The following is a 56,404-nucleotide window of genomic DNA, read 5'->3' on the forward strand; positions in this document are numbered from 1 at the left end:
GTATAAGAGACAGGGGTTAACAACCAGCGGAGGCCGGACACACGCTCTACTTCGCGGTCCGGTGGGAACAGCGGGCCCCGACCGGGAGTTGCACTGCGCGGAGGTGCAGAGATGACGTACAAGATTTCGAAGTCCGACCAGGAGTGGCGCGAGCAGCTCTCGGCCCAGGAGTACGCGGTGCTGCGCGGGGCGGGCACCGAGCGCGCGTGGACGGGTGAGCTGCTCGACGAGAAGCGCACCGGCGTCTACCGCTGTCGCGCGTGTTCGGCCGAGCTGTTCCGGTCGGACACCAAGTTCGACTCGCACTGCGGCTGGCCGTCGTTCTACAGCCCGCTCGCCGGAGACTCCGTCGAGCTGATCGAGGACCGTTCGCTCGGCATGGTGCGTACCGAGGTGCGCTGCGCGACCTGCGGGTCGCACCTGGGGCACGTCTTCGACGACGCGCCGCAGACCCCGACCGGCGACCGGTTCTGCATGAACTCGGTGAGCCTCACGTTCGAGGAGAGCTGACCACCGGCAGAGCGGTCAGCGACCGCTCTGCTTCCACGCCACGATGTCCGTCGAGTAGCGGTTGAGGAGTCTGGCCAGCTGGGCGACGTCCGCCGTCTCCCAGGTGGCGAGCGCCCCCTCCAGCATGGCGACGCGGCTGGCGCGCGCCCGGTCGAAGCGGGCGGCGCCGTCGGGCGTCAGGGTGATGCGCTGACCGCGGCTGTCCTCCGGGTCGACCGTGCGTTCGACGAGCCCGAGCTCCACGAGGCGGCTGAGCTGCCGCGACACCGTGGCGCGGCCGACGCCGAAGAACGTGGCGAGGTCCGAGCCGCGGGCGCCGGGCCGCTCGGCGATGTGCGCCAGGAGCGGGTACGCGCTGGCGTCGAGCTCGGGATGGACCCGCCGGGCGATCGACGTCCCGGAGGACTGCGCGCGGCGGATCAGCAACCGGATCTCACGTTCCAGTCCTTCGAACGGCCCCAGGACGGTCCCGCCGGCGCCGACGACCTCGTCACCGGCACCCTTGCCGGCGACCGGGTCCTCGGTCGTCTCCGTGCTGGAACTGCCTGTACTCGAGAGCATTTGCCCATGATGACGCGTCGAGCGCCGGGAGCACAGCCCAGGGCCCCGAAATCCCCCACAACCAAGGGGGTCAGCTCGCGGCGGGCTCCAGGTCCTTGAGCTGGTCGATGCCCGAGCGGTGGCCCAGCGGGACCTCCTTGATGAGGGAGACGCAGAGCAGCGCGATCAGGGCGAGGGGGACGGCGGCCAGGAAGATGTCGGCGATGCCGTTCGCGTACGCCTTCTCGACGACCTCGACCAGGATCGGCGGGAGCGTCGCCAGGTCGGGCAGCGTGCCGCCCCCGGACCCGAGCGCGGACGGGTCGATCCCCTGCTTCGCCAGCTCCGGGGCGATCTCGGCGATGCCGTCCTGCAGGCTCGCCTTCACGCTGTGCCCGAGGATCGCGCCGAGCGCGGAGACGCCGATCGCGCCGCCGAGCGACCGGAAGAACGTCACGGTGGACGTACCCGAGCCCGAGTCCTTGATGTGCAGGGTGTTCTGCGTGGCGAGCACCATGTTCTGCATGAGCAGGCCGACGCCGGAGCCCAGGACGAACAGGTAGATCGACACCAGCACGAACGACGTGTGGTAGTCGAGCGTCGACAGGAGCAGCAGGCCGCCGGTCAGCAGCACGCCACCCGTGACCATGAACGGCTTGTACCTGCCGGTCTTGGAGATGAGCTGCCCGCCGACGCTGGACGACAGGAACAGGCCGACGACCATCGGGATCGTGTACAGGCCGGACTCCGTCGGCGTCTTGCCGCGCGAGAGCTGCATGTACTGGCTGAGGAACACCGACGAGCCGAACATCGCGACGCCCACGGCGACCGAGCCGATGACGGCGAGCACCAGGGTGCGGTTCTTGAACAAGTACATCGGGATGAGCGGGTTCTTCACACGCAGCTCGACGAGCACGGCGATCGCGAGGACCACGAGGGAGCCGCCGACCATCGCCGCCGTCTGCCAGGAGACCCAGTCGAACTCGGTGCCGGCGAAGGTGATCCACAGCAGGAGGGACGCGATGCCCGCGGCGATCAGTGTGGCGCCGGCGATGTCGATCTTCGCGCCGCCACGCGGGCGCTTCGGGAGCCGGAGCGTCATCTGCAGCACGATGATCGAGGCCACCGCGAACGGCAGGCCCACGAAGAAGTTCCAGCGCCAGCTGATGGCGTCCGTGAGGAAGCCGCCGAGGATCGGGCCGCCGACCATGCCGATACCCATGATCGAGCCCATGAGGCCCATGTACCGGCCGCGCTGCCGCGGGCTGATGATGTCCGCGATGAGCACGGCGGCCAGGGACTGCAGGCCACCCGCGCCGATCCCCTGGAAGGCGCGGAACGTGATGAGCTGGCCGACGTCCTGCGAGAAGCCGGCCGCCGCCGCCGACAGCACGGAGATGATCAGCGCGATCTGGATCAGCGTCTTGCGGTTGGTCAGGTCGGCGAGCTTGCCCCAGATCGGGGTGGAGATCGTCGAGGTCAGCAGGGTGGCCGTGACCACCCACGTGAAGGAGGACTGCCCGCCCTCGAGGTCGGTGATGATCTTCGGCAGGGACGACGACACGACGGACATGGCGAGGACCGAGACGAACATGCCGAGCAGGATCCCGGACAGTGCCCGGAGCACCTCGCTGTGGGTCATGGCGGGCGGTTCGCCCTGGAGGTGGTCGGGTTCGGCCACGAGGGAATGGGTGTTGGCGCTGCTCATGCAAACTCCTGCTGGTTCTGGGGCGATCTCCGGTGCGCGGTGTCCGCACTGATGGTGTCGACGAGGCGGTCCAGCGTGCGGGTCGCCTCGTCGAGGTCTTCGGGCGACCAGGCGGCGAACGCCCGGTCGATCATGTTCGTGTACTGCACTGCCGCCTCGGCCGCGAAGGCGCGCCCGGCTTCGGTCAGGTCCACCGTGCGGACGCGGCGGTCGTCGGCGTCGACCGTGCGGACGACGTATCCGGCGTCGGCCAGCGTGCTCACCTGGCGGCTCGCTACGGAGAGGTCGACGCGCAGGTGCGCCGCGATGTCGGTCAGGGAGACCGGGCCGCACTTGGCGAGCAGGTGCAGCACGGCCACGCCCGACCGGGGCCAGTCGAGCTCGTGGGCGATACGCGCCGCCGCTTCCCGCTGGGCGCGCGAAAGACTCTGGAGCGCGGAGATCAGGGTGACGGCCGGAGCTTCGGTGCCGGACGGCGTCCGGCTGGGTGAGGAAGTCATCGTGCCTCGCAATTGATTGCTTAGAGCAACTATATCGAGTTGGTTGCCGAATGCAAGCGTTCTGCGGGAATCGATTCGAGGACGGCGGCGTGATCTGCGCGACACGGAACCGCCCGGCCGGCACGCGGGCGTCACGAGAACGGCGCCGCCCCCACCGTGGTGGGGGCGGCGCCGTCCTGGCTGAGCTCGGGGGTTCCGGTCAGACCTTGGCGCGGCTCTCCTCGCCCATGTCCTCGAGCTCCATGCCCTTGGTCTCGCGCACCCTGGTGAATACGAAGAAGAAGCTCAGCGCCGCGAAGATCGCGTACATCAGGTAGGGCACGCTGGCCCCGAAGGCGGACAGCAGGGGCGGGAACGTCATGGTGATGACGAAGTTCGCCACCCACTGCATGGCCGCGGCGACACCGAGGGCAGCGGCCCGGATGCGGTTCGGGAACATCTCGCCGAGCAGCACCCAGACGAGCGGGCCCCACGAGGCGCCGAAGAACACGACGAACGCGTTGGCGCAGACCAGCGCGATCACGCCCCACGGCCCGCTGAGCGAGATGTCGCTGCCGGAGCCTGTGGCCTGCGTGAAGGCGACGGCCATCAGGCCCAGGGACACGGCCATTCCGGCGGAGCCGATGAGGAGCAGCGGGCGGCGGCCCACCTTGTCGATGAGTGCGATGGCGATGAAGGTGACGGCGACGTTCGTGACCGACGTGATGGTGGAGACCAGGAACGCCTGGCTCTCGTCGAACCCGACGGCCTGCCACAGCGTCGTCGAGTAGTAGAAGATCACGTTGATGCCGACGAACTGCTGGAAGACCGACAGCAGGATGCCTACCCAGACGATCGGCTTGAGGCCCAGCGCGCTGCCCCGGAGCGAGCCCTGGGCGGCGTTCGCCTCGTCGATGGCGATGCTGCGGTGGATCTGGACGAGGCGGTCGTCGACGTCCTCCTCGGGGCCCAGCACGCTGGCCAGGACGGCGCGCGCGTCGGCGTCGCGCCCCTTGCCGGCGAGGTAGCGCGGCGACTCCGGGATGCGCAGCGCGAGGAGGCCGTAGACGGCGGCCGGGATCACGGCCACCAGGAACATCCAGCGCCACGCCTCCCACCCGAGCCAGAGGACGTTCGCGGCGCCGTCGGCCGACTCGGCGAGGATCTGGTCGGAGAGCAGCGCGGCGAAGATACCGACGGTGATCGCGAGCTGCTGGAGCGAGCCCAGCCGGCCGCGCATCGCGGCGGGCGCGATCTCCGCGATGTACGCGGGCGCGATGACGGACGCGATGCCGATGCCCACGCCGGCCATGAAGCGCCAGACGGCCAGGTCCCACGCGGAGAACGCGACGGCGGACAGGATCGACGACACGAAGAACAGGACGGCGCCGAGCACCATGACGTGGGTGCGGCCCCAGCGGTCGGCCAGGCGCCCGCCGGCCCAGGCGCCGAGCGCGCAGCCGAGCAGGGCGATGGCGACGACGAAGCCGGTGGCCGAGGGATCGAGCTCGAACTGACCCTCGATGGCGTTGACCGCGCCGTTGATCACTGAGCTGTCGAAGCCGAACAAGAAACCGCCCACCGCTGCGGCGAAGGCGAGGGCCGTTGCCTTGCGGTGGGCTGATCGTGCGGCGGCTGTTGGTGCAGAAGGGCCGGTACTCATACGACCGATGCTAGATCGCCCGCTGGGCAGGTCGCGCGAGGAGCCGCCCAGGTGATCAGGTCAGGAAAGGCCAGAGTGCCCAGGTCGCAAGGGCCGCCACCAGGGCCGCGGCCGGGATGGTGAGCACCCAGGCGATGGCTATGTTCTTCGCCACACCCCAGCGGACGGCGGAGAGCCGGCGGGTAGCGCCGACGCCCATGATCGCCGAGGTGATCGTGTGCGTGGTGGAGACCGGGGCGTGCAGCGCGAACGCGTTGACGTACAGCACGAGCGCCGAGACGGACTCGGCCACGAATCCGCGCGCCGGGTCGAGCTCGATGATCTTGCGGCCGAGCGTGCGCATGATGCGCCAGCCGCCCGAGTAGGTGCCGGCGGAGATCGCGGCGGCGGCGGACAGCTTGACCCAGAGCGGGATGCCCGCCTCCGCGTCGGCCCAGCCGACCGTCAGCAGCGCCAGGTAGATGACGCCCATCGTCTTCTGCGCGTCCTGCAGACCGTGGCCCAGCGCCATCGCGGCGGCCGACGCCGTCTGGGCGATCCGGAAGCGACGGTGCGTCTTGGCGGGGGCCGCGCTGCGGAAGATCCACATGACGGCGACCATCCCCGCGAAAGCGAGCCCGAAGCCCACCAGCGGCGAGATGATCATGGGCAGGACGACCTTGTCCACGATCGCGGACCAGTAGATGCTCATCCCGCCCGCGATGCCCGCGCCGACCAGCCCGCCGATCAGCGCGTGCGTGGACGACGACGGGAGACCGAACCACCACGTGATGAGGTTCCACACGATCGCGCCGAGCAGGGCGCACAGCACGACGGCGAGCTCGGCGTGCGTGCCGGCGCCCGTAAGGTTGACTATCGACGACGCGATGGTCTCCGCGACCTCGGTACCCAGCAGGGCGCCCGCGAAGTTCATGACCGCGGCCATCAGCAGCGCGACCCGGGGTGTCAGGGCCCGGGTCGACACCGAAGTCGCGATGGCGTTGGCGGCGTCGTGAAAGCCGTTGGTGAAGTCGAAGCTCAGGGCGAGCGCCACCACGAGGACGACGAGGGCGACCTCCAACTCAGGACTCCTTGAGGGCGATGGTCTCGACCATGTTCGCCACCTTCTCGAAGCTGTCCGCGGCGTTCTCGAGAACCTCCACGATCTCCTTCAGCTTCATGAGCTGGACCGGGTCGCCGGCCAGGTCGTCGAAGAGCTGGGCGATGAGCTTGCGGTGCAGCTTGTCCGCCTGGTTCTCGAGGCGGTTCACCTCGACCCAGTAGTCCGCGAGCTTGTCCATCGAGCGCAGGCGGGGCATGGCGTCCGCCGTCAGCTCCGCGCACCGCTGCAGCACCTGGACCAGCTCGGACACGCGGTCCGGCAGGGCGTCGACCTTGTACAGGACTATCAGGTCCGCTGCCTCGTCCATCTCGTCCATGCAGTCGTCCAGCGCGGAGGCCAGACCGGAGATGTCCTCGCGGTCGAACGGCGTGATGAAGGTCTGGTTGAGGCGGCGCATGATCGAGTGCGTGGCGTCGTCGGCGAGATGCTCGACGTCGTGCATCTCGTCCGCGAGCTTCTCGCGGCCCGCCTTGTCCGCGCCGAGCAGCTCTGCCAGCAGGGACGCGCCCCGGACCAGGTGCTGGGCCGAGGCGGCGAGTAGATCGAAGTACGTGGTGTCGCGCGGAGTAAGGCGCACGAGGGCTCCCGTTCTAAGGGCTCTGGAACAGGCTCAGCGTAGGGCTGTTGCCGACTATCGCCAATTTGCAAGGTCGGACTTTGACAACTCGTGACACACGGCGTGGGTGCGCGGGCAGCACTCCGCCGTGGCCGTCGCCGGCCAGGAGGGGGAAAGAATGAGCGACGCCGAACCGGGAGCGCCTCTCGGCGCGGGGCCGCTCGTAGCGGCTTGAGGTGGAGCCCGGGGCATCCGCAGCCCGGCGTCGCCTGCACCATCCTAATGGCGTGTGCGGATCTGCCAAGGGGGTCGGATGTCACAGCGCCCGGGCGCGAGGCCAGCTTGACAGTGCGCGGGCCTACTCGAGGGAGCCGGTCCGCCACAGGTCACCGGCCCGTTCCAGCTCCTCGGCGGTGCGCAGCAGCGAGCTCGCGCTTCGGGTCATCCGGGTCGCGCCGGTGGGGTCCGCGACCTCGCGGGAGTCGGCGTCGAACGCCGCTCCGGTCGACAGGATGCGGCAGAACGCGCCGGCCCGTTCGAGGGCGACGGCGAGGTCCCCGGTGAAGACGCCGGACAGGACGGCGTCGGCCAGGATCTGCAGGTCACGAGGTTCCGGAGGGCTCGGCACGCCCGCGACGGCCTCCTGGACGGGTGCGGCCTCCACACCGAGCCGATACCTGAGCATGACGGTGGGCAGGTCGCGGCGCACCCACTCGCGCAGCACGTACAGGCGCCAGAGCGACCCGGGCAGCGAGACCGGTGCGGCGTCCGCCCACAGGCCGGCTACCGTGTCGAGGCCCTCGTTCTCGACCAGGTGGATGAGCCGCTCCACCACCTTCGGGTCCTCGGTGGTGCGTGCCCGGTCCACGAGAGCGCGCGCCGTCGCGTGCGCGACCTCGTCGCGCAGGGCAGGGTCCACCTCGCCGGGGAGCGCCTCGGCGTCCCGGGGGTCCAGCATGGCCGGCCGTCTCGGCGGTCGTTGGTCGCTGCTCATGATGACCGATAGTGCGCCGAAATGAAACGTGTGTCCACCACTGTCCGGTCGAACCGGGTCACCATACGGGCGGGCTCACCTTCTCGGTGGCCACCACCCGCGGCCCGGACGGCGTGTCGGCGACGTGCGCCACCAGCACCTCGCCGGGTTCGAGGAACGGGTCGACCGACGGCAGGCCGTCCGCCACGGTGGACGACGAGTGCTGGCGCAGCACGTCCAGCACCGTGGGCAGGACCGGGCGGTGGGTACAGATCACCGACGCCTCGGTGGTCTCCCCCAGCAGGTCGCGCATGGTGGCGGCGACACGGGACGGCGACCGCTCGTGCTGCGCCTCGCTGAGGTACTCGCTGTAGCTCGGGCGCAGCCCCGCGGCCCGCACGTACGGTTCGATGGTGGTGGCACAGCGCTCCCACCGGGAGCTGATCACGTGCTCGATGCCGTAGGCCGCCAGGACCGGGACCAGGGCGGCGGCCTGCCCGTGCCCGAACGGCGTGAGCGGGCGGTCGCGCTCGGAGCCGTGCCACGCCGTGCGCGGCACCGCCCGGCCGTGCCGCGCGATGACGAGCGCGCGGGTGTCGAGCAGGCCCTCGGCCTCGGCGTTTGCGAGGGCGTCCAGCGGACCGTGGTCCGACGTCCGGGTGAGGCGCTCCGCCGCTTCGGCCATGTCCAGCCACTCCGCCCGGTCGACCTCGTCCCGGTTGACCGGGGCGATCGGCACCCGCGCCGTGAGCGCCGCGCTGTCGTGTCCCTTGCGTGCCCTGCGCGACGCCCAGTAGTGCACGCGCTTCACGTGCCCGTCGGGCGTCAGGTACTGCAGGCCGGGCAGCGGGCGGCCGAGCACGATCTCCTTGCCCGTCTCCTCGCCGACCTCGCGGATCGCGGCGCCCTGGAAGGACTCCCCGACCTCGAGCTTGCCCTTGGGCCACGACCAGTCGTCGTACCGCGGGCGGTGCACCAGCTGTACCTGGAGCCGCCCGGCGCGACGGCGCCAGACGAGCCCGCCCGCCGTCATCACGACCGGCGTGTGCGATCCCGCGGCGGGGGAGGCCGACGTCGTCGGACCTGTGCCCACTACCGACCGCCGGCCCGTCACCGGACAGGCTCGAGCCGGCGCCGTTGCCGCTGGATCAGGACCGCCTGCAGGTCGCGGAGCCCGTTGTTGCCCACCGAGCCCGGGCGCTCCCAGCGACCGTCCGGCAGCAGGTGCCACGACGCCGTCGTGGCCGCCATGGACTCGTCGAGGAGCCCGAGGAGCTCTCCGATGTGGTTCGGGTCGGAGATCCGGATGAGCGTCTCGACCCGCCGGTCGAGGTTGCGGTGCATCAGGTCGGCCGAGCCGAGGAACACCTCGGGGCCGGACTCCGGCCCCTCCGCGAGGGCCGGGCCCACCGAGTTGGCGAACGCGAAGATGCGGGAGTGCTCCAGGAACCGGCCCAGGATGGACCGCACCCGGATGTTCTCGCTGAGGCCGGGGACGCCGACCTTCACCGCGCAGATGCCGCGCACCACCAGGTCGACCTGCACGCCGGCCTGCGAGGCGCGGTACAGGGCGTCGATCACCGTCTCGTCGACCACCGAGTTGATCTTCATCTTGACCCACGCCTCGTGGCCGGCGCGGGCCGCCGTCGCCTCGCGCTCGATGCGCTCGACCAGGCCCGCGCGGACGGCGCGGGGCGCCACGAGCAGCCGGTGGAACGTCGACTTCGGGGCGTACCCGGAGAGCTGGTTGAACAGGCGCGTCAGGTCCTGGCCCACGTCCGAGTCGCAGGTCAGCAGGCCGTGGTCCGTGTACAGGCGCGCCGTCTTCGGGTGGTAGTTGCCGGTGCCGACGTGGCAGTACCGCAGCAGGGAGCCGTCGGGCTCCTGGCGCACGACGAGCGACAGCTTGCAGTGCGTCTTGAGGCCCACGATCCCGTACACCACGTGGACGCCCGCCTCCTCGAGCTTGCGCGCCCAGGAGATGTTGGCCTCCTCGTCGAACCGGGCCTTGATCTCGACCAGGGCCAGGACCTGCTTGCCCGCCTCCGCGGCGTCGATCAGGGCGTCCACGATGGGCGAGTCGCCCGACGTCCGGTACAGCGTCTGCTTGATCGCCAGCACGTTCGGGTCGGCCGCAGCCTGCTCCAGGAACGTCTGCACGCTCGTGGAGAAGCTGTCGTACGGGTGGTGCAGCAGGATGTCCCTGCGCCGGATCGCGGCGAACACGTCCGTCGGCTTGGAGCTCTCCACCTCGGCGAGGTGCCGGTGCGTGGACGGCACGAAGGGCGGGTAGTGCAAGGAGGTCAGGTCGAGGTCCGCGATGAGGTTGAGGCCCGTGAGGTCCAGCAGCGCGGGCAGCTCGTAGACCTCCTCGTCCTTCACGCCCAGCTCGCGGACGATCAGGTCCCGGATGCGCGGGCTGATGTCCTTCGCGATCTCCAGCCGCACCGGCGGGCCGAACCGGCGGCGCAGGAGCTCCTTCTCCATGGCCTGGAGCAGGTTCTCGGCGTCGTCCTCCTCGACGTCCACGTCCTCGTTGCGGGTGACGCGGAACGTGTGGTTCTCGCGCACCTCCATGCCCGGGAACAGGTAGTCGAGGTGCTGCGCGATGACCTCCTCGAGCGGCACGAACGAGAGCGGCCCGCGCTGCGGGTCGGCCTTCTTGGTGCCCGGGCGGCGGGGCTTGCCCGACGCGTCCACCGCGATGAAGCGCGGCAGCAGCGGCGGCACCTTGACGCGCGCGAAGTGCTCCTTGCCCGTGGCCGGGTTCGCCACCACGACCGCGAGGTTGAGCGAGAGGCCCGAGATGTACGGGAAGGGGTGGGCCGGGTCCACCGCCAGCGGGGTGAGCACAGGGAAGATCTGCTTGCGGAAGAACTTGTGCAGGCGCTCCTGCTCCTTGGTGTCCAGCTCCTCCCAGTGCACCAGCGTGATGCCCTCGCCGGCCAGCGCCGGCTGCACCTCGTCCTCGAACACGCGCGCGTGCCGCTCCATGAGCTTGTGCGCCTCGTCCGAGATCCGCGCCAGCGCCTGGCGCGGGCTGAGCCCCGAGGCGCTCGTGACCGCGATGCCGGTCGCGATGCGGCGCTGCAGGCCGGCCACGCGCACCATGAAGAACTCGTCCAGGTTGGACGCGAAGATCGCCAGGAAGCGCACGCGCTCCAGGAGCGGGATGCGCGGGTCCTCGGCAAGCTCCAGCACGCGCTGGTTGAAGGCGAGCCAGCTCACCTCGCGGTCCGCGAACCGGTCGACGGGCAGCGGCTCGCCCAGCAGCGGTTCCAGCAGGCTGGTCCCGCCGGAGCTCTCCGCGATGTGCTCGGCGATGTGCGCGGCCAGGCTCGGGTCCAGGGAGTGCGGGTCCAGGAGCTCCTCCGCCGAGGCGCCTTCGGGCGCTGTCGCGGTGGGCTGCTGGACCTTCGTCGCGGTCGCGAGGCCGTTCTTGCCGGAGGCCTGCTCGGCGGGCTTGTCCGCCGACTTCGGGGCGGACTTCTCGACGGGCTTCTCGACAGGCTCGCGGCGGCCGTCCGGCTCGCCGTTCGTGGACTCTGCTGTGGACATCGCGCTTGCCGTACGAGGGCTCTGCTTCATGAATCGGCCGTTCTTGTCCCGGGTTCTGGCGGAGGTGTTCGCAGCGCTGTCCTTCATGTGGTTCATGGTGTCACCGTTCAGTACACAGTGGGTAACGCTCTCGGAGAGAGTTCGTCACGGGCGGGCGTACTGAACGTGTACTGCGGCCCGCGTGAAACCGGCCCGCTCGTACGTGGCCAGGGCGGGTGCGTTGTCGCCCTCGACGTAGAGCACGGCACGCGTCGCCCCGGTGCGCGCCAGGTGCGCCAGACCGACGTCGGTCAGCAGCCGGCCCAGGCCCTTGCCCTGGTGGTCCGGGTCGACACCCAGCACGTAGATCTCGCCATCGCGGGCGTCGTCCGGCTGGCCCGGCTCCGTCTTGGTCCAGAGGAACGCCACGGGGTCGACGTCGTCCGCGCCGCCCTCGGGGCCGCCGTCCGGAACGAGGAGGAAGAAGCCCTCCGGGTCGAACCACTGCTCGCTCTGGCGGGCGCGCAGGTCGTCGAGGGTCATCCGGCCCTGCTCCGGGTGGGTGGCGAACGCGCGGGCATTGACGCGGAGCCAGGCGGCGTCGTCGGCGCCGGGGCGGAAGGTGCGCAGGCGATAGCCGGCGGGTGCCTCAGGGAGCTCTGGCGCTCCGGCCGGTGCCCCTGCCGACGTCTCGGACGGCGATCCGCCCAACGCGAGCGGTCGCGCCGGGGCGGTTGGGCGCGCCGGGGTGGTTGGGCGGGTCGGGGTGGTTGGGCGGGTGAGGAAGAGCAGCTCGCGCACCGCGCGCAGGCCCGACGCCCGGGCGAAGCCGCGGGCCGACTCGAGATCGCCGTGCGCCCAGACCCGCAGTGGCTTGCCGTGCTGGCCGGGCTCGCCCGATCGGGACGGGAGCGTGGCGTCCCGTTCCGCGGTCTTGAGCAGCATGCGGCCGTGGCCGTTTCGGCGGTGCTCCGGGTGGATCACCAGCTCGGCGCTCGCGGTGTCGCCGGAGCGGTCGATCTGCACGTAGCCGATGGTGCTGCCCGCCTTGGTGTGCGCGACGACGTGCGTGATCCACTCGGCATCCGTGCCCAGGTTGAGCAGGGGCTGTTCGGACAGCGGCGCGACGCCGTCGTGCGCCTCAGCGGCGGCGGCCAGGTTCCGGACGGCCTGCTGGGCGTCGGCGTCGAGCGGACCGATCTCAATGGGGGCGGCAATACGCATAGTCCCCATCCTCCAGCACGAGGGGCGTGACGTTTCACATGTCCGCGCCGTAGCGGACACGCGGTGGAAACAGGTCGCACCTAGCGTTCGGAATGTTCCTCTGATCAACATTCGCACACGGTCCATGCCCCGGGAGAGGAGGCGCCGTGCAGCACGACGCCATGACGCAGGCGCCACTTTCCGTCGGTGCGCCCGACGGCGGGGCGCTGCTCGCGGGCGCCGACGTCGCCGTCCTGCAGGGTGTGCGGACCGTCGACGGCACGGTCGTCGACGTCGAGATCGCCGGGGGCCGGGTCGTTGGTGTGGCGGACGGCGGGCAGCGCGCCCTCGCCCCGGGGAGCACGCTCGCCGGAGGGCCCGCCCTGCGGCTGGACGCGAGCGGCTGGCTCGCGCTGCCGGCGGCGTGCGAGCCGCACGCCCACCTCGACAAGGCGCTCACCGCCGCCCGCATGCCCGCGGGGGCGGGCGCGGACCTCGTGGAGGCCATCGCGCACTGGCGCGAGCTCGCTCCCCGCATCGACGGCGCCGACGTCCTGCACCGCGCGCGGGCCGCCGTCGAGCGATATGCGGCTCGGGGCATCACGACCATCCGCACCCACGTCGACGCGCCCGCCGAGGGCGACCCGCTGCGCATGCTCGACGCGCTCCTCACGCTCCGCGAGGAGCTCGCGGGATCCGTGACGCTCCAGGTGTGTCTCCTGGGCGGGTGGCACACGCCGACGGAGGTCTTCGCCGAGGCGGCGGCCCGCGGTGTGGACGTGCTGGGCGGCTGCCCGCACCTCGCGCCCGACCCCAGGGCCGAGATCACCCGGGTGCTCGACGTCGCGGAGCGCACCGGCCTCCCCGTGGACCTGCACGCCGACGAGCAGACGGCGCTGCCGGACGACGGCCTGCTCGACGTCGAGGAGCTCGCCCGGCAGGTGATCGCGCGCGGCCTGACCCAGCGGGTGACCGCGAGCCACGCCGTCCGGCTCGGGTCGCTGCCGCCGGAGCGCCTCGCCGCCGTCGTCGACCTCGTCGCGCGCGCCGGTCTCGGCGTCGTGACGCTGCCGATCACGAACCTCTATCTCCAGGGCCGCGACGCCACGCACCTGGTGCCCCGGGGACTGACCGCCGTCCGCGCCCTCCTGGACGCTGGGGTCCCCGTGGCAGCGGGGGCCGACAACATGCGCGACCCCTTCAACCCCGCGGGCAGCGGCGACCCGTTCGAGACGACGTCGCTGCTCATGACCGCCGCACACCTGTCGGAGGGGGAGGCGCTCGACGCCGTGACGGCGGGCGCGCGGACGGTGCTCGGCCTGCCGCGGGCGGGTCTCGCCGTCGGCGACCGCGCCGACCTCGTCCTCGTGCCGGACGTACCGCTCGGCGACGTGCTGTCCGGCGCGGAGCACGCGCGCGTCGTCCTCGCGGGCGGCCGCGTCGTGGCGGACACCCGCGTGCAGCGCAGCCTCGCCCTCGGGTCTGCCTCCCGGCAGGACTCCCGCCCGACCTCCCGGCAGGCCGCCCGCCCCGGCCCCCCAGAACTCCCCGCACCCGAACAGCTCGTGAGGTGACACCAGTGAGCACAGTGAGCACGACGACCCCACGACCGAAGTCCATGACGCGCACTCTCGTGCTCGACGACGTGACCAAGGCGTTCCCCACCGGCACCGTGGCGCTCGAGGGGGTGAGCCTCTCGGTGGCGGCCGGCGAGTTCGTCTCCGTCGTCGGCCCGTCCGGGTGCGGAAAGTCGACACTTCTCCGGCTCGCCTCCGGGCTCGAGCAGGTGACCGGCGGAGACATCGAGGTGAACGCCACCTCCACGTCCTACGTGTTCCAGGAGCCGACGCTCCTGGAGTGGCGCAGCGCGCTGCGGAACGTCGAGCTCGTCGGCGAGCTGCGCGGCGCCGGCAAGGCGGACCGACGTCGGCGCGCGCAAGCGGCGCTCGACCTCGTGGGGCTGACCGGCTTCGAGAGGCAGCACCCCCGCCAGCTCTCGGGCGGCATGCGGATGCGGGTGTCGATAGCCCGCGCGCTCGTCGCCGAGCCGGACCTCGCGCTGTTCGACGAGCCGTTCGGGGCGCTCGACGAGATCACCCGGCTGCGGATGCAGACGGAGCTGCAGAGCCTGTTCGAGCTGAAGAGCTTCGCCGGCCTGTTCATCACGCACTCCGTCTCCGAGGCGGTCTACCTGTCGACGCGGGTCGTGGTCATGAGCGGCCGCCCCGGCCGGGTGGTGGCCGATATCCCGGTCCCCTGGTCCTACCCCCGCCCGCCCGAGCTCCGCTTCGAGCCCGAGTTCGCGGCGCTCACCGGCGAGGTCTCCGCCGCCCTCGGGGAGCACTCATGAGCGCCGCCACGATGACCGGCCGCCCCCGGAACGACACCGGCGTCCGACGCCGGATGGCCGCGGCCGGCGCGAAGGTCGGCCCGCTCCTCGCCGCCATCGCCGGCATAGTCGCCGTCTGGTACGCCGTCACGTACCTCGTCCTCACCCCCGAGCGGCGCTTCCTGCTGCCGCCGCTGCACCAGGTGCTCGGCGCCACGCTCGGCAACCCGATGGTCATGGGGCCCATGCTCGACGCGCTGTGGCAGACCGTCGGCGTGGCCCTGTCCGGCCTGGCGGTCGCCGTCGTCCTGGGCATCGGGTACGCCGTGGTCATGGCGCAGGCGGGCTGGGCCGAGAAGATCCTCTACCCGTACGCGGTGATCCTGCAGACCATCCCGATCCTGGCCCTCACGCCGCTCATCGGGATCTGGATGGGCTACGGCTTCAACGCACGCATCGTCGTGTGCGTGATCATCGCGCTCTTCCCGATGATCGCGAACACGCTGTTCGGGCTCCAGTCCGCCGGGCCGGACGCCCACGACCTGTTCACGCTGAACCGGGCCACGCGGGTGCAGCGGCTCTTCAAGCTCCAGTTCCCGGCGGCGCTCCCGTCGATCTTCACGGGCCTGCGCAACGCCGCGGGCCTGAGCGTCATCGGGGCGATCGTCGGCGACTTCTTCTTCCAGCAGGGCTCGCCCGGGATCGGCGGTCTGCTGCGCACCTACACGCTCCGGCTGAACATGGAAGCCCTGTTCATGGCCATCATCCTCACCGCGCTGTTCGGGGTAGCCGTGTTCTCCGTCTTCGCGGCGCTGGACCGGGCGGTCATCGGCCGCTGGTACGGCCGCGGCGCGCCCTGACCACCTCCGAGCTTGTCCCTTACCCACCCGCCTCGCCCTGACACCCTCCCCTCGCCCTGACACCCCCCTCGCTCCTGACCCACCCCCCTTGGAGTCCTCATGTCCTTTTCCAGACGCCGCATGTCCCTCACCCGACCCCGACGCCTCGCCCTCGCCGCGCTGACCGTCGTCCCGCTCCTCGCCCTGACCGCGTGCGGCGGCGGCGACGCGCAGGCGGGCGGGACCGCTGAGCTCGACGTCCCGGCGGCGGAGGCGGACGGCCCGCTCGACCTCTCCGGCGTGTGCCCGGAGACCGTCGTCATGCAGCAGGACTGGCAGCCGGAGGCGGAGCACGGGGCGATGTACTCGCTCGTGGGGTCCGACCACACGGTGGACACCGAGGCCAAGTCGGTCACCGGCTCGCTGGTGGCGCAGGGCGTCGACACCGGCGTCGACATCGAGGTGCGCCCGGGCGGGCCGAGCGTCGGATTCCAGCCCGTGCCCGCGCTCATGTACCTGGACGACTCGATCCTCCTCGGGGCGGTGACGACCGACGCGCAGATTGCCGGGCTGGCCGACAACCCCGTGGTCACCGTGGCGTCCCAGCTCACCAACAGCCCGCAGATGGTCATGTGGGACCCCGAGAGCCACGAGGGTGCGACCACCATCGAGGAGGCCGCGGCCGACGGGGACCCCCTCGTCGCCTCGGGCGACGTGTTCCCGCAGCTGCTCGCCTCCCAGGGCATCATCGACAAGTCGCAGATCGACCTCAGCTTCGAGGGGACGCCGCAGCGGTTCGTCTCCGACCCGAGCATCCTGCAGCAGGGGTTCGCGACCGCCGAGCCGTACAGCTACGAGCACGAGATCCCGCAGTGGGGCAAGCCGGTCGACTACCAGCTGATCTCCGACGTCGGCTACTCCGTGTACCCGGAGGCGCTCGCCGTCCGCGCGGACAAGGTCGAGGAGAACGCCGACTGCCTCGCCAAGCTCGTGCCGATCATGCAGCAGGCGCAGATCGACTACCTCGAGGACCCGCAGGCCACGAACGAGCTGATCGTCGACCTCGTGGACCAGTACCAGACCGGATGGACGTACTCGCTCGGCGTGGCCGACTTCTCGGTCAAGGCCCAGCAGGACCTCGGCATCGTCACCGACGACCCGGCCTCCGGGGTGTTCGGCCAGATCGACCCCGAACGCATGGCGGAGATCGTCGACACCTTCGGCCCGATCCTCGTGGACGCCGGGCAGATCGACTCCGCGGACATCGACCCCGAGTCGCTCTACACCAACGAGTTCATCGACGACTCGATCTCGATGAGCAAGTAAGGAGCACACCGATGACCAGCACCCCACCGACTACCGCCGAGCGGTCCGCCAGAGCCGCTGCGGAGATCGCCGCCCTGCTCGGGCCCGACCTCGTCTCCACCGAGGCGGAGCTGCTGCTCAAGACCTCCTCCGACTGGTCGCGCATGTCGCCGATCCTGCAGGAGAAGGTGCCCGCCGGCCGCTACCTGCCGGACGCCGTGGTGCGCCCCCGCACCGCGGACGAGGTCGCGGAGGTCCTGCGGATCGCCTACGAGCACGACGTCCCGGTGACGCCCCGCGGTTCGGGCACGGGCAACTACGGGCAGGCGACGCCGTTCGACGGCGGGTTCGTGCTCGACCTGCGCGGCCTCGACACGATCCGGGTGAACGACTCGGGCACGGTCACCGCCGGTGCGGGCGCGAAGATCACCGCCATCGACGCCGCGGCGCGCGCGGCGGGCAGGGACATCTGGATCTACCCCTCCACCAAGGGGTCCACGATCGGTGGGTTCGTCGGCGGCGGCTCGGCCGGGACGGGGACCATCGAGCACGGCTCGACCACCGACGGCTACGTGCTCTCGCTCACCGTCGCGCCCATGGACGGCAGCGGCAGCACGTTCACCGTCTCGGGTCCGGACGCCCTGCCCTACGTGCACGTGTACGGGGTGACGGGGGTGATCGTCGAGCTGGAGATCGCCACCGACCCCGCGCGCGACTGGGTCGCGGTCTACGCCGCGTTCGAGGACTGGGCGTCCATGACGGGCGTGCACCGCTCGCTGCTGGACCTGCCGGTCCTGCCGCGGCTCGCGTCCGCCGACCCGCCGGCGCTCGTGCCGAGCCTGCCCGCCGCCGTGCCGCTCGACCCGGCGTTGCACAGCCTGCGCGTCATCGCCGAGGCCTCGACGGTGGCCGAGATCGAGGCGCGGGTGGTGGCAGCGGGCGGCGTCGTCGTCGCGAGCCTCGCGGACTACGTGGAGACGGACAAGCTGTCGTCGATGTCGTACAACCACCCGGTGTACTTCCTGCAGAAGGAGCACCCCGACCGCACGTGGTTCCACATGGAGACCGGCGGGCTCGCGCACTGGGAGCGCCCGGACGATGTCCGGGCGGTGTACGACGGCGACGTCCACCTCCACCTGGAGCTCATGGGCAGCGCGCCGCTCGCGATGGTCGTCGCCGACTACGTCTGTGAGGAGGAGTCGCTGGCGGGGATCGAGCGCCTCGAGGCGCTCGGCCTCGGCGTGCACTCGCCGCACCAGTGGTACGTGGACCGGCACGTGGACCTCGCCCGCGAGGTGGCCCGGACCACCGACCCGAAGGGCCTGCTCAACCCGGGCAAGCTCGTGGACGCGCCGCCGGTCGACACGCGAATCAACATCGGGGTGCGCTGATGGGCGCGGCCCGGGTCCCGCGGTTCGCGGAGCTGACGTGGCGGGAGATCGAGGCGCTGCCGGCCGACACGGTGGCGGTCCTGCCGCTCGGCGCGATCGAGCAGCACGGCCCGCACCTGCCGGTGTCGACGGACCTGGTGACCGCTACGGAGGCGGCGTCGGCGGCGGTCGAGGCGGTGGCCGCCTCGGGCGATGCCTCCGTCGTGCTGCTGGAGCCGCTCGCGTACACCAAGTCGGACGAGCACGCGGGGTTCCCCGGCACGATCTGGCTCTCCTGGGACACGCTCATGCGGGTGCTGGTCGACGTCGGCCGGTCGGTGGCGGCGTCGGGCATCACCCGGCTGCTGTTCGTCAACGGCCACGGCGGCAACTCCGCGCTGGGCCAGGTCGCGAACCGCGAGCTGCGGCGGCGGTTCGGGCTGCGGACCTTCTTCGCGCACGTCTCGATGCCCCGTGACCAGGGCGGCGTCCCCGCGTCCGGCGCGGAGCACGGGCTCGGCGTGCACGGCGGCCACGGGGAGACCTCGCTCATGCTGCACCTGCGGCCCGGGCTGGTCCGCATGGATCTCGCGGAGCGTCGCGTGCCCGAGGGCCTGCTCGCGTACGAGCACATCGGGTTCGGCCGCCCGACGTCGTTCGGCTGGCTGTCGAGCGACTTCGGCCCCGACGGCCACATCGGCGACCCGACGACGGCGACCGCCGAGGCGGGCAAGGAGCTGTTCGAGCACGCGGTGGGGCAGCTCGCGCGCACGCTCGTGGAGGCGTCGCGGTTCACGACGCCGGAGGACGGCGCGGGCGCGCTGGGCGGGCGGGACCAGCAGTGAGCGTGGCCGGGGCCGAGGGGGCGGTGTCGCGGCTGATCGTCCGCGGCGCGCTCGCCGTGCGCACGGGGCCGGGTGCTGGTGAGGACGAGGCGGGCGGTGACGTCGTCGTCGGCGACGGCCGGGTGCTGAGTGTCGGAGCAGCCTCCACCGACGTCGGCGCGGCGGAGCTCGACGCGACGGGATGCGTCGTCACGCCGGGGCTGGTGAACGCGCACCACCACCTGCTCCAGACGGCGTTCCGCACGCTGCCCGGCACCCGCGGCGTCCCGATGCGCGAGTGGCTCGCGCTGATGGCCGCCGCGTACCGGCGCGCCTCCGTCGACGCCGAGCTGGTGGGCGCCGCGGCGCGTGCGGGGCTGGCCGAGGCGCTGCTCAGCGGGGTCACGACCGTCGCGGACCACCACCTGACCTGGCCGGCCGTGCTCAGCCCCGCCGCGACGGTGGACCTCGCCCGGGCGGCCGCCGACGCGGCCGACGAGCTCGGGGCGCGGCTCGTCCTCGTGCGCGGTACCGCCGGGGACGATCCCGAGGCGGCGGCGCTGAGCGCCGACGCCATCGCGTCCGCGCTGGTCGGCGACGCGCCCGGCGGGGTGCGGGCCGACGGCGGCGTGCAGGTCGCCGTCGGCCCCGCGGGAGTACACAGCGACAGCGAGGCGACGTTCCGCCTGTTGGGGGAGGTGGCGGCGCGCCGCGGGCTGCGCCGTCGCACCCAGGCCAACGAGCAGGTCGACGTCGCCGCGGCGCTCGAGCGCTACGGGCGGCGTCCGCTGGAGCTGCTGGACGAGTGGGGGTGGCTCGCCCCCGACGTCACGGTCGCGCACCTGTGCGACGTCACCTCCGACGAGATCGACCGCGTGGCGGCCTCGGGCGCGCACGCGACGCACGCGCCCGGGTGCGACGTGCCGATGGGCTGGGGCGTCGCGCCGGTCGCGAAGCTCCTCGCCGCGGGCGTCGTGGTGGGGCTCGGCACGAGCGGCGGAGGATCGAACGACGCCGGCCACCTGCTTGCGGACGCCCGGCTCGCCATGCAGGTGTCCGCGCTGGTGGGCCGCCAGCTCGCGGCACGCGAGCTGCTGGACGCCGCGACCGCCGGGTCGGCGGACGGGCTCGGCAGGCCCGAGCTCGGCAGGCTCGCGCCCGGTTCGGCGGCGGACCTGTGCGTCTGGGACGTCGGCGGCGTCGCCGACGCCGGTGTGGCGGACCCGGTCGCCGGCCTGCTCTGGGCCGCGCCGGGCCGGCGGCCGCGCCACGTCGTCGTCGGGGGCCGGGTCGTCGTGCGCGACGGCCGGCTGGTGACGGCGGACGAGCGGGAGGTCGCCCGTGGACTCAGCCGGCGTCTCGCCCGAGTCGCTGCTTGACGACCAGCAGGCGGTAGGGCTTGCCGTCGGCGCTCGACCAGCGGTGCCGGGTCCCGGCGCGGTAGAAGGCGGAGTCGCCCGGACCGATGCGCTCCAGGGTGTCGTCGAGCTCGAGCAGCACGTGACCCTCCACGACGTAGACGAACTCGTCCTCGTCGTGGGCCCAGTGCGGGCCTGGCTCGCGCGACGTGCCCGTGAACTCCATCGGGTCGAACGGGCGGTCGCCGGCCGGCGCAAGAGCGCGGACCGTGCCGCCACCCGGGGACGAGGCCGACCCCTCGTCCGTGCGGCGCACCACCGGGGTGCTGCCGGCGGGCGGCGCCGTGGCCTCGGCGAGCAGGAGCTGCTGGGTGGTGCCGAGCGTCGTCGCGACGCGGAACAGGGACGACATGCTCAGCCGCGCCCGGCCGCGCTCGACCTGGCTGAGGAACGAGTGCGAGAGCCCCGTCGCGTGGGCGAGCTGGACGAGGGTCATGCTCTGGTCGTGCCGCAGCGCGCGGATCCTCTGCCCCAGGCGGGCGACCGAGCGACCGAGCGGGTCGGTGTCCTCGTCGATGAGCGCGTCCATGCCTCGATGCTAGGGGACTGCGACGGCCGGACGGCGGCCGACGCCGGGCGATCTGCCGCCGTCCCGGCAGCCGTAACAGAACCCGCGCGCCGGGGTGATCCGGGCGAAACATCGAGCACCGACGATGGAGAGATGTTGATGTCATCAACATCGCCTCACGGGTCCGTCGCCGACGGCTTCCGGGACGCGATGGCCGGGCTGGCGAGCGGAGTGTGCGTGGTGACGACGGCGGCGGGCGGCGAACCCGCCGGGCTGACGACCACCGCGGTGATGAGCGTGAGCCTCGACCCACCACTGGTTGCCGTCGGGGTCGCTCGGTCCAGCCGGACGCTCGCGCCGCTCCGCGAGGCGCGGCGGTTCGCGGTGCACGTGCTGCCGCACGACCGCGAGGAGGTGGCTACGGTCTTCGCCTCCAAGGCCTCGGACAAGTTCGACGGCCGCGCGGTCCGCCCCGGGCTGGGCGGCGTCCCGGTGCTCACCGAGGACGCGCGCCACGTCCTCGAGTGCGAGACGTGGGCCGAGCTCGAGGCCGGCGACCACATACTGCTTGTCGGGCAGGTCCTCCGGGTGCACTCCGCCGAGGCCGACCAGGGGCGGGCGCTGGTGCACTTCGACCGGGAGTTCCACCAGGTCGGCGCGGCCCGTGCGCCGTCGGCCCACCCACCGGCGACGAACCACCCGCGCGAGACGAACCACCCGCGCGAGACGAACCACCCGCCCGCGACGAACCACCCGCCCGCGACGAAGGGAACCATGTGACCCGCTCCGCCCCGCTCGCCCTCACCGTGGTCGACGCCCTGCTCCTGCCCGGCGCGGACGCCGGGCCCGAGTGGTACTTCGGCTGGCTCCAGGTCGGCACCGACGGCCGCGTCGTCGGCCTGGGGCCCGGGGACCCGCCGTCCGACACCTACGGCACGCCCGTGCTGGACGCGGGCGGGGCGATAGTGGCCCCGGGCTTCGTCTCCGCGCACTCGCACCTGTTCACGTCCGGCCTGCGCGGCATCTCCCCTGACGCGACCCTGTACCCGTGGGTGCGCTCCATGATGGAGCTGTTCCGGCACACCACCGCCGAGGACATGTACTGGTCGACGCTGCACGGGTCGCTGGACTTCCTCGCCAACGGGGTGACCAGCGCCTACAACTTCATGCAGTCCGGCGTGACCTGGCTGTACGACCCGCGCACCGCACGGAACGTGCTCGGCCGGGTGCATCCCGACGACTACACGACGCGCCAGATGGACGGCACGGTCGACGCCGGCCTGCGCGCCGTGCACGCGATCCGGCTGGACGACGAGGCCGGGCCCGAGGACGAGGTCCTGGCGACCTTCGCCCGCAAGGTCGACGCGGCGCGCGCCCCCGAGCGGGCGGGCCGCGGCCAGCACCTGGGGGTGTCCGTGATGGGGGCGGTCCAGTGGGCTGCCACCTCCCGGACCGCGGAGCTCGAGGTACAGGTGATGCGCGAGCACGGCATCACCGACCAGGCCCACTTCGTCGAGACCGCCGAGGGGATGGACGTCCAGCGGGCCAAGTTCGCCTGGTACGACGACGCCGGGGCGCTCGGCCCCGACCTGCTCCTCGGGCACTTCGTCCACCCCAGCGACGCGATGGTCGACCGCGTGGTCGCGGCCGGCAGCCCCGTCGTCTGGCAGCCGACGTCGAACGGGCGCCTCGGTTCCGGCGTCGCCGACGTCGTGCGCTACCGCGAGGCCGGCATCGCCGTGGGCATCGGCCTGGACGACCAGTCGTGCACCGACATCTCCGACCCCTGGTCGAACATGCGGCTCGGCCTGTACTCGCAGCGCGCGCTGTACCACGACGCCGCAGTGCTCTCCCCGCGCGACGTGCTCCGCATGCACACCCTCGGGGCCGCCGAGGTGCTCGGCGTCGCCGACCGGGTAGGCAGCCTCGAGATCGGCAAGTACGCAGACTTCGTGCTGGTCGACCACCGGTCACCGAGCACGGGTCCCGTGTGGGACGTCGTCGCGACTTACGTCCTCGCGTGCGGGCTGCGCAACCTGCGCGCGACGTACGCGGGCGGGCAGTGCGTCGCCCGCGACGGGCGCGGGACGACGCCGCTCGCCGAGCGCGCCGACGCCGAGCTGGCCGAGCGGATCGAGCGAGCGGCGCACGCCGACGGGCGCCGGCTCGCGGTCACCGCGGAGGAGCTGGTGTCCGCGCGCGCCCGCAAGAACCCGCGCATCCCCGAAGAGCCGAGGTAGAACTGGAGCGAGATAGAACCCGGGCGAGATAGAACCGCAGTCGCGCTGCGGTTCTATCTCGCCACAGTTCTACTTCGGCAACAGGGAGTCAGTCCTCCGAGGCGGCCGACGGCGCCGCCAGGCCCGCCGTGATCAGGTCCATCACCGACGAGTCGGCGAGCGTCGTGGCGTCGCCCACCGCCCGGTCCTCGGCGACGTCGCGCAGCAGGCGGCGCATGATCTTGCCGGACCGGGTCTTGGGCAGCTCCGGCACCACGAGGATCTTCTTCGGCTTCGCGATGGGGCCGATCTCCTTGCCCACGTGGTCGCGCAGCTCCTTCTGCACCTCGGCAGCACCCTCCGGCGTCGCCGCGCGGCCCGCGTGCTCGCCGCGCAGGATCACGAACGCGACGACGGCCTGGCCGGTCGTCTCGTCGTTCGCGCCGACGACGGCCGCCTCCGCCACGATCTCGTTCGAGACCAGGGCCGACTCGATCTCGGTCGTCGACAGGCGGTGCCCGGACACGTTCATGACGTCGTCCACGCGGCCCAGCAGCCAGATGTCGCCGTCCTCGTCCTTCTTGGCGCCGTCACCGGCGAAGTAAAGGTCGTCGAAGCGGGACCAGTACGTCTCCTTATAGCGCTCCAGGTCGCCCCAGATGCCGCGGAGCATGGACGGCCACGGCTCGGACAGCACGAGGTAGCCGCCACCGCCGTCGGGCACGGGCTTGGCCTCGTCGTCGACGACGGTCGCCACGATGCCGGGGATCGCCACCTGCGCTGAGCCGGGCTTGGTCGCGGTGACGCCCGGCAGGGGGCTGATCATGATGGCGCCGGTCTCCGTCTGCCACCAGGTGTCGACGATCGGGGTCTTGTCGCCGCCGATGACGCGGCGGTACCACATCCACGCCTCCGGGTTGATGGGCTCGCCCACCGAACCGAGGACCCGCAGGGAGGACAGGTCGAAGCCGCCCGGGATGTCGTCGCCCCACTTCATGCAGGTGCGGATCGCGGTCGGCGCGGTGTACAGGATCGAGACCTTGTACTTCTCGATCAGCTCCCACCAGCGGCCGCGGTGCGGCGTGTCGGGCGTGCCCTCGTACAGCACCTGCGTGGCGCCGTTCACGAGCGGCCCGTAGACGACGTAGGAGTGGCCGGTGACCCAGCCGACGTCGGCCGTGCACCAGTAGACGTCCGTCTCCGGCTTCAGGTCGAACACGTTCTTGTGGGTGTACGCCGCCTGCGTGAGGTAGCCGCCGGTGGTGTGCAGGATCCCCTTCGGCTTCCCCGTGGTGCCGCTCGTGTACAGGATGAACAGCGGGTGCTCCGCCTCGACCGCCACCGGCTCGTGCTGGTCCGACGCCGCGGCCAGGGCCTCGTGCCACCACACGTCGCGGCCCTCGACCCAGTCGACGTCCTGCTCGGTGCGTCGCACGACGAGCACCTTCTCCACGGACGTCGCGGGAGCGCCCTCCTTGGGCGCGAGGGCCTCGTCGACGGCCGGCTTGAGGGCCGATGGCGCGCCGCGCCGGTACCCGCCGTCGGCCGTGACCACGAGCTTGGCCTCGGCGTCGGCGATCCGGCTGCGCAGGGCGTCGGCGGAGAAGCCGCCGAAGACCACGGAGTGCGGTGCCCCGATGCGGGCGCAGGCCAGCATCGCCACCACGGACTCCACGAGCATCGGCAGGTAGATGATCACGCGGTCACCGGTCTGCACGCCCAGCGAGGTCAGCGCGTTCGCTGCGCGGGACACCTCCTGCTGGAGGTCGGCATACGTGACGGTGCGGGTGTCGCCGGGCTCGCCCTCGAAGTGGATGGCCACGCGGTCGCCGTGGCCGGCCTCGACGTGCCGGTCCACCGCGTTGTACGCCGCGTTCAGCGTGCCGTCGGCGAACCACCGCGCGACGGGGGCGCCGCTCCAGTCCAGCGTCTCGGTGAACGGCGTCGTCCAGGTCACGAGCTCCTGGGCCTGCTCGGCCCAGAACCCCAGGCGGTCGGCCGACGCCTTCTCGTACAGGTCAGCTTTCGCGTTCGCCTGGGCCGCGAACTCCGCGCTCGGCGGGAAGCTCCGGGTCTCGTGCAGCAGGTTCTCGAGGCTGGGGCTGGATGCCGAGCCCGACGTCGGGTTGGTGTCTGTCACGGTGACCTCCGGTGCGCATCTTCGCGTTCGTTTCGGGCAGGGTGCATGGCGCTGCCTTGACGTTCTCTCTGGTCGGTGAGTGTAGTCCCGGACGGTGACACCCCCCACAGCCGTCTGTCAGTTCCTGAGACAGCGGCCGCCCGCGCCGGACCCCCGGCGGAATGGCCCGGCCATTGGCCACGTTGGCGCTGGCGTGAGCCTCCTCTTCGAACCGATGACCCTCCGCGGCCTGTCCGTCCCCAACCGCGTCTGGTTGTCGCCGATGTGCGAGTACTCCGCGGTCGACGGCGTCCCGAACGACTGGCACCTCGTGCACCTCGGCGCCCGCGCCGTGGGCGGGTTCGGGCTCGTCATGACCGAGGCGACCGCCGTCGTGCCGGAGGGCCGCATCTCCCCGCAGGACACGGGCATCTGGAACGACGAGCAGACCGCCGCCTGGAAGCGCATTGTCGACTTCGTGCACGAGCGCGGGGCGCGCATCGGCATCCAGCTCGCGCATGCGGGCCGCAAGGCGTCGGCCTTCCGCCCCTGGTCCCCGGTGCACGGCACGGTCCCGGTGTCGGACGGCGGTTGGCCCACCGTCGGCCCGTCGGCCTCGCCGTACCCGGGGTTCGACGCCCCCGCCGAGATGACGCCCGCGCAGGTCGCGGACGTCCCCGAGCGGTTCGCGGCGGCCGCTCGCCGGGCGCGCGAGGCCGGGTTCGACGCGGTCGAGGTGCACGCCGCGCACGGGTACCTGTTGCATCAGTTCCTGTCGCCGCTCGCGAACCTGCGCACCGACGAGTACGGCGGGTTCACCGCCGGCCGCTCGCGGCTCGTGGAGGAGACGGTGCGTGCCGTGCGATCCGCGTGGCCGGAGGACCTGCCCGTACTGGTCCGGCTCTCCGCCACCGACTGGCTCGAGAACGGCCTCGCGGTGGACGACGTCGCGGCCGTCGCCAGCCGCCTCGGCACCCTCGGCGCGGACCTGATCGACGTGTCGACCGGCGGTGTGGCGCCGGCGTCGATCGCCGTCGGGCCGGGTTACCAGGTGCCGCACGCGCGCCGCGTGCACGAGGTGTCCGGCCTCCCGGTCAGCGCCGTCGGGCTCATCAGCGACCCGGCCCAGGCCGAGCAGATTCTCGTGGAGGGTTCGGCCGACGCCGTCATGCTCGGCCGTGAGGCCCTGCGCGACCCGTACTGGCCGCTGCGCGCGGCGAACGTGTTCGGCGAGAAGATCGGCACGGTGCCCGTGGATTCCGGCGTGGGAATGCAGCCTCAGTACTCGCGCGCACAGTGGCGGTGACCTACGGCGAAGGCTTGGGCTGACCGCGATTCCTGAGCCTGCGGCGGTCGAGCGCCGGGGGAATGCGGGGCGCGGTGATTCTTTGCCGGCCGGCGTGCATTCCGCGAAACGATTCGCCGTGCGGCCGGGCTCCTCGCAATTTCCGATCGCGATCCGGAAGTGCGAGGGCCCGGCCACTGCGGTGGCGAGATCTCGGCCCACGAGTACGGAATCCGGGAGCATCCTCAAGCCGGATACCGCTCTCACCAGCTGGCGGGGTGACCGTGCACTTCGCTCGCTGCCGATCAGGCCTCGACCCTTTCGACCCCCAGGGCACGGTCCCTTCCGCCCTGAATACTTGCTGTGAACACAATCACACTGCCTTGTGCTTATAAAAGCAACCTGAGCGGACTGATCTTCACAATTGCCAATTCCTGTCATGCCGGCAATTGGTCGCGAAAATCTTCGGCCTTACCTTGGCTTGACCTTCTGTGGTGGGTCGGTCGACCTCAGAGGCGGCGCAGATACTGGCGGCATACGTAGATCCGCGCGAACCGCTTGCGCAGCTCTGCTTCGAGTGCGATGTCCGCGTGCATGAACGCGTTCACCGGTGCGGAGAGCCCGCGGGGCGTCGTGAAACCCTCGGCGGGCTCGTCGCCGTCCTTGTAGACGTGCAAGTAGCGGAAGTTCTCGGTGAACCCGCAGCGCCGGTACCAGGCGTTGGCCGCCCGGTCCTCGCGGGTCCAGGCGTCGAGGGTCGCCGTGCCCGACGCCCGGAGCGGCGCGAGAACTGCGTCGAGGAGGGCGGTCGCGATGCCCTGGCGCGCGTGGTCGGGATGGACCGCGATGGTGTCGATGGTGGCGGCGTCGCCGTCGATCTCGACGTCGAGCAGCCCGGCGATCTCGCCGCCGTCGGACACCACGACGAGAGTTATTGCAGGCAGGTCGAAGGTGGTGCGGCGCGGTTTGACGTCGTCGTAGTACTGAGTTCCGAGAAAAGCCAGGGCGCGGCAGCGAAGCCAGCCGGGCTCGTCCGCGGGCGCGTAGGGGCGCACGGTGAAAGTCATGGGATTCCGATCGTCGAAGGGCAGGCGAGAACGCGCGCGCCTCGGCGCGCAGCGGGGATGCGCTCAGTTCGACGACATGGGCAGAGCGTGCCCGACGGCGGCCGCGCCGGTCGAGCGAATTCCGCGTCGGCTCAGCGGCGTCGCGACCGGCGTCGGGCGGCGCGCCAGACCAGCCAGGCGGTAACGCCCACCGCCACAACGCCCACCACCGCGAGCAGCGGGACAGGCTCGATGCGCGGGCGCAGCGCGACGGGCCGGGTGAACGCCAGGACTCCCCAGCCGGACTGCGCCGCCCGCCGCTTCAGCGCGCGGTCCGGGTTGACCACATAGGCGTGGCCGACCGCCGCCAGCATCGGCGCGTCGGTGATGGAGTCGGAGTAGGCGAAGCTGCGCGCGAGGTCGTAGTCCTCGCGTGCGGCGAGGCGGCGGACGCCCACCGCCTTGTTGTCGCCGTAGTTGTAGAAGTCGATCTCGCCGGTGAACCGGCCGTTCTCGACGGACATCTGGGTGGAGAGCACGTGGTCCGCGCCGAGCACGGCGGCGATGGGCTCCACCAGCACTGCGGCCGACGCCGACACCACCACGACGTCCCGGCCCGCCGCGTGATGCTCGGCTATGAGCTCGACGGCCTCCGCGTAGACGTACGGGTCGATGAGCTCGTGCACCGTCTGGGTGACGATCCGCCGGACCTTCGCGACGTCCCAGCCGGTGACGAGCGACGACAGGTGCGTGCGCATCCGCTCGGTCTGGTCGGCGTCGGCGTTCCCGATCATGAAGACGAAATGGGCGTAGGCGCTGCGCAGCACGTCGGCGCGCGAGAGGAGCCCGCCCGCGAGGAACGGCTTGGAGAAAGCCGCCGACGAGCTCGTGGCGATGATCGTCTTGTCGAGGTCGAAGAACGCGGCCGCACGCGGGGCGTGCGACAACGGTCGAGGAGCGATCTGGGGAACCTGCTCGGTCACCCGGAGAGCCTACCGGCGCAGGCTCTCCGGAGGGTGGCGCTCGCGAGGATGTTCCGCGACGCGGATGAAACTCGTTCGTTCGAACGACAGACCCTGTCCACGGCGGCACCGGCCGGCGAGCCCGACCACAGGCAGCACTTTCCCCGGCTTGTGCACAGCCAGCCCTCCGTCACCAGCGGGGCGCGGCCCCGAGCGCCCAACCTCGTTCCAGAGCCCGGGCAGTCCACCCGGGACGAGGGGCCGGGCCGTGTGCCCGGCGGCGGCCCGGGACAGCCCCGGGCGGGGGGAGGCAGCGATGATCAGCACAGCGGGCGGCACGGCAGAACCGGGGCGCGTGATCGGAGTGGTCGGGGCCTGCGGCGGAGCGGGTGCGTCCCTGGTGGCCGCATGCGTGGCACACGGCCTGCGCCGGAGCGGCGAACGGGCCACGCTCGTGGACCTGGACGCCCATGCGCCGGGCACGGATCTGCTCCTGGGGGCCGACGGCGGACGCGGCGCGCGCTGGCCGGACCTGGTCGAGGCGCGCGGTGATGTCGAGGGCGCGGGTGTGGTCGCGGCCCTGCCGCGCTGGGGCATGGTGCCGGTGCTGAGCGGGACCGCGTCGGACCCGCCACCGGACGACGACGTGGTGCTCGACGTCTGCCGCGGGCTCGTGCGGGCCGGCGAGACCCTGGTGCTCGACCTGCCGCGCCCGGGAGCGTGGGGCAGTGCGACCCGGCGGGGAGCCGGGCCTGCGGTTGAGGCGCCGGGCAGCGACGGCCTGGCCCTGCGCACCCTCCTGGCGGGGTGCGAGACGGCGCTGCTCGTTGTGCCCCTGACGCTGCCGGCGACAGTCGGCGCCCAGCGGGTCCGCAACGCCCTGCGCGGAGCCGGCGTGTCCGACGTGCGAGTGGTGGCGCGCGGCCCAGCACCGGGCTCGGTCGACGAGGACGACGTCGGAGCCGCGCTGGGGCTGCCGGTCGTGGCGGCCATGGGCCGCGACGGCGGGCTCGCCCGCGCGATCGAACGGGGCGAAGGCCCGGCGATGTCCCACCGGGCCACGCTCGGCCGGTTCGCCGCCGACGTGGCGGGTGCCCTGTGACCGCGGCGACCAGCGAGATCTCGCTGCTCGACGACGTCCGCGCGCGCCTCGTGACCGGTCGCACGGGCACCGATTCGGCGGTGCGCGACGCGGTGCGGGACTCCGGGCTGGTGCTCGGGTCCGACGCGCTCCACGACCTGGAGCGTGCAGCCCGGGCCGAGCTCACCGGCGCCGGGCCGCTGCAGGCGCTGCTCGACGCCCCCGACGTCACCGACGTGCTGGTCAACGGACCGGACGACGTGTGGGTCGACCGAGGCGCCGGTCTCGAACGGGCGGCGGTGAGCCTGGGGTCGGCCGCGGGCGTGCGGACGCTCGCCGTCCGGCTGGCCGCACTGGGCGGCCAGCGCCTCGACGATGCCTGCCCCACCGTGGACGCCCGCCTGCCCGACGGCACCCGGCTCCACGCCGTCCTCGAACCGCTCGCCGAGACCGCCGTGATCTCCCTGCGCGTGCTGCGCACCCGGGCGTTCACGCTCGACGAGCTCGTGGCTGGCGGTGCCCTGCCCCGACCGTGGGCGGCGCTGCTGCGGTCGCTGGTGCTCCGGAGGGCGAACGTCCTGGTCAGCGGCGGCACCGGCACCGGGAAGACGACACTGCTCGCCGCCCTGCTCTCCCTCGTCCCCCACACCGAGCGCGTGGTGACCGTCGAGGAGGCCCGCGAGCTGCGCCCCACCCACCCGCACGTGGTGCACCTCGCCGCCCGGCGCGCCAACGTCGAGGGCGCCGGCGCCATCGACCTCGCCGACCTCGTGCGGAACGCGCTGCGCATGCGACCCGACCGGATCGTGCTCGGCGAGTGCCGCGGCGCCGAGGTACGCGAGGTCCTCATGGCCATGAACACCGGGCACGACGGCGGCTTCGCGACCCTGCACGCCAACGCCGTGACAGTGGTCCCGGCCCGGCTGGAGGCGCTCGCGGGCCTGGCCGGGATGACGCGGGAGGCCGTGGCTGCGCAGGCCGCGGGCGCGCTGGACGTGGTGCTGCACCTCCGGCGGTCGCACGGGGCGCGGTATCTGGCGGAGATCGGGCTGGTGGGCCGCATGCCCGGCGGGGAGCTGGAGGTGCGGACCGCCGCGCGCTGGGACGGGAACGGCAGCTACGACATCGAGCCGCGCGCGTGGGACGAGCTCACCGGCAGGTACGGGCCATGGTGACCATCGTCGAGCCGCTCGGCGTGGGCCTGCTCGTCGCCGTCGGCGCCTGGCTGGTGCTGGCGCGCGGCGGCCGCCGGTTGCGAGACGTGCTGGCTCCGCCCGGTGCGGGCCGCGGGCTCGCACCTGCCCCGGACACCGGGCCCACGCCGGACCCGGCGCGCCTGCCCAGGCAGCGGAGCGCCCGTCGCGCCGAACGTAGCCCCGGCGGCGACGTCCGGGTGGTCGTGATGCAGGTCGTTGCGCTGCTCCGGGCCGGCACGTCACCCGGGCTCTCCTGGTCACGCGCGGTCGGCGTCGGTGTGGACCTGACCGGCGTGCCCGACGTCGACGGGCTCGCCCGGCTGCTCGGCGCCCGGCACGCGGAGGCGGTGGTCGCGGCCACCCGGCTCGCGCTCGACGTCGGCGCACCGCTCGGGCGGGTCCTGGAACAGGTCGCGGGAACGCTCGTCGCGGAGGCCGAAGCGAGAGCGGAGCGGGACGCGGCGCTCGCCGGCCCGCGGACGACGGGGCGGCTGCTCATGTGGTTGCCGATCGCCGGCGGGTTCCTCGGCTGGGCGCTCGGCGCCGACCCGGTGGCCACAGCTACCGACGGTGGCATCGGGACTTTGGCGGTGGGCCTCGGGCTGGTGCTGCTCGTGGCCGGGCGGGTCTGGTCGGACCGGCTGGTGGCCGCGGCCCGCGGCGCCGACCGCTCGGGCGTGGACGTCGAGGTGGTGCTGGAGCTCGTGGCCGCCGCCATGCGATCCGGAGCCGGGGTGCCGCGGGCACTGGAGGCGACGGGTGCGGCGGTCGGCGGTCCCGACGGCGCGGTGCTCACCCGGGTGGCCCACGCCCTCGTGCTCGGCGCCACGTGGGAGCGGGCCTGGGCCGACGCCCCGGTGGTGCTGGCCCCGATGGTCCGGGCCCTGCGGGGCGCCTGGCTGGACGGCGCCGCGCCGGGTGAGGCGCTCCGGGCGGCCGGTGAGGAGGTGCGGCACGAGCGCAGATCCGGAGCACGGACCGCGGCGGCCCGCCTCGGCGTGCGGCTCGTGCTCCCGCTCGGTGCCTGCTACCTGCCGGCGTTCGTGCTGGTGGGGCTGGTCCCGGTGCTGCTGGCGCTGGGGATCGACCTGCTCACGGGGTGAGCGGGGCCGGCGGCCGAGCCGAGCGTGCCGGGCGACCCGCGTCGGGAAGCAACCGCCGCTCCGAAGCGGCCGGCGTCGGGAAGCTGCCGGGGCCGGGAGGGGAAAGGACTTCGGCGCGCACGCGCGCCGGTGCCGTCCGCCGCACGGCGGGCGGGGCTCGTCACGGCGAGCCGTACGGGGCCTGTGTGCGGGCCAGAAGGCCCGGACACGGGCGGAGAAGGAGGAGATATGACGATGACGACGGCGGTGGCCTGCCCCGAACCGGAGGACAGGCCGCAGACGGAGGCCGACGACCGCGAGTCGGAGCGAGGCCTGGCCACGGCCGAGTACGCGATAGTGACGATCGCGGCGGCAGGCTTCGCAGGCGTGCTGATGGCGATCCTCAAGGGCGGTGACGTGAAGGGGATGCTCACGTCGCTGATCCAGTCGGCGCTCTCGATCGGCTGACCCATGGCGGATCGTGAGTCGGAACGAGGCTCCGTCACGGCGGAGCTGGCCCTCGGGCTGCCCGTCGTGGTGGTGGTCCTCGTCGCCGTGCTCACCCTCGCGGCCGCGTCCACGGCGCAGATGCGCGCCCTGGACGCGGCCCGTGCGGGGGCGCGGGCGGTGGCGATCGGAGAACAGGAGTCGGCCGTGGGCGCGGTCGTGGCGCGTGTCGGCGGGCCGGAGGCCGAGCTGTCGCTGGCCCACGAGGGCGAGTGGGTGCGGGTGACCGTCACGCGGCCGGTGGCCGGCGGCTGGTTGTCCGGCCCGCTGCGGGCCACAGGTACGGCGGCGGCCTGGGTGGAGCCGTGAGGCCTGCGGTGCGTTACTGGCGCTCGCGAGACTCGGCGCGCCGCGGCCCTGGACGGCGTGGATCCGGACTGTGTGAATCCGGACCGTGTGAATCCGGGCGGCGTGACCCGGAGCGTGGTGCGGGCACGGTCCTGATCCTGGGGATCATCGCCGCGGTCCTGCTGCTCGCGGTCGGGATCGCGGCGCTCGGCGCCGCTCAGAACGCCCGCGGAGCGGCGCAGACGGCAGCGGATCTCGGCGCGCTCGCCGGCGCCACCGCCCTGCGTGACGGATTCGATCCGTGCCGGACGGCGAGCGCCGCCGTGGCGCGTAACGGTGCCGAGGTCGCGTCGTGCGAGGTGCTCGGCGGAGGTGTGGTGCGCGTGGTGGCGACGCGGACCCCAGCCGGGGTGGGCGGGGCGTTCGACGGTGCACTGGGTTCGGCGCGAGCGTCCGCACGGGCAGGGCCCCGGGTGGGAGAGGCGTCACGATCCGGAGCGGAAATGGGATGACATGTGTTCGCTACCACTCGTAGTATCACTGCTATGAAAAGTACGGAGGATGCGATGGATGCTCAGCATGCGCCTCCGCCGTCGGGCGACCTGGCGCTCGACGTGCGGGACCTACGGATGCGGTACGGGACGAAGGACGTGCTCACGGGGGTGTCGTTCGTGGCGCAACGGGGCGAGGTCCTCGCCCTGCTCGGGCCCAACGGCGCGGGTAAGACCACCACCATCGAGATCCTTGAGGGCTTCCGCATGCGGTCGGCCGGCGAGGTCTCGGTGCTCGGGAAGGACCCGGCACATGGTGACGAGGCGTGGCGCGCGCGCTTGGGTGTCGTGCTCCAGTCGTGGCGTGATCACGGCAGGTGGCGGGTGCGGGAGCTGCTCGGATACCTCGCTCGGTTCTACAGCCCCTACGGGACCGCGGAGGTGCCGCGGCCATGGGACGTGGAGGAGCTCATGGACGTCGTTGGCCTCACGGAACATGCGAAGGCCAAGGTGCAGACGCTGTCGGGCGGGCAGCGGCGGCGCCTCGACGTGGCGATCGGGATCGTCGGCCGGCCGGAGGTCGTGTTCCTCGACGAGCCGACGGCGGGCTTCGACCCGCACGCGCGGCGGGAGTTCCACGACCTGGTACACCGCCTTGCAGACTTCGAGAACACGACGGTCATGCTCACCACGCACGACCTGGATGAGGCCGAGAAGCTGGCCGACCGGATCCTCGTGCTCGACGAGGGCACGATCATCGCCAACGGTTCCCCGGACCAGCTGGCGCGCGCGCTGACCACCCAGGCGGAGGTGCGCTGGACATCCGAGGGCCGTCGGCACGTTCATGCCGTGGCGCAGGGTGACCCCACCGGGTTCGTCCGGGAGCTGTTGGCGGGCGACCCGGGCGCCACCGAGCTCGAGGTCAAGCGGGCCAGCCTCGAGGACACCTACATGTCGCTCGTCCACAAGGCCGAGACAGACCAGGCGGACCACACGGAGACGACCCGCACCGAGCGGACCGAGCGGACCGAGCAGACCGAGGAAGTGCAGTCATGACCACGACCACCCGTTCCGACGCGCGATGGGTCGCCGTGCGTGCAGGGCTCTCCCGAGGCTGGCTCGAGACCAAGTACTCGATCCGGGAGCCCAACGACTTCGTCTGGACCCTGGCGTTCCCCATCATCTACGTCGTCGTGCTCCTGTTCATGCGGGGCAGCACCGTGCCCGGCACCGACTTCGCTCTGGGCGCCATGGTGCTGCCGAGCCTCGTCGGCATGTCGATAGCATTCGGCGGGCTGACTGGTCCGGCCGGCACCATCTCCGTCGACCGGGAGGACGGCACCCTGCTGCGGGCGAAGGCGACGCCCAACGGGATGGTCGGCTATCTCGTCGGCAAGATCCTGATGTTCGCGCTGACCACGCTGGTGAGTCTGATCGCGCTGATCATCCCGGCTGTCACGGTCGCGGGGGACCTGCGCCTGGACGCCCGTACCTGGCTCCTGCTGGTCCTCATCTTCCTCGTCGGGATGATCGCCACGGTTCCGATCAGCGTCACGCTCGGGTCGCTGTTCAAGTCGTCGTCACAGTCGGGGCTGATGCTCCTGGTATCCATGCTGCTGATCGCGCCCTCGGGGATCTTCTACCCGATCACGGCGCTTCCCGAGTGGCTGCAGTGGGTTGGACAGGCATTCCCGTTCTACTGGCTCGGGCTGGGCGCCCGGTCGGCGATGCTCCCGCAGAGCATGGTCACGGCCGAGATCGGCGATTCGTGGCGCACGCCCGAGATGTTCGCGGTGCTCGGCGCCTGGGCAGCCGTGGGTATGGTGCTCGCGCCCATCGTGCTCCGCAGGATGGCCCGCCGGGAGTCGGGCTCCACGGTGGCCGCGGCGCGGGAGCGTCACATGACCAAGGGATGGTGAGTGGTGGGGGAGCAGTCCGACGTCGTCCACAACCGCATAGCGATGCTCCGCGCCGAGCGCGGCATCTCGCGGCGCGAGCTGGCGGAGGCGCTCGGGGTGCACTACCAGACCGTCGGGTACCTCGAGCGGGGCGAGTACAGCCCGTCGCTGTTCCTGGCGCTGAGGATCGCCGAGTACTTCGACGTCGCCGTCGAGGTCGTCTTCTCGACGACCCCTTTCAAACGCCTGGGCGACTGACCCCGTGGTTGTGGGCGCGACCGTTGCGACTATGTGTCCGTTTTAGGCGCAACGATCTCGCCCACAACCAGATCGTCAGCTTGCGGGGCATGCGACAGGACGGCGTCGAGCAGCCGGACCGCCGCCGCCTTGTCGAGGGGCGCGTTGTACGAGCCGCACTTCGGCGACTGCACGCATGCCGGGCACCCGTCGACGCAGGGGCAGGCTGCTATCGCGTCGCGGGTGGCCCGGAGCCACGTCGCGCCCAGGTCGTAGGCCCGTTCCGCGAAGCCGGCGCCGCCCGGGTACGCGTCGTACACGAACACGGTGGCCTCGCCGGTGTCCGGGTGCAGCTCGGTCGACACCCCGCCGAGGTCCCAGCGGTCGCACGTCGCCAGCAGCGGCAGCAGCCCGATCGACGCGTGCTCCGCGGCGTGCAGCGCGCCCGGCGTCTGCTCGGGGGAGATGTCGGCGGCGCGCAGCACGAACTCGGGTACCGACCACCACACGGCCACCGTGCCGAGCGTGTGCTCGGGCAGCTCGAGCTGCTCCGTCCCGAGCACCTGCATGTCCGGGACACGTCGTCGTTGGAAGCTCACCACCTGCGACGTCACCTCGACCGCCCCGAGGCCCCAGGTGACCGGCCCCCACTCCCGGGTGACCAGGTCGTGGCCGGGGCCGTCCGCGCCCTCGGGGGCGACGGCGCCGTCCGCCTCCTCGTCCCCGGAGTCCCATCCCTCGATGGCCACCGACATGACCGACCGGGACCACGTCCCGTAGTCGAGCCGGCGTCGCTGCACGACGGCGGTGTGGTCGGCCAGGTCGAGGTGCGCCACCACGTAGGTGGTGCCCTGGTGCACGTAGACGGCGCCGTCGTGCACCTGGCCGTCCGCCGACGCCGCGTCGACCGTGCCGAGCATGCGCCCCGTGCCCTGCTCGATCACGCGCACGGGGGAACCGCCCGCCCCGCGCAGGTCGGTGAGCCCGGCGGCGCCCTGGTGGTGGGTCCAGTACCACCCGGACGTCCGACGCCGGAGCGCACCCCGGGCGACCAGCACGTCCAGGATCCCGCGGACGTGGGCGGGATCGCCGAACGCCGCGAGGTCCTCGGACCGCAACGGCGACTCCTGGGCCGCCGCGCACAGGTGCGGCGCCAGCACGTGCGGGTTCGCGGGGTCGAACACCGTGGCCTCGAGCGGTGCGTCGAACACGGCCTCGGGGTGCGTCACGAGGTAGGTGTCGAGCGGGTCCTCGCGCGCGACGAACGCGATCAGACCATCCGCTCCCGCGCGCCCGGCGCGCCCCGCCTGCTGCCACAGCGACATGCGCGTGCCCGGCCAGCCGGCGATGAGCACCGCGTCCAGGCCGGAGATGTCCACGCCCAGCTCCAGCGCGTTGGTCGTCGCGAGGCCGAGCAGCTCGCCGGTGCGGAGCGCCTGCTCCAGCTCGCGGCGCTCCTCCGGGAGATAGCCGCCGCGGTAGGCGGCGATCCGGCGCGCTGCGTCCGGCGCGGAGCGGCGCAGGTGGTCGCGGGCCTGCTGGGCCACCGACTCCGCGCCGCGCCGCGACCGGGTGAACGCCAGGCTTCGGGCGCCGGCCGAGGCGAGGTCGGCGAGCAGGTCGGCGACCTCGGCGGTGGCGGACCGGCGCGGGTGCTCCGGCGGGGTCTCGGCGGCGACGGCCTCGGCCTCCGGGTCAGGCTCCGTTGCCGGCGGCGCCCAGGAGTCGGGCTCAGGCGCAGCGGCAGGCAGCGCCCATGGGTCCGGTTCGCTGAGGTCGGCCCGTCGCATCGAGGTCGGCTCATCGCCGGACCGATCTCGGTGAGGGCCGCCGGCCCCGGCGGCGTCGCCCCCGGCGGGCGGACGCCAGCCGACGATCTCGGGCGGCTGCCACAGCACGACGGTGCGGCGTCCGGACGGTGAGGTGTCCGCGGTGACGGCTGTGACGTCGTCGGGCGCGACGCCGATGAGGCGGGCCGCGCTGACGGCGGGCTCCGCCGTCGTCGCCGAGGCGACGACGAATGTGGGCGAGCCCTCCCCGTAGTGCGCCGCGAGGCGCGCGAGCCGCCGCAGCACCAGCGAGACGTGTGCGCCGAAGACGCCGCGGTAGGCGTGCCCCTCGTCGACGACGACGTACCGCAGGCCCTTCAGGAGCCGCGACCAGCGACGATGGTTCGGCAGCAGGGCATAGTGCAGAAAGTCCGGGTTGGTGAGGACGACGTCGGCGTGGTCCTGCACCCAGGAGCGCTCCTCGCGCGAGGTGTCGCCGTCGCACGTGGCGACGCGCACGTCCCGCGTGCCGGCCGCTTCGAGGACGCGCTCGAGCGCGCTGAGCTGGTCGGCGGCCAGCGCCTTGGTGGGGCTGAGGTAGATGGTCGTGGGACGGACGTGCGCCGACTGGATGTTCCCGGGATCGAGCGTCGCGGCGGCCGCGGCGGTCCGGACGGCGGACAGCGCGGGCAGCCAGAACGCCAGCGACTTGCCCGATCCGGTCGACGTCGCCAGCGCGGTGTGCCGGCCCCGATGGACGAGGTCGGCTGCCACGGCCTGGTGCGTCCACGGCCGCTCGACGCCGAGCCGCCGGTACCCCTGCACCACTGTCGCGTCCGCCCAGCGCGGCCAGTCGGCGTGCTCCGCCGTCCGCTCCGGAAAGACGCGCGACGCCGTCAGCCGCTCGGCGCGCGCGCCACCGGCGAGGAGCACGTCGAGGAGGGGGTGGGTGGAGACGTCGGGCACGCTGGACAGTCTCCCACCCGGACCGACACTCCCCCGGAAAGACCTATCCGGCCGAGGGGGTAACGCTGAGGGAACGGTGCGATCCCTGCGTTACCCCTCTCGGCCGAGCAAGCCCTCCGGGCCTCGTCAGCAGCCCCGGACCAACTCAGTCGCGGAAGGTCTCGATCCGCGCCCCGAGCTCGATGAGGCGTTCGGCCAGCTGCTCGTAGCCGCGGGCGATGATGTCAACGTCGCGAAGTACCGACGTCCCGGTGGACGCGAGCATCCCGAGGAGGATGACCACGGCCGGCCGCAGGGCCGGCGGGCAGCTCACCTCGGCGCCACGCCAGCGCGTCGGACCGTTGATCTGGAGCCGGTGGGCGTCCATCAGCCGCACGTCCGCGCCGAGGCGGGTCAGGTCCGTGAGGTGGATGGCCCGGTTCTCGTAGACCCAGTCGTGGATGAGCGTGCTGCCGGTGGCCCGCGCCGCGATCACGGCGAAGAACGGCAGGTTGTCGATGTTCAGACCCGGGAACGGCATCGGGTGGATCTTGTCGATCGGCGCGCGCAGCTCACTCGGGTGGACTGTGACGTCGACCAGCCGGGTGCGCCCGTTGTAGGCCACGTACTCCGGGCTGAGGGTGTACTTCTGGCCCATCTCGGCGAGCGTGGCGAGCTCGATCTCCATGAACTCGATCGGCACCCGCGCGACCGTGATCTCGGATCCGGTCACGATGCCGGCCGTCAGCAGGCTCATCGCCTCGACCGGGTCCTCGGAGACCGTGTACTCGACGTCGTTCTCGAACCTGGTGCGGCCCTTGACGCGCAGGGTGGTGGTGCCGATGCCCTCGATCCGCACGCCCAGCAGCTCCAGGTAGAAGCACAGGTCCTGGACCATGTAGTTGGGGCTGGCGTTGCGGATGGTCGTCACGCCGTCGCGGCCCGCGGCCGCCATCAGCGCGTTCTCGGTCACGGTGTCGCCCCGCTCGGTGAGGACGATCGACAGGTCGCCGCTGCCGGGCGTGACCCGCGCCTGGTAATGGCCGGCCGTCGCGGTGACGTCGAGCCCGAACGGGCGCAGCGCGATCATGTGCGGCTCGACGGTACGGGTACCGAGGTCGCAGCCACCGGCATACGGAAGCTCGAAGGCCGGCTCGAGCCCCAGCAGCGGGCCGAAGAACATGATGATCGAACGCGTTCGCACTGCTGCGTCGACGTCGATGGCCGCCAGGTCGAGCGACTCAGGCCGGACGATCTCGAGGTCACGCCCGTTCGGCGCCCACGTGGCGCGCACCCCGATGGAGCGCAGCACGTCGAGGATGCGATCCACCTCGACGATCCGGGCGACGTTGCGCAGCACCGTCCGACCATGGTTGAGCAGCGAAGCGCACAGCAGGGCCACAGCGCCGTTCTTGGACGAGTTCACCTCGATCCGTCCGGAGAGCTGGTGCCCACCGTCGACGCGCAGGTGCGTACGCTTGGGCACGCCGACGGTGATCAGCTCGGAGTCGAGAGCGGCGCTGATGCGGCCGATCATCTCAAGGCTGAGATTCTGTGCCCCCTGCTCGATCCGGTGCACGGCGCTCTGGCTCGTGTTGAGCCGCTCGGCGAGCTGAGCCTGAGTGAGCCCGCGATGTTGCCGGGCCCCTCGGACCAGTGCGCCGACCTGGGCGGCGCCGACGGCGGGGATCGATCCGGTCAGTGGGCGTTCTGTGCTCGCGATAGTCACAACACGACCGTAACTCATATATGAGATAGAGGCACGCGTAAGGCTGGTCACAGGTCGAAGAGCGTGGGCTGCTCCAGGTAGACGCCCTCCTTCTCCAGCATGCGCAGCTTGGTGCGCGGGCCGCCGCGGGCCGAGAACCCGCCGATGCGGCGGCCCGCCGCCAGCACGCGATGGCACGGCACGATCGGCGGGAACGGGTTGCGGCCCATCGCCTGGCCCACGGCCTGGGCCGCTCCGGGCGCGCCCAGCTCCGCCGCGACCTCGCCGTACGTGCGGGTCTCCCCGGGTGGGATGGCGCGCACGATCTCGTACACCCGGCGGTCGAAGTCGGGCACGGCGCTCATGTTCAGCGGGACCTCCGCGAGGTCCCCGACGCCGTCGTCGAGCAGGCGGGTCAGCGCGGTGACCGCTGGTGCGACCGGGGCGGGCGGAGCCTCGACGGCGCCGGGGTACCAGCCGCGCACGGCGCCGCGCACCTGGTCGGCGCTGCCATGTGGCAGCGCCGAGCCGACGATCTCCGCGTCCTGGTTCCAGACGAGGGCGCACTCGCCGATCGCCGTCGGGATCACCGCGAACTCGAGCCTGTTCCGGTCCATGGGCCACACGATAGGCGGGCTCACCGACATAGAGCCGGTCAGTCGGTGACCCAGCGCGCCGCGAGGTCGCTTGCCTTCTCTGCGGCGTCCGGCCCACCGCTCGCCTTCGCGGCCATGGCCCCGGCTGCGGCGAGACCCTCCGCGTAGCCCACGGCGTAGGTGGTGACCGGCGCGGCCGGCCGGGCGACGGCGTGCGCGGCGTCGCGCGCGAGGTCGAGCACCGCCCCGACGTCCACAGTCCCCGGGGGAAGGCCGAGCTCGGCCTCCAGGGCCTGCACCCAGCTGTCGAGCTCTGCCATCTCGCGTCCTCTCGGGTTCTCCGCTGGTCAGCGGTCTCGGTCAGGTCCCCGGCCGGTGACCCGGGCACCGAGGCGGGCCGCGTCGGCGGGGGTGTCGATGTCGTCGCTCCAGCCTGCCCGGTCCGGGACCTCGACGCAGCGGAGCACGCCGACCAGGTGCTTCATCGGCGCACCGTCGGTCTCGACCCCGTCAAGGGCGGCGTCGAGGGCCGCGCGGCGGTACAGCCCCACGAGCCACTGGGCCCGACGGTCGCGCACCAGGTAGGCACCGTCCACGGGTTCACGTGAAACTGCCTGCTCCAGGAGTCTGATCGCCCGGGCCGCGCGCGGCACGTCCACGGCGAGCAGCAGCACCCACGGTGCGGCAGGGTCGGGCAGGGCGCGCAAGCCGGCGGCAAGTCCGGCGACCGGCCCGCCGAACGGCGGGTCCTCCCTGGTCAGGCCTGGTGCCGGGCCGGAGTAGCCCGACGCCGGATCGCGAACCGGCAGCGCACCCGCAAGTTCCTGGGGTCCCACCACCACCACTCGACGGGCCCGCGCACTCGCGGAGAGCGCGCGGTCGAGCAGCCGCGCGCCGTCGACGACAAGGCCTGCCTTGGACGTGCCGTCCAGGCGCGTGGCCCGGCCGCCGGCGAGGACCACGGCGTCGTACACGATCTCGCGCAGCCGCGCCGTCATCGGAGCATCAGCACCTGGACCAGGTCGCCGGCACTGACCTTCTCGACGTCGGGCGGGACGAGGGCCAGGCCGTCGGCCGTCGCGAGCGCGGACAGGGCGTGGTGGGAGCCAGTGGGCACGACGCCGAAGGAGTCGGCGACAGTGCCGTCCGTGGCGTCGCCGTCGGGAAGGGGAACCAGCCGGACCGGGACGACGAGGAGCCGCCCGGGCGAACCGGACCAACGTGCAGCGGCGGCGAGTGGCACCCCGCGGAGTGTGTTGCTCTGGGTAGACGCTGTCGACCCGGAGCAACACACCCCCCGGAGGTGGTGTCTCCCCGAGAGGTCCTCTCCGCGGAGCCGGTCGATCGCCGGCCGCGCGAACAGCTCGAACGACGCGTACGCCCCGACCGGATTGCCCGGCAGCGCGAGCCACGGCACGCCGTGCCAGCGAGCCAGGGCCTGCGGCTTGCCGGGGGACATGGCGACGGTGGCGACGTCGACGTCGGTCGCGCCGGTCCTGGCCCGGTCCCCGGCCCCGGGCGACGGCGCCGCCAGGACCTCCCGCACCACGTCCGCAGCGCCGGCCGACACACCTCCGGCGGTCACGATCAGGTCGACACGCGACCCTCCCCCAGCCCCAAGCGCCGCCGCGTCGAGCGCCGCGCGCAGGGCCGCCGGATCGTCGGACACCGGCCCGAGCCGGACGACGTCGGCACCGGCCGCCCGCGCTGCCGCCGCGAGCATCGGCCCGTTGGAGTCCGTGATCTGGCCCGGCCCGAGCGTCCCGCCCACCGGCACCAGCTCCGAGCCGGTCGAGATCACGGCGACCAGCGGCCGGCGTCGGACAGGAACGCGGACCGTGCCCGACGCCGCCAGCGCACCGACCAGCGCGGCCGTCACCTCTGTCCCGGCGTGTGCGAGCAGGTCCCCCGAGCGGACGTCCTCACCGGCGCGCCGGACGTGCGGCCGGGGCCGCCGGGCGAGCGTGACCGAATCTTCCGCCCGGGGCGCGCCCGCGACGAACCGGCCGGTCGAGGTGTGCTCCACGGGGATCACGGCGTCCGCCCCGGGCGGGAGGGGTGCACCGGTCATGATCCGCACGGCCTGCCCCGGCCCGATCCCGGCGACCTCACTCGGGCCGGCGGCGACGTCGCCGGTCACCTGGAGCGTCACCGGCCCGCCTCCGGCCGGCAGGTCAGCGAGCCGCACTGCGTATCCGTCCATCGCTGCGCTCTCGAAGGGCGGGACGGAGACGGCGGCGTACAGATCCTCTGCGAGCACCGAACCGTAGGCATCGCCGAGATCCAGGGAGACCGCGGGCAGCGGTGCGACGAGCGCGAGCACGCGCTCGACGTGCTCGGTGACGCTCCGCAACCTGGACTCCATGAGACGACGCTAGGCGAGCCGCGTTCGAACGGGATTTCCTGTGTCTCACAGTAAGGCGTCGATTCCTGTGAGCGCGAGATCTCTTGACATCAAGATATCCGCTGGGGAGGGTTACGGCCATGAGGCTTCACCATGTGCAGGTCACCTGCCCGCCCGGCGGCGAGGACGCCGCCCGCCGCTTCTACGCCGACGGCCTCGGCCTGACCGAGGTCCCGAGGCCCGAGGGTCTCGCGGGCCGGGCTCTCTGCTGGTTCCGCGACTTCGACCAGGAGGGCCGGACGACCGCCGAGATCCATGTCGGCGTCCAGGACCCGTTCGCTCCCGCCCTCAAGGCCCACCCCGCCCTCGTCGCCGACGACGTGGCCCACCTCGAGTCCATCGGCTCCCGCCTCGAAGAGCTCGGGTTCGAGATCACCTGGAAGGACCGCCACACCTTTGATGGCTACGAGCGCTTCCACGCCTTCGACGGCGCGGGCAACCGCGTGGAGGTCCTGACGCCGATCCAGTGACGCGGTCGCGATGGTTAACGCCGCTCGGAGACTGCCTCGTCGTACCGCGCCCGCGTGCGACGAACCATCTCCTTGGCGTCGATATCGCCGTTGACGTAGGCGATCGAATCAGTCCGCCAGGCGTCGGACACCGCAGCGCCCTCCATGGCGTTCGTATTGATCGACTCTTCCACTGCGAGTCGACGCTGAGATCGCTGTGCGGCCCGGTATCCGATCAGGTCCTGCATCGCCACGCGCCGATACGAGTTGACCTTCGTGAACGGGATCTGGCCCGATTCCAGCAGCTTGACCAGTGTCGGGCGAGAGATCCCGAGGATGTCCGCCGCCTCCTGGGTCGAGAGCATGCGCGCGTGATCCACGATCGTGACCGAGCTTCCCGTCCGCAGGGATCGGGTCGCGGAGTCGAGCAGACGACGGAGCTGCTCCGGTAGATCCACGGCCTCGCCACTTTCGGTGTGGAGCGACAGGTGGCCAGGCTCCGCGAGGAGCGCGCCGACCTGAGTCAAAGCCTCCAGGTCCTCCACGGACGGCGTGATCGTGTTCTCATCGATCGTCGACATGACCCCACCGTAAGTCGAAAAAGTCGAAACTGCCACGCGTGTCGCGTGGCCCGATCACCATCCCGGTGCCGCGGGCAACCAGCGGCAGCCCCTCACACGAGGACCCGCCCCGCTGTGCGTTCTTCCTTACGGTCGATTAACTGCTCTTTGTTGGGCGATGAAACACCGCCTCCCTAGGTTCATGCACGTCGGTCCGACGTCGGGCCGGCCCCGGATTCGGCACCTGTCGGTCTGGGCACGCCCGGCGTCGTTCGGGCATACTCCCCCGATTTAGGGAGGACTCCCATGTCCACTCCGACAACACGCGACGACCAGACCGAGACCCCGAGCGGGACCGCAGGCTCGGCAGCTGCCGAGACCGCGGCACCCACGTCGGCCATCCAGCGCCACACCGGCCGCTGGATCGAGAACTGGGACCCGGAGGACGAGACCCTCTGGCACGACGGCGGCAAGAAGATCGCCCGCCGCAACCTGATCGCCTCGATCTTCGCCGAGTTCCTCGGCTTCGCAGCGTGGGCCCTGTGGTCGATCGTCGTGCCGCAGCTGCCGGCCGCCGGCTTCACGCTCAGCGTCGACCAGATGTTCTGGCTCATCGCGGTCCCGAGCCTCGTCGGCGCCACGCTCCGCATCCCCTACACGTTCGCGGTGCCCCTCTTCGGTGGCCGCAACTGGACGATCGTCTCGGCGCTGCTGCTCCTGCTGCCGGTGAGCGCGCTCGCCATCGTGGTGCAGAACCCGCAGACCCCCTTCCTGGTGATGGTCGGCGTCGCGGCGCTCGCCGGCCTCGGCGGCGGCAACTTCGCCTCGTCGATGGCCAACATCTCGTTCTTCTACCCGGAGAAGGAGAAGGGTGCGGCGCTCGGCTGGAACGCCGCGGGCGGCAACCTCGGCACCGCGGCCGTGCAGCTCGTGGTCCCGCTCATCATCGTCACGGCCGCGGGCGTCTCGCTCGAGCGTGCCGGCCTGATCTTCATCCCGTTCGTCCTGCTGGCCGCGTTCCTGGCGTGGCGCTACATGGACAACCTCAGCACCGCGAAGGCGGACCCCCGCTCGTTCGGCGTCGCTGTCCGTGACCGCAACACGTGGATCATCTCGTTCATCTACATCGGCACCTTCGGCTCGTTCATCGGGTTCTCCGGCGCGTTCCCGACGCTGCTCAAGGGCCAGTTCCCGGAGATGACGCTCTCGATCGCGTTCATGGGCGCCCTCGTGGGCTCGGTGTCCCGTCCGCTCGGCGGCATCCTCTCCGACAAGATCGGCGGCGTCCGCGTCACCATCGCCGCCTTCTCCGTGATGACGATCGGCACCCTCGGCGCGATCTACGCGCTCGGCTCCCACAGCTTCCCCCTGTTCTTCGGCTCCTTCCTGCTGCTGTTCGTCGCCACCGGCATCGGCAACGGGTCGGTCTACCGCATGATCCCGGCGGTCTTCCGGGTCTCGGGCGGCACGCTGAAGGCCGCTGCCGGCTGCATCGGCATCGCGGGTGCGGTGGGCGCGTTCGGCGGGTTCCTCATCCCGCGCGGGTTCGCGATGTCCACCACGATCGCCGGGTCGCTCGTCCCGGCCCTGTGGGTGTTCATCGGCGCCTACGTGGTCATGGCCGCCACCACCTGGTTCGTGTACGGCCGCGGCGCCATGGCCGAGGCGCGGGTCTGAGCATGCTCGCCTCCCCCGGCACCACTGTCGACTCCCACTGCCCCTACTGCGCGCTGCAGTGCGGGATGTCGCTCACGCGACCCTCCGCGGACGGCGCGGGTGCGCCGAAGGTGCAACCGCGCGACTTCCCCACCAACCGGGGCGGCCTGTGCCAGAAGGGGTGGACGTCGGCAGCGGTGCTGGGGGCCTCCGACCGGCTGGTCACCCCGCTGGTCCGTGGCGCGTCGGGGGAGCTGGAGCCGACGAGCTGGGACGCGGCGCTCGACCTGGTCGCGTCCCGGCTCGCGGCGCTGGCCGCCGAGCACGGCCCCGAAGCGGTGGCCGTGTTCGGCGGGGGCGGGCTGACCAACGAGAAGGCGTACGCGCTCGGCAAGTTCGCGCGCACCGTCCTGCGCACCCCCAACATCGACTACAACGGCCGGTTCTGCATGGCGTCCGCGGCGGCCGGGATGAACCGGTCGTTCGGCGTCGACCGCGGGCTGCCCTTCCCGCTGGCCGACCTCGGCGGCGCCCAGGCGATCCTGCTCCTCGGCTCGAACCTCGCAGAGACCATGCCGCCCGCCGTCCAGCACCTCGCCGGGGCGCGGGCCGCGGGCGGGCTCGTCGTCGTCGATCCGCGACGGTCGGCGACGGCGCGCCTCGCCGAGGACCCCACCTCGGAGCAGCCCGCCGAGGGCGTGCATCTCGCTCCGGTACCTGGTACGGACCTCGCGGTCCTGCTCGGGCTGCTGCACGTGCTGCTCGCCGAGGGGCTCGCCGACCGGGCGTACCTCGAGGAGCGCACCACCGGGTTCGACGATGTCGCCCGGTCCGTCGCTGGCTGGTGGCCGGAGCGCGTCGAGTCCGTCTCGGGAGTGCCCGCCCCCGAGCTGCGCCGCGTGGCCCGGCTGCTGGCCGCCGCCGCCCCCGTGCACGGCGGCTCCGGCGCGTACGTGCTGACCGGCCGCGGCGTCGAGCAGTCGACGCAGGGCACCGCCACCGTCACCGCGTCGATCAACCTGGCGCTCGCGCTCGGCCTGCCGGGCCGGGTCGGGTCCGGGTACGGCGCGATCACCGGGCAGGGCAACGGGCAGGGCGGCCGTGAGCACGGGCAGAAGGCCGACCAGCTCCCGGGCTACCGCAAGATCGACGACCCGGCGGCGCGCGCGCACGTCGCCGCCGTCTGGGGCGTGGCCCCGGAGACCCTCCCCGGCCCGGGCCTGCCTGCGGTGCAGCTCCTGAAGTCGCTCGGCGCGCCGAGCGACGAGCAGGTTCGCGCGGGCGGCCCCGTCCGGCCGCGGGCGCTGCTGGTCCACGGGTCGAATCTCGTGGTCAGCGCCCCCAACGCGAGCGGCGTGATCGACCGGTTGAAGAGCCTCGACCTCCTGGTCGTCTGCGACTTCGTCCCGAGCGAGACGGCGCTGCTGGCCGACGTCGTCCTCCCGGTGACCCAGTGGGCCGAGGAGGAGGGCACCATGACGTCGCTCGAGGGGCGCGTCATCCGCCGTCGGGCCGTCGTGGCGCCGCCCGGCGAGGCCCGGTCCGAGCTGTGGATACTCGCCGAGCTGGCGCGCCGCCTCGGCGCGCCCGCGTCTCTCGCCTTCCCGACCGACCCCGCCGTGGTGTTCGACGAGCTGGCCCGCGCCTCCGCGGGCGGCCCCGCCGACTACTCGGGGCTGTCGCACGACCGGCTCGACGCCGACGAGGCGTCCGGCGGTCCGGGCCTGTTCTGGCCGGTCCCGGCCGCCGCCCCCGGCGCCTCCGACGTGTCAGACGCCCAGGTCACCGGAGTGACCCATACGTCTGACACGGACGAGCACCCCGGGACGCCGCGGCTGTTCCTGGAGCGCTTCGCCACACCCGATGGGCGGGCGCGCATGGTCGCCGTCGACCACGTGGGGCCGAGCGACGACGTGCGCCCCGGCGCCCCGTTCTACCTGGTCACGGGCCGGGTGCTGCAGCACTACCAGTCGGGTGCCCAGACGCACCGCGTCGCGGAGCTGGAGCGCCTCGTGGCCGAGCCGTACGTCGAGCTGCATCCCGTGCTGGGCTTCCGCATCGGCGTGCCCGACGGCGCCCGCGTGCGCCTCACCAGCGAGCGCGGCCGGGTCGAGGCGACAGCCCGCTGGACCGACGCCGTCCGCCCCGACACCGTCTTCATGCCGTTCCACTGGAGCGGCGTCGGGTCCGTCAACCAGGTCACGACGGACGCGACCGACCCGATCTCCGGGATGCCGGAGTTCAAGGTCTGCGCCGTCGACCTCAAGCCCGTGCCCGACGCCTCGGTGGTCGACGCCTCGCAGGTCGAGCTTGTCGAGACCGGTCTCGACAAGCTCGACCAGCGGGGAGACCACCGGGATGACGCCCGCCGCAAGAAGGAGCTCTCCACATGAATCTGCGAGTCCCTGTGAAAGTCGTCGTGGTGGGCTTCGGGATGGTCGGGTCGCGGCTCGTCGACGAGCTGCTGCGCCGCGAGCCCGAGGCGTTCGACATCACGGTGCTCGGCGCCGAGCCGTACGAGCCGTACAACCGAGTCCTGCTCAGCGACGTGGTGGCCGGGCGCACCGACGTCGCCGCGATCACGATGCCCCTGCCCGACGGCGCCCGGGTCAGCGTGCTCCGCGGCGTCACGGCCACCTCCATCGACCGGGAGTCGCGGGTAGTGACGGCCGACGACGGCACGTCCCACCCGTACGACCACGTGGTCCTCGCGACGGGCGCGGCGGCCCGCATCCCGCCGATCCCGGGCCTGCGCAGGGCCGACGGCGGTCTGCCCGCCGGGGTGCACGCGCTGCGCAACCTCGACGACGCCCGCGAGATCGTCGCCGCCACCGTGAACTCCCCGCGCGCCGTCGTGGTGGGCGGGGGCGTGCTGGGACTGGAGGCCGCGGTCGGCCTCGCGGGCCGCGGTCTCAGCGTGACGCTGATCCACAACGTGCAGTACCTGATGGAGCGCCAGCTCGACCCGGAGGCCGCGGACGTGGTCCGGTCCGGGCTGGAGGGCCAGGGCATCACCGTGCTGCCGAACAGCCTGTCCAGCGAGGTGCTCGTGGCGGGCGGATACGCCGTCGGCGTCCGCGTCAAGGACAACGGGGGGCAGGGCGGCGACCCTGCGACGGCGCAGCGTGAGGAGATCGTCGCCGCCCGCCTCATCGTCTTCTCCGTCGGCACCATCCCCGAGACCGGGCTCGCCGCGGCGGCGGGTCTGTCGACGGACCGCGGCATCGTCGTCGGCTACGACCTCGCCAGCCCCGACGACCCCCGCGTGCACGCGATCGGCGACTGCGCGCAGCCGCCGTCGGGCTCCCGCGGCCTGGTCGCCGAGGGCTGGGACCAGGCGCGCCGCCTGGCGGAGACGCTGGTCTCGCTGGTCGAGCCCGTGTCGGCGCCCGCCGAGCCTGTTCCTTCGCTAGTTGAGCCTGTCGAGACCGGGCCCACGTCCCACCTCCGCCTGCCGCACGACGAGGCCCAGCCCAGCATGGCCGTCCGCCTGGGCGCCCTGCTGACCAGCGGCGCGACCATGAGCCGCGCGCAGTCGGACACTGGCATCGACACACGCGGCACCGACGTCGTGAAGGTCAAGGCGGGCGCACTCAGCGTCACCACCATGGGGGTCTGCGGGCCGGCGCGCCCGAACGCCGCGACGCAGCGCGCCGTGCGCCTCGCCGACCCGCGAGCCGGGCGGTACGTCGAGGTCGTGGTGTCCGACGGCATCCTCGTGGGTGCCACGTGCGTCGGCGATCCGCGGGTCGCCGCCGACCTCACGGCCGCCTACACCCGCCGCACGCCCGTCCCGGTGGACCCCGCGTTCCTGCTGCTCACGCCGGTCATGCCGACGGCGGCCCCGGCGTCGTCCCCCGAGCACATGCCGGACGACGCCGTGGTGTGCCGGTGCAACGGCGTGACCAAGGGCGACATCGCGGGCTCGTGCGAGGCGGGTGCGCATACCGTCGAGGACGTCGTGCGCGAGACCCGGGCGACGACCGGCTGCGGCTCCTGCAAGGACGCCGTGTGCGGGTTGGTGGACTGGCTCCGGGAGAGCAAGGAGGCTGTCCCGGAGCCTGCATGAGCTGACACCGCACCGGAGGGCGCCGCGTTCGTGACCACTATTCTCGGCGCATGACCGGTCGTCTGGTGCTCATGTGCGGTCCCGCGGGCTCGGGGAAGTCCACGTTCGCTCGCCGACTTGAAGGAGACGGCTACGTCCTGCTGTCCATCGACGAGTTTGCCTGGGCGGCCGGCATCACCCAGGACCATCCGCTGCCCGACGGCGTCGCGGCCGGCCTGGACGCCGACCTTCGCTCCCGCCTCGAGCCGTTGCTGCGGGACGGGTACGACGTCGTGGTCGACAGCTCGTTCTGGTCTCGCGCGGCGCGCGACGAGTACCGGGCGATCGGTGCGTCACACGGAGTGATCGCAGAGACCGTCTTCGTGCGAGTGCCGCGCGAGGTCGCGCTCGCGCGCGTCGCGGCGCGCGGGGGAACTGGTCCGGGCGACATCCGGCTCACGCCAGAGGTGGCGGCCGCCTACTACGACGGCTTCGAGGTTCCGACGCCGGACGAGGGTCCGCTGCGGATCGTCGCCGGAGCCTGACTGCCCACGACGGTCAGACCGGGCGGGTCCACTCCAGCGTGTAGCGGAAGAACAACCGACGCCGGAGCCGTGCGCCCGGCAGCACCCGGCGCACCACCTCGGAGAGCTCCGCGAACGTCTCGGCGGCGTCGCGCATGGGCAGCGGCGGGCCGCCGTCGTCCACAGGCTCCGTGACCGGCTGTGGATGCTTGACCATCCCGACCAGCGGGTTGAGCAGGGCGGATATCAGGTCCCAGCTGAAGTCGGTCACCGTGTCAGGCCGCGCCAGGCCGACGACGAGCAGCCGGCCACCGGGCTCGAGCAGCCCGGACGCGTGCCGCAGGGCCGCCTCCAGCGGCATGTGGTGCAGCACCGCGATCATCGTGATCGCGTCGAACTGGCCGTCGACCTCCTCGAACCGGGCGTGGCGCACGCTCACCGCGGGGTCGCCGGCGAAGCGCTCGGCCGAGACGGCGGCCATGGCGGCGTCGGCGTCGACGCCCAGGACCTCGTCGAAGCGTCCCCGCAGCCGGCTCAGCAGGAGGCCGGCGCCGCAGCCGACGTCGAGCGCCCGTCGGCGCCGGGCAGGGAGCCGCCGCAGGATCCAGCCGTGGAAGTGGTCGTTATGGCTCCACGGATGCCGGTCGTTGATCCGGCGGAGCCAGCGGCCGCCCGCTCGGATCAGCGGATTGGGTACGGTCCGGATGTCCATGCGGCCCTACGGTAGCGGTGCAAAACTTGGAGTAAGCGGCGTCCTTAATCCAAGTTTCGCCGAAACTTGGATTAGCGTGGGTCCCATGCTCCAAGTTCCTGCGTTCCGGCACGAGGAAGAGTACTGGGTGGCCGAGTCCGACGGCATGACGAGTCGCGCGCGGATGGCGGAGGCTTCCGGACCGTATCGCTCGACCGTCCCGCCGCAGATCGCGGACTGGGCGCCCGATGTCGCCGCCGACCTCGCGGCCGACACGGAGGAAGCGGCTGCCGCGCTGAGCAGGTTCGACGACTATGCCCGCGCGGTCCTCGGGGAGTCGAGCCCGTCTCTGGGGCCCATGAGCTCCATCCTGCTTCGGACCGAGTCCACGTCGTCCTCCCAGATCGAGGACCTCACGGTGGGCGCAAGGCAGCTCGCGCTGGCGGAGATCGACCAGTCGACGTCGGACAACGCGCGGACCGTGGTCGCGAATGTCCGCGCGATGGAAGCGGCGCTCGACCTGGCAGACAGCCTCGACACCGGCGCCGTGCTGGAGATGCACCGGGCGCTGCTGTCGGGCCAGCGAGGTTGGGAGGAACACGCGGGGCAGTGGCGTGATCAGCTGGTGTGGATCGGGACGAGCTCCGTGAGCCCCCGCGGCGCGTCCCACTTCGCACCGCAGGCAGAGCTCGTGCCGGGGGCTATGGACGACCTGATGGCGTTCGTCCGCCGGGACGACCTTCCAGTCGTCGTGCAGGCTTCTGTGGCCCACGCGCAGTTCGAGAACATCCACCCCTTCTCGGACGGGAACGGCAGGACGGGCCGTGCGCTCGTGCATGCGATGCTGCGCGCCAAGCGGCTGGTGACGAGTACGACGGCGCCCGTCTCGGCAGGCCTCCTGAAGGGCACGGACCGGTATTTCCAGGCGCTCTCGACCTACCGCGACGGGGATGCACGGCCGATCGTCGAGCAGTTCTCCGCCGCTTCGCGGTTCGCTGCGACCGCAGGGGCACGCCTGATCGACGACCTCGCGGCACAGATCGAGCAGTCTCGTGAGCAGATGTCGGGGCTTCGTCCGCAGGCCTCGGCGTGGAAGGTGCTTCCGCATCTGCTCTCTCATCCGGTGCTCAACGCGAGCTATCTTTCGACCCAGGTCGGCATGGGAGCACAGAGCGCACAGAACGCGCTCGGCCAGCTGGTCGACGCCGGCGTGCTGGAGGAACGAACCGGCTTGCGCCGCAATCGCGTCTGGCAGCACCCGGGCATCATCGGAGTAATGGACCACTTCGCGCAGAGCTTGATCCGCGCCTGACCCGAGCGCACTCACCAGGCCGCCCTCCGGCCTGTGAGGAAGAGTTTCGGCCCGGGTAACCACCGGCGCACCAGCGCGAAAAACCAGCCGCCTACGTTCAAGACATGGTCGAATCGGGCAAAACTCAGCACCTTGTCGTGATCGGCGGCGGCATGGTCGCGCAGCGGCTCGTCGAGGCGCTCCGCGCCCGGGACGACGCCGGCCGCTACCGCGTCACCGTCTTCGCGGAAGAGCCCCGCGCGCCCTACGACCGCGTGGGCCTGACCCGGTGGTTCGACGAGGGCCCCGCGGGCATCGCCCTGGGCGACCCGGCCCTGTGGGCCGACCCCCTCGTCACCCTGCACACCGACCGCAAGATCGAGTCCATCGACCGCGAGGCGAAGACCGTCACCGACCGGCTCGGCACCGCGCACGCCTATGACGAGCTGGTGCTCGCCACCGGCTCCAGCGCGGCCATGCCCCCGATCCCGGGCAACGACCTGCCGGGCGTCTTCGTCTACCGCACCATCGACGACGTCGCGGCGCTGCGCGGCTGGGTCGAGGAGAAGCGCCGGAGCTATCCCGAGGGCAAGCCCGTGCGCGGCGCCGTGATCGGCGGCGGCCTGCTCGGCCTGGAGGCCGCGGGCGCGCTCACCGCGCTCGACGCGCAGGCCACCGTGATCGAGTTCGGCACGCACCTCATGGGCGTGCAGGTCGACCTCGGCGGCGGCCACGCGCTGAAGCGCCTGATCAACGGCAAGGGCATCGGCGTCCGCGCCGAGACCGCGACCAGCCAGATGAAGCCCCACCGCCGCACCGGCCACGTGGGCCGGCTGGACTTCGCCGACGGCGGGCGGCTCGACGTCGACGTCGTCGTGGTGGCCACCGGCGTGCGCCCCCGCGACGAGCTCGCCCGCGCGGCCGGGCTGCCGGTCGGGGAGCGCGGCGGCGCCGTCGTCGACCTGTCGTGCCGTACCGAGGACCCGCACATCTGGGCCGTCGGCGAGGTGGCCTGCATCGAGGGCCGCTGCATCGGGCTGGTCGCGCCCGGCAACACGATGGCCGAGGTGGTCGTGGACCGGCTGCTCGGCGGCCTCGCGGAGTTCCCCGGCGCGGACACCGCGACCAAGCTCAAGCTCTCCGGCGTCGACGTCGCGTCGTTCGGCGACGCGCACGCCCGCACCGAGGACGCCGTCGAGGTGGTCTGGGCCGACCCCGTGGCCGGCGTCTACAAGAAGCTTGTCCTGTCCGACGACGCCCGCACCCTCCTGGGCGGCGTCTTCGTCGGCGACGCCGGACCGTACGCGAGCCTGCGCCCGATGCTCGGCGCGGAGCTGCCGGGCGAGGACCCGAGCGCCTTCCTGCTCCCCGAGGGCGGCGGTGGCGCCCCGAGCCTGGAGCTGCCCGACGACGCCAACGTCTGCTCGTGCAACAGCGTCTCGGCCGGGACCATCCGCGGCGCCGTCACGGAGCACGAGTGCACCGACGTCCCTGGCGTGAAGGCCTGCACCCGCGCCGGGACCACCTGCGGCGCCTGCCTGCCGCTGGTGAAGAAGCTCGTCGACACCGAGCTGGAGCGCGCGGGCATCGAGGTCAGCACGGCCCTGTGCGAGCACTTCGACATGTCGCGCGCCCAGCTCTTCGACGCCGTCCGGGTCGCCGACCTGCACTCGTTCAGCGACATCGTGGGCCGGTTCGGGGTCCGTCCGTTGGTCGAGCCTGTCGAGACCCGTTCGGCAGGGGTCTCGACAAGCTCGACCACCGTGGCCCGCAACCGAGGCTGCGACATCTGCAAGCCCGTCGTCGCGTCGATCCTGGCGAGCCTGGGCAACGGCCACATCCTGTCCGGCGAGCAGTCCACGCTGCAGGACACCAACGACCACATGCTGGCCAACCTGCAGAAGGACGGCACCTATTCGGTGGTGCCCCGGATGCCCGGCGGTGAGGTCACGCCGGAGGGGCTGATCGTCGTCGGACAGGTCGCCAAGGACTTCGGGCTGTACACGAAGATCACGGGCGGCCAGCGCATCGACATGTTCGGCGCCCGTGTGGAGCAGCTGCCGGACATCTGGCGCCGGCTGGTCGACGCAGGCTTCGAGTCCGGGCACGCGTACGGCAAGTCGCTGCGCACCGTGAAGTCGTGCGTCGGCTCGACGTGGTGCCGCTACGGCGTCCAGGACTCGGTCGGCATGGCCGTCGAGCTGGAGCTGCGCTACCGCGGCCTGCGCTCGCCGCACAAGCTCAAGATGGGCGTCTCCGGCTGTGCCCGCGAGTGCGCGGAGGCGCGCGGCAAGGACGTGGGCGTCATCGCCACGGACAAGGGCTGGAACATCTACGTGGGCGGCAACGGCGGCCAGACGCCGCGGCACGCGAAGCTGCTCGCCGAGGACCTGACCTCGGAGGAGCTCCTGCGCACCATCGACCGCTTCCTCATGTACTACGTCCGCACGGCCGACCGGCTGCAGCGCACGGCGCCGTGGATCGAGGAGGTCGACGGCGGCCTGGAGGGCGTGCGCGAGGTCATCATGGAGGACTCGCTCGGCATCTGCGCCGACCTGGACTCCGCCATGGCGCGCCACGTCGAGAACTACGAGGACGAGTGGAAGGCCGTCCTCGAGGACCCGGAGAAGCTGCGCCGGTTCTCGTCGTTCGTCAACGCCCCCAAGGACGCCGACCCGTCGCTCGCGTACGTCGAGGAGCGCGGCCAGCGCCGCCCCGCGACGCCGGAGGAGCGCGCGTCCGGCGTCGTCATCGCGGGCCCGAAGCTGGAGGTGCGAGCGTGAGCGTCAACGAGGTGTCAGAAGTAGAGGTCACCGGAGTGACCTGGGAGTCTGACAGCCCGGCGGTGGCTCGGTGGGAGCGGGCCTGCCTGCTCACCGACCTCTTTCCCGAGCGGGGTGCGGCGGCGTTGTTCGGCGACGTCCAGGTGGCGCTGTTCCGGCTGCCCGATACCTCGACCGGCCCGGGACAGGGGTCGGACAGCGCCCAGGTGTATGCCGTCCAGAACCTCGACCCGTTCTCGGGCGCGCACGTCATGTCCCGGGGGATCGTCGGCACCCGGGCGGGCGTGCCCACGGTGGCCGCGCCGGTCTACAAGCAGGTGTTCTCCCTGGTCACCGGCGAGTGCCTGGTGACGGCGGACAAGACCCCCAAGGGCGCCCTCTCGCCGGACCTGCTGACCTACCCGGTAGAGATCCGCGACGGCGTGGTCCACGTAGGTCTGCCATGACCACCGATCCCGTTGAGTGCGGGCTATTTGTTGCTTCAGAGGGGTCTGAGGCAACAAATAGCCAGCACTCAACTGGAGGGCGGGTGACGCTTGTCGGGGGTGGGCCCGGGGCACCCGATCTCTTGACCGTGCGGGCCTGGCGGGCGCTGCAGTCGGCCGACGTCGTGGTCGCGGACCGGCTGGGTCCCGTCGAAATCCTCGCCGAGCTTCCGCCGCACATCCGCGTGGTCGACGTCGGCAAGGAGCCCGGCCGTCATCCCGTCCCGCAGGAACGCATCAACGAGCTGCTCGTGGAGCACGCGCTGGCAGGCGCCCACGTGGTGCGGCTCAAGGGCGGCGACCCGTTCGTGCTCGGCCGGGGCGGCGAGGAGGTCGTCGCGTGCGTGGCAGCCGGCGTGCCGGTCGAGGTGGTTCCCGGCGTGACGTCCGCCGTCGCCGTGCCCGGCCTGGCCGGTATCCCGCTCACCCACCGCGGGGTCACCACGGGCTTCCACGTGGTCTCGGGCCACTGCGCCTCCGGGTCGTCAGACCCGCAGGTCACCGGGGCGAACCATGGCTCTGACAATTCCGGGCCACTGGATGCCGCTGCCCTCTCCTGTGTGCGTGATGCCACGGCTACTCTTGTCGTATTGATGGGGGTGCGGTCCCTTGGCGCCATCGTGGCGCAGTCCCTGGCCGCAGGCGCCGACCCCGCCACTCCCGTAGCGATAGTGGAGAACGGTTCCACGCCGGAGCAGCGCGTCACCCGGGCGCGTCTCGAAGAGGCAGCCGACGTGGCGGCCGCCCGTGGGGTGCGGTCGCCGGCGGTCGTCGTCATCGGCCGCGTGGCAGCGGATGGACTCCTGGAGGGATCACGTGAGCGACGTCTGGCAGGTGCCGGTGTCTGATGTCGCAGCGCCTGCCCACGCCCAGACGACCCGCCAGGCGCTTGGCCAGGTCATGGCGGGCGCGACGGTTCTCGTCACGGCGGAGCGTCGGGCCGGCGAGCTCGCCGCAGCCCTGGAGCGCCGTGGCGCCACCGTCCGGCACGCCCCGGTGCTGAGCATGATCCCGAACGTCGACGACCAGACGCTGATCGCCGCGACGCGCGCGATCGTCTCTGCCCCGCCCGACGTCGTCGTGGTCACCACAGGGATCGGCTTCCGTGCCTGGATCGAGGCCGCCGACGCGCACGGCCTCGCCGAGCCGCTCCTCGACCTGCTCGGGCGAACCCGGATCATCGCGCGCGGCCCCAAGGCCCGTGGCGCCATCCAGGCAGC

52 protein-coding genes (1 of these 52 cut by a window edge) are annotated in these 56,404 nt (G+C 72.3%); 30 read left to right on the top strand and 22 right to left on the bottom strand.

Annotated features, from left to right (window positions below):
- Positions 1–111 precede the first annotated feature (111 nt).
- Complete coding sequence (msrB, locus tag ACFT2C_RS12980) at positions 112–510, top strand: peptide-methionine (R)-S-oxide reductase MsrB (protein WP_377207477.1); 399 nt, start codon at positions 112–114, stop codon at positions 508–510.
- Between the two features lie 15 nt (positions 511–525).
- On the opposite strand, the gene ACFT2C_RS12985 is transcribed toward msrB, so the two are convergent.
- From ACFT2C_RS12985 to mshD, 10 genes are all read right to left on the bottom strand, one after another.
- Positions 526–1,071 (bottom strand): MarR family winged helix-turn-helix transcriptional regulator, encoded by a 546-nt coding sequence (locus tag ACFT2C_RS12985; protein WP_377207478.1) that lies wholly within the window; start codon positions 1,069–1,071, stop codon positions 526–528.
- A gap of 70 nt (positions 1,072–1,141) precedes the next feature.
- Positions 1,142–2,758, bottom strand: a complete 1,617-nt coding sequence (locus tag ACFT2C_RS12990) for an MDR family MFS transporter (protein WP_377207479.1) — start codon at positions 2,756–2,758, stop codon at positions 1,142–1,144.
- A complete protein-coding gene (locus ACFT2C_RS12995) occupies positions 2,755–3,258 on the bottom strand; it encodes a MarR family winged helix-turn-helix transcriptional regulator (protein WP_377207480.1) in 504 nt (167 codons plus the stop codon). Before ACFT2C_RS12995 ends, ACFT2C_RS12990 begins: the two co-directional genes overlap by 4 nt.
- Positions 3,259–3,457: 199 nt before the next feature.
- Positions 3,458–4,900: a sugar porter family MFS transporter gene (locus ACFT2C_RS13000; RefSeq protein ID WP_377207481.1), complete on the bottom strand. Its 1,443-nt coding sequence runs from the start codon at positions 4,898–4,900 to the stop codon at positions 3,458–3,460.
- A 55-nt stretch (positions 4,901–4,955) separates the two neighbouring features.
- Positions 4,956–5,960: an anion permease gene (locus ACFT2C_RS13005; RefSeq protein ID WP_377207482.1), complete on the bottom strand. Its 1,005-nt coding sequence runs from the start codon at positions 5,958–5,960 to the stop codon at positions 4,956–4,958.
- A 1-nt stretch (position 5,961) separates the two neighbouring features.
- Positions 5,962–6,579 carry a DUF47 domain-containing protein gene (locus ACFT2C_RS13010; RefSeq protein WP_377207483.1) on the bottom strand — a complete coding sequence of 206 codons (618 nt, stop codon included), beginning with the start codon at positions 6,577–6,579 and terminating at the stop codon, positions 5,962–5,964.
- A gap of 337 nt (positions 6,580–6,916) precedes the next feature.
- Positions 6,917–7,516: a hypothetical protein gene (locus ACFT2C_RS13015; RefSeq protein ID WP_377207484.1), complete on the bottom strand. Its 600-nt coding sequence runs from the start codon at positions 7,514–7,516 to the stop codon at positions 6,917–6,919.
- A gap of 94 nt (positions 7,517–7,610) precedes the next feature.
- The gene (locus ACFT2C_RS13020; RefSeq protein WP_377207485.1) at positions 7,611–8,624 is read right to left on the bottom strand and encodes an NUDIX domain-containing protein; all 1,014 of its coding nucleotides are present in this window, start codon (positions 8,622–8,624) and stop codon (positions 7,611–7,613) included.
- 17 nt (positions 8,625–8,641) lie between these two features.
- The gene (locus tag ACFT2C_RS13025) at positions 8,642–11,089 is read right to left on the bottom strand and encodes an RNA degradosome polyphosphate kinase (RefSeq protein WP_377207486.1); all 2,448 of its coding nucleotides are present in this window, start codon (positions 11,087–11,089) and stop codon (positions 8,642–8,644) included.
- Positions 11,090–11,233: 144 nt separating this feature from the next.
- Positions 11,234–12,292, bottom strand: coding sequence for a mycothiol synthase (gene mshD, locus ACFT2C_RS13030; RefSeq protein ID WP_377207487.1), 1,059 nt, complete (start codon positions 12,290–12,292; stop codon positions 11,234–11,236).
- A gap of 146 nt (positions 12,293–12,438) precedes the next feature.
- On the opposite strand from mshD, the gene ACFT2C_RS13035 reads away from it, so the two are divergent.
- The 7 genes from ACFT2C_RS13035 to ACFT2C_RS13065 all read left to right on the top strand — a co-directional run bounded on the left by ACFT2C_RS13035 (position 12,439) and on the right by ACFT2C_RS13065 (position 20,317).
- Positions 12,439–13,845 carry an amidohydrolase family protein gene (locus tag ACFT2C_RS13035; RefSeq protein WP_377207488.1) on the top strand — a complete coding sequence of 469 codons (1,407 nt, stop codon included), beginning with the start codon at positions 12,439–12,441 and terminating at the stop codon, positions 13,843–13,845.
- A 44-nt stretch (positions 13,846–13,889) separates the two neighbouring features.
- Positions 13,890–14,621: an ABC transporter ATP-binding protein gene (locus tag ACFT2C_RS13040; protein WP_377207544.1), complete on the top strand. Its 732-nt coding sequence runs from the start codon at positions 13,890–13,892 to the stop codon at positions 14,619–14,621.
- A complete protein-coding gene (locus ACFT2C_RS13045) occupies positions 14,618–15,460 on the top strand; it encodes an ABC transporter permease (RefSeq protein ID WP_377207489.1) in 843 nt (280 codons plus the stop codon). Before ACFT2C_RS13040 ends, ACFT2C_RS13045 begins: the two co-directional genes overlap by 4 nt.
- 99 nt (positions 15,461–15,559) lie before the next feature.
- Positions 15,560–16,765 carry a hypothetical protein gene (locus ACFT2C_RS13050; protein WP_377207490.1) on the top strand — a complete coding sequence of 402 codons (1,206 nt, stop codon included), beginning with the start codon at positions 15,560–15,562 and terminating at the stop codon, positions 16,763–16,765.
- An 11-nt stretch (positions 16,766–16,776) separates the two neighbouring features.
- Positions 16,777–18,135: an FAD-binding oxidoreductase gene (locus tag ACFT2C_RS13055; RefSeq protein ID WP_377207491.1), complete on the top strand. Its 1,359-nt coding sequence runs from the start codon at positions 16,777–16,779 to the stop codon at positions 18,133–18,135.
- A complete protein-coding gene (locus ACFT2C_RS13060) occupies positions 18,135–18,959 on the top strand; it encodes a creatininase family protein (RefSeq protein WP_377207492.1) in 825 nt (274 codons plus the stop codon). Before ACFT2C_RS13055 ends, ACFT2C_RS13060 begins: the two co-directional genes overlap by 1 nt.
- Positions 18,960–18,961: 2 nt before the next feature.
- Positions 18,962–20,317, top strand: a complete 1,356-nt coding sequence (locus ACFT2C_RS13065) for an amidohydrolase family protein (protein ID WP_377207493.1) — start codon at positions 18,962–18,964, stop codon at positions 20,315–20,317.
- Here the strand turns inward: ACFT2C_RS13065 and ACFT2C_RS13070 are convergent.
- Positions 20,286–20,885, bottom strand: coding sequence for a helix-turn-helix domain-containing protein (locus tag ACFT2C_RS13070; RefSeq protein ID WP_377207494.1), 600 nt, complete (start codon positions 20,883–20,885; stop codon positions 20,286–20,288). The genes ACFT2C_RS13065 and ACFT2C_RS13070 overlap by 32 nt on opposite strands.
- Positions 20,886–21,023: 138 nt before the next feature.
- On the opposite strand from ACFT2C_RS13070, the gene ACFT2C_RS13075 reads away from it, so the two are divergent.
- Positions 21,024–21,644 (top strand): flavin reductase family protein, encoded by a 621-nt coding sequence (locus ACFT2C_RS13075; RefSeq protein WP_377207495.1) that lies wholly within the window; start codon positions 21,024–21,026, stop codon positions 21,642–21,644.
- Positions 21,641–23,104 (top strand): amidohydrolase family protein, encoded by a 1,464-nt coding sequence (locus tag ACFT2C_RS13080; protein WP_377207496.1) that lies wholly within the window; start codon positions 21,641–21,643, stop codon positions 23,102–23,104. Before ACFT2C_RS13075 ends, ACFT2C_RS13080 begins: the two co-directional genes overlap by 4 nt.
- Positions 23,105–23,192: 88 nt before the next feature.
- On the opposite strand, the gene acs is transcribed toward ACFT2C_RS13080, so the two are convergent.
- Positions 23,193–25,223: an acetate--CoA ligase gene (gene acs / locus ACFT2C_RS13085; protein ID WP_377207497.1), complete on the bottom strand. Its 2,031-nt coding sequence runs from the start codon at positions 25,221–25,223 to the stop codon at positions 23,193–23,195.
- 193 nt (positions 25,224–25,416) lie between these two features.
- Here acs and ACFT2C_RS13090 point away from each other — a divergent pair, with 193 nt between their 5' ends.
- Entirely contained in the window at positions 25,417–26,508 is a 1,092-nt protein-coding gene (locus tag ACFT2C_RS13090; RefSeq protein WP_377207498.1) for an NADH:flavin oxidoreductase/NADH oxidase, read from the top strand.
- A 488-nt stretch (positions 26,509–26,996) separates the two neighbouring features.
- On the opposite strand, the gene ACFT2C_RS13095 is transcribed toward ACFT2C_RS13090, so the two are convergent.
- Entirely contained in the window at positions 26,997–27,554 is a 558-nt protein-coding gene (locus ACFT2C_RS13095; protein WP_377207499.1) for a GNAT family N-acetyltransferase, read from the bottom strand.
- A gap of 131 nt (positions 27,555–27,685) precedes the next feature.
- On the bottom strand, positions 27,686–28,516 hold the full coding sequence (locus ACFT2C_RS13100; protein ID WP_377207500.1) for an HAD family hydrolase: 831 nt from the start codon (positions 28,514–28,516) through the stop codon (positions 27,686–27,688).
- A gap of 295 nt (positions 28,517–28,811) precedes the next feature.
- Between ACFT2C_RS13100 and ACFT2C_RS13105 the strand changes: the two genes are divergently transcribed.
- The 9 genes from ACFT2C_RS13105 (at position 28,812) to ACFT2C_RS13145 (ending at position 35,296) form a co-directional block, all read left to right on the top strand.
- Entirely contained in the window at positions 28,812–29,597 is a 786-nt protein-coding gene (locus ACFT2C_RS13105; protein WP_377207501.1) for a pilus assembly protein FlpE, read from the top strand.
- Entirely contained in the window at positions 29,594–30,751 is a 1,158-nt protein-coding gene (locus ACFT2C_RS13110; protein WP_377207502.1) for a TadA family conjugal transfer-associated ATPase, read from the top strand. Before ACFT2C_RS13105 ends, ACFT2C_RS13110 begins: the two co-directional genes overlap by 4 nt.
- Positions 30,745–31,875, top strand: coding sequence for a type II secretion system F family protein (locus ACFT2C_RS13115; protein WP_377207503.1), 1,131 nt, complete (start codon positions 30,745–30,747; stop codon positions 31,873–31,875). The genes ACFT2C_RS13110 and ACFT2C_RS13115 overlap by 7 nt, the downstream gene beginning before the upstream one ends.
- A gap of 228 nt (positions 31,876–32,103) precedes the next feature.
- Positions 32,104–32,322, top strand: a complete 219-nt coding sequence (locus ACFT2C_RS13120; RefSeq protein ID WP_377207504.1) for a DUF4244 domain-containing protein — start codon at positions 32,104–32,106, stop codon at positions 32,320–32,322.
- Positions 32,323–32,325: 3 nt separating this feature from the next.
- A complete protein-coding gene (locus ACFT2C_RS13125; protein WP_377207505.1) occupies positions 32,326–32,670 on the top strand; it encodes a TadE family type IV pilus minor pilin in 345 nt (114 codons plus the stop codon).
- 8 nt (positions 32,671–32,678) lie between these two features.
- Complete coding sequence (locus ACFT2C_RS13130) at positions 32,679–33,161, top strand: Rv3654c family TadE-like protein (RefSeq protein WP_377207545.1); 483 nt, start codon at positions 32,679–32,681, stop codon at positions 33,159–33,161.
- Positions 33,162–33,215: 54 nt separating this feature from the next.
- Positions 33,216–34,196, top strand: a complete 981-nt coding sequence (locus ACFT2C_RS13135) for an ABC transporter ATP-binding protein (protein WP_377207506.1) — start codon at positions 33,216–33,218, stop codon at positions 34,194–34,196.
- Positions 34,193–35,059, top strand: coding sequence for an ABC transporter permease (locus ACFT2C_RS13140; RefSeq protein WP_377207507.1), 867 nt, complete (start codon positions 34,193–34,195; stop codon positions 35,057–35,059). The genes ACFT2C_RS13135 and ACFT2C_RS13140 overlap by 4 nt, the downstream gene beginning before the upstream one ends.
- A gap of 3 nt (positions 35,060–35,062) precedes the next feature.
- The gene (locus ACFT2C_RS13145; protein ID WP_377207508.1) at positions 35,063–35,296 is read left to right on the top strand and encodes a helix-turn-helix transcriptional regulator; all 234 of its coding nucleotides are present in this window, start codon (positions 35,063–35,065) and stop codon (positions 35,294–35,296) included.
- A gap of 29 nt (positions 35,297–35,325) precedes the next feature.
- Here ACFT2C_RS13145 and ACFT2C_RS13150 read toward each other — a convergent pair whose 3' ends face one another.
- From ACFT2C_RS13150 to glp, 6 genes are all read right to left on the bottom strand, one after another.
- Positions 35,326–38,010, bottom strand: coding sequence for a DEAD/DEAH box helicase (locus ACFT2C_RS13150; protein ID WP_377207509.1), 2,685 nt, complete (start codon positions 38,008–38,010; stop codon positions 35,326–35,328).
- Positions 38,011–38,155: 145 nt separating this feature from the next.
- Positions 38,156–39,712, bottom strand: coding sequence for a UDP-N-acetylglucosamine 1-carboxyvinyltransferase (locus tag ACFT2C_RS13155; protein WP_377207546.1), 1,557 nt, complete (start codon positions 39,710–39,712; stop codon positions 38,156–38,158).
- 53 nt (positions 39,713–39,765) lie between these two features.
- The gene (locus tag ACFT2C_RS13160) at positions 39,766–40,314 is read right to left on the bottom strand and encodes a methylated-DNA--[protein]-cysteine S-methyltransferase (protein ID WP_377207510.1); all 549 of its coding nucleotides are present in this window, start codon (positions 40,312–40,314) and stop codon (positions 39,766–39,768) included.
- A 38-nt stretch (positions 40,315–40,352) separates the two neighbouring features.
- Entirely contained in the window at positions 40,353–40,613 is a 261-nt protein-coding gene (locus ACFT2C_RS13165) for a DUF6457 domain-containing protein (RefSeq protein ID WP_377207511.1), read from the bottom strand.
- A gap of 27 nt (positions 40,614–40,640) precedes the next feature.
- Positions 40,641–41,291 (bottom strand): molybdenum cofactor guanylyltransferase, encoded by a 651-nt coding sequence (locus tag ACFT2C_RS13170; RefSeq protein WP_377207512.1) that lies wholly within the window; start codon positions 41,289–41,291, stop codon positions 40,641–40,643.
- Positions 41,288–42,658: a gephyrin-like molybdotransferase Glp gene (gene glp, locus ACFT2C_RS13175; protein WP_377207513.1), complete on the bottom strand. Its 1,371-nt coding sequence runs from the start codon at positions 42,656–42,658 to the stop codon at positions 41,288–41,290. The genes ACFT2C_RS13170 and glp overlap by 4 nt, the downstream gene beginning before the upstream one ends.
- Before the next feature lie 119 nt (positions 42,659–42,777).
- Between glp and ACFT2C_RS13180 the strand changes: the two genes are divergently transcribed.
- Positions 42,778–43,167, top strand: a complete 390-nt coding sequence (locus ACFT2C_RS13180; protein ID WP_377207514.1) for a VOC family protein — start codon at positions 42,778–42,780, stop codon at positions 43,165–43,167.
- A gap of 14 nt (positions 43,168–43,181) precedes the next feature.
- Here ACFT2C_RS13180 and ACFT2C_RS13185 read toward each other — a convergent pair whose 3' ends face one another.
- Entirely contained in the window at positions 43,182–43,727 is a 546-nt protein-coding gene (locus ACFT2C_RS13185) for a helix-turn-helix domain-containing protein (RefSeq protein ID WP_377207515.1), read from the bottom strand.
- A 285-nt stretch (positions 43,728–44,012) separates the two neighbouring features.
- Here ACFT2C_RS13185 and ACFT2C_RS13190 point away from each other — a divergent pair, with 285 nt between their 5' ends.
- Genes ACFT2C_RS13190 through ACFT2C_RS13205 form a run of 4 tightly spaced genes read left to right on the top strand, consistent with a single transcriptional unit; the run spans position 44,013 to position 49,955 of the window.
- Positions 44,013–45,383, top strand: coding sequence for an MFS transporter (locus ACFT2C_RS13190; protein WP_377207516.1), 1,371 nt, complete (start codon positions 44,013–44,015; stop codon positions 45,381–45,383).
- A gap of 2 nt (positions 45,384–45,385) precedes the next feature.
- On the top strand, positions 45,386–47,755 hold the full coding sequence (locus ACFT2C_RS13195) for a molybdopterin oxidoreductase family protein (protein WP_377207517.1): 2,370 nt from the start codon (positions 45,386–45,388) through the stop codon (positions 47,753–47,755).
- Complete coding sequence (locus ACFT2C_RS13200; protein ID WP_377207518.1) at positions 47,752–49,431, top strand: FAD-dependent oxidoreductase; 1,680 nt, start codon at positions 47,752–47,754, stop codon at positions 49,429–49,431. Before ACFT2C_RS13195 ends, ACFT2C_RS13200 begins: the two co-directional genes overlap by 4 nt.
- 50 nt (positions 49,432–49,481) lie before the next feature.
- Positions 49,482–49,955 (top strand): AAA family ATPase, encoded by a 474-nt coding sequence (locus ACFT2C_RS13205; RefSeq protein WP_377207519.1) that lies wholly within the window; start codon positions 49,482–49,484, stop codon positions 49,953–49,955.
- Positions 49,956–49,968: 13 nt separating this feature from the next.
- Here ACFT2C_RS13205 and ACFT2C_RS13210 read toward each other — a convergent pair whose 3' ends face one another.
- On the bottom strand, positions 49,969–50,646 hold the full coding sequence (locus tag ACFT2C_RS13210; protein ID WP_377207520.1) for a class I SAM-dependent methyltransferase: 678 nt from the start codon (positions 50,644–50,646) through the stop codon (positions 49,969–49,971).
- Between the two features lie 85 nt (positions 50,647–50,731).
- Between ACFT2C_RS13210 and ACFT2C_RS13215 the strand changes: the two genes are divergently transcribed.
- The 5 genes from ACFT2C_RS13215 to ACFT2C_RS13235 all read left to right on the top strand — a co-directional run.
- Complete coding sequence (locus tag ACFT2C_RS13215) at positions 50,732–51,937, top strand: Fic family protein (RefSeq protein WP_377207521.1); 1,206 nt, start codon at positions 50,732–50,734, stop codon at positions 51,935–51,937.
- A 104-nt stretch (positions 51,938–52,041) separates the two neighbouring features.
- A complete protein-coding gene (gene nirB, locus ACFT2C_RS13220; protein ID WP_377207522.1) occupies positions 52,042–54,699 on the top strand; it encodes a nitrite reductase large subunit NirB in 2,658 nt (885 codons plus the stop codon).
- Positions 54,696–55,145, top strand: a complete 450-nt coding sequence (locus ACFT2C_RS13225) for a nitrite reductase (NAD(P)H) small subunit family protein (protein WP_377207523.1) — start codon at positions 54,696–54,698, stop codon at positions 55,143–55,145. The genes nirB and ACFT2C_RS13225 overlap by 4 nt, the downstream gene beginning before the upstream one ends.
- A gap of 83 nt (positions 55,146–55,228) precedes the next feature.
- A complete protein-coding gene (gene cobA, locus ACFT2C_RS13230) occupies positions 55,229–56,032 on the top strand; it encodes a uroporphyrinogen-III C-methyltransferase (RefSeq protein ID WP_377207524.1) in 804 nt (267 codons plus the stop codon).
- 52 nt (positions 56,033–56,084) lie between these two features.
- On the top strand, positions 56,085–56,404 hold the 5' portion of the coding sequence (locus tag ACFT2C_RS13235; protein WP_377207547.1) for a uroporphyrinogen-III synthase. Its footprint extends 772 nt past the window's final position; 320 of the gene's 1,092 nt are visible here — the first part of the coding sequence; it begins with the start codon at positions 56,085–56,087; its stop codon lies off the right edge, out of view.

Source organism: Promicromonospora sp. NPDC057138 (assembly GCF_042670845.1).
Classification (GTDB): Bacteria; Actinomycetota; Actinomycetes; order Actinomycetales; family Cellulomonadaceae; genus Promicromonospora.

What these genes read in the sequence shown, in the direction of transcription:
- msrB (WP_377207477.1), top strand. Translation starts at nt 112, where the DNA reads ATGACGTACAAGATTTCGAAGTCCGACCAGGAGTGGCGCGAGCAGCTC.
- ACFT2C_RS12985 (WP_377207478.1), bottom strand. Translation starts at nt 1,071, where the DNA reads ATGCTCTCGAGTACAGGCAGTTCCAGCACGGAGACGACCGAGGACCCG.
- ACFT2C_RS12990 (WP_377207479.1), bottom strand. Translation starts at nt 2,758, where the DNA reads ATGAGCAGCGCCAACACCCATTCCCTCGTGGCCGAACCCGACCACCTC.
- ACFT2C_RS12995 (WP_377207480.1), bottom strand. Translation starts at nt 3,258, where the DNA reads ATGACTTCCTCACCCAGCCGGACGCCGTCCGGCACCGAAGCTCCGGCC.
- ACFT2C_RS13000 (WP_377207481.1), bottom strand. Translation starts at nt 4,900, where the DNA reads ATGAGTACCGGCCCTTCTGCACCAACAGCCGCCGCACGATCAGCCCAC.
- ACFT2C_RS13015 (WP_377207484.1), bottom strand. Translation starts at nt 7,516, where the DNA reads ATGCTGGACCCCCGGGACGCCGAGGCGCTCCCCGGCGAGGTGGACCCT.
- ACFT2C_RS13025 (WP_377207486.1), bottom strand. Translation starts at nt 11,089, where the DNA reads ATGTCCACAGCAGAGTCCACGAACGGCGAGCCGGACGGCCGCCGCGAG.
- mshD (WP_377207487.1), bottom strand. Translation starts at nt 12,292, where the DNA reads ATGCGTATTGCCGCCCCCATTGAGATCGGTCCGCTCGACGCCGACGCC.
- ACFT2C_RS13040 (WP_377207544.1), top strand. Translation starts at nt 13,890, where the DNA reads ATGACGCGCACTCTCGTGCTCGACGACGTGACCAAGGCGTTCCCCACC.
- ACFT2C_RS13045 (WP_377207489.1), top strand. Translation starts at nt 14,618, where the DNA reads ATGAGCGCCGCCACGATGACCGGCCGCCCCCGGAACGACACCGGCGTC.
- ACFT2C_RS13050 (WP_377207490.1), top strand. Translation starts at nt 15,560, where the DNA reads ATGTCCTTTTCCAGACGCCGCATGTCCCTCACCCGACCCCGACGCCTC.
- ACFT2C_RS13055 (WP_377207491.1), top strand. Translation starts at nt 16,777, where the DNA reads ATGACCAGCACCCCACCGACTACCGCCGAGCGGTCCGCCAGAGCCGCT.
- ACFT2C_RS13060 (WP_377207492.1), top strand. Translation starts at nt 18,135, where the DNA reads ATGGGCGCGGCCCGGGTCCCGCGGTTCGCGGAGCTGACGTGGCGGGAG.
- ACFT2C_RS13070 (WP_377207494.1), bottom strand. Translation starts at nt 20,885, where the DNA reads ATGGACGCGCTCATCGACGAGGACACCGACCCGCTCGGTCGCTCGGTC.
- ACFT2C_RS13075 (WP_377207495.1), top strand. Translation starts at nt 21,024, where the DNA reads ATGTCATCAACATCGCCTCACGGGTCCGTCGCCGACGGCTTCCGGGAC.
- ACFT2C_RS13095 (WP_377207499.1), bottom strand. Translation starts at nt 27,554, where the DNA reads ATGACTTTCACCGTGCGCCCCTACGCGCCCGCGGACGAGCCCGGCTGG.
- ACFT2C_RS13105 (WP_377207501.1), top strand. Translation starts at nt 28,812, where the DNA reads ATGATCAGCACAGCGGGCGGCACGGCAGAACCGGGGCGCGTGATCGGA.
- ACFT2C_RS13115 (WP_377207503.1), top strand. Translation starts at nt 30,745, where the DNA reads ATGGTGACCATCGTCGAGCCGCTCGGCGTGGGCCTGCTCGTCGCCGTC.
- ACFT2C_RS13120 (WP_377207504.1), top strand. Translation starts at nt 32,104, where the DNA reads ATGACGATGACGACGGCGGTGGCCTGCCCCGAACCGGAGGACAGGCCG.
- ACFT2C_RS13125 (WP_377207505.1), top strand. Translation starts at nt 32,326, where the DNA reads ATGGCGGATCGTGAGTCGGAACGAGGCTCCGTCACGGCGGAGCTGGCC.
- ACFT2C_RS13135 (WP_377207506.1), top strand. Translation starts at nt 33,216, where the DNA reads ATGGATGCTCAGCATGCGCCTCCGCCGTCGGGCGACCTGGCGCTCGAC.
- ACFT2C_RS13140 (WP_377207507.1), top strand. Translation starts at nt 34,193, where the DNA reads ATGACCACGACCACCCGTTCCGACGCGCGATGGGTCGCCGTGCGTGCA.
- ACFT2C_RS13160 (WP_377207510.1), bottom strand. Translation starts at nt 40,314, where the DNA reads ATGGACCGGAACAGGCTCGAGTTCGCGGTGATCCCGACGGCGATCGGC.
- ACFT2C_RS13165 (WP_377207511.1), bottom strand. Translation starts at nt 40,613, where the DNA reads ATGGCAGAGCTCGACAGCTGGGTGCAGGCCCTGGAGGCCGAGCTCGGC.
- ACFT2C_RS13170 (WP_377207512.1), bottom strand. Translation starts at nt 41,291, where the DNA reads ATGACGGCGCGGCTGCGCGAGATCGTGTACGACGCCGTGGTCCTCGCC.
- glp (WP_377207513.1), bottom strand. Translation starts at nt 42,658, where the DNA reads ATGGAGTCCAGGTTGCGGAGCGTCACCGAGCACGTCGAGCGCGTGCTC.
- ACFT2C_RS13180 (WP_377207514.1), top strand. Translation starts at nt 42,778, where the DNA reads ATGAGGCTTCACCATGTGCAGGTCACCTGCCCGCCCGGCGGCGAGGAC.
- ACFT2C_RS13185 (WP_377207515.1), bottom strand. Translation starts at nt 43,727, where the DNA reads ATGTCGACGATCGATGAGAACACGATCACGCCGTCCGTGGAGGACCTG.
- ACFT2C_RS13190 (WP_377207516.1), top strand. Translation starts at nt 44,013, where the DNA reads ATGTCCACTCCGACAACACGCGACGACCAGACCGAGACCCCGAGCGGG.
- ACFT2C_RS13195 (WP_377207517.1), top strand. Translation starts at nt 45,386, where the DNA reads ATGCTCGCCTCCCCCGGCACCACTGTCGACTCCCACTGCCCCTACTGC.
- ACFT2C_RS13200 (WP_377207518.1), top strand. Translation starts at nt 47,752, where the DNA reads ATGAATCTGCGAGTCCCTGTGAAAGTCGTCGTGGTGGGCTTCGGGATG.
- ACFT2C_RS13205 (WP_377207519.1), top strand. Translation starts at nt 49,482, where the DNA reads ATGACCGGTCGTCTGGTGCTCATGTGCGGTCCCGCGGGCTCGGGGAAG.
- ACFT2C_RS13210 (WP_377207520.1), bottom strand. Translation starts at nt 50,646, where the DNA reads ATGGACATCCGGACCGTACCCAATCCGCTGATCCGAGCGGGCGGCCGC.
- ACFT2C_RS13215 (WP_377207521.1), top strand. Translation starts at nt 50,732, where the DNA reads ATGCTCCAAGTTCCTGCGTTCCGGCACGAGGAAGAGTACTGGGTGGCC.
- nirB (WP_377207522.1), top strand. Translation starts at nt 52,042, where the DNA reads ATGGTCGAATCGGGCAAAACTCAGCACCTTGTCGTGATCGGCGGCGGC.